Annotated in this window: 53 protein-coding genes and 7 pseudogenes; 27 read left to right on the top strand and 33 right to left on the bottom strand. The window is 70.2% G+C overall.

What is annotated here, in order from left to right; translation table 11 throughout:
• Window positions 1-279 precede the first annotated feature (279 nt).
• Window positions 280-585: a hypothetical protein gene (locus tag ABT294_RS50940; protein ID WP_502912209.1), complete on the bottom strand. Its 306-nt coding sequence runs from the start codon at window positions 583-585 to the stop codon at window positions 280-282.
• Between the two features lie 119 nt (window positions 586-704).
• The gene (locus tag ABT294_RS41790) at window positions 705-1,586 is read right to left on the bottom strand and encodes a CPBP family intramembrane glutamic endopeptidase (RefSeq protein WP_350812009.1); all 882 of its coding nucleotides are present in this window, start codon (window positions 1,584-1,586) and stop codon (window positions 705-707) included.
• Window positions 1,587-1,631: 45 nt separating this feature from the next.
• On the opposite strand from ABT294_RS41790, the gene ABT294_RS41785 reads away from it, so the two are divergent.
• Window positions 1,632-2,255 (top strand): TetR/AcrR family transcriptional regulator, encoded by a 624-nt coding sequence (locus tag ABT294_RS41785; RefSeq protein ID WP_350812008.1) that lies wholly within the window; start codon window positions 1,632-1,634, stop codon window positions 2,253-2,255.
• A 303-nt stretch (window positions 2,256-2,558) separates the two neighbouring features.
• Here the strand turns inward: ABT294_RS41785 and ABT294_RS41780 are convergent, their stop codons facing one another.
• The 5 genes from ABT294_RS41780 to ABT294_RS41760 form a co-directional block, all read right to left on the bottom strand.
• Complete coding sequence (locus ABT294_RS41780) at window positions 2,559-3,641, bottom strand: S8 family serine peptidase (protein ID WP_350812007.1); 1,083 nt, start codon at window positions 3,639-3,641, stop codon at window positions 2,559-2,561.
• Between the two features lie 36 nt (window positions 3,642-3,677).
• Window positions 3,678-3,875 (bottom strand): hypothetical protein, encoded by a 198-nt coding sequence (locus tag ABT294_RS41775; RefSeq protein ID WP_350812006.1) that lies wholly within the window; start codon window positions 3,873-3,875, stop codon window positions 3,678-3,680.
• A gap of 29 nt (window positions 3,876-3,904) precedes the next feature.
• Complete coding sequence (locus ABT294_RS41770) at window positions 3,905-5,998, bottom strand: PatA/PatG family cyanobactin maturation protease (protein WP_350812005.1); 2,094 nt, start codon at window positions 5,996-5,998, stop codon at window positions 3,905-3,907.
• A gap of 11 nt (window positions 5,999-6,009) precedes the next feature.
• Window positions 6,010-6,153, bottom strand: coding sequence for a hypothetical protein (locus ABT294_RS41765; protein ID WP_350812004.1), 144 nt, complete (start codon window positions 6,151-6,153; stop codon window positions 6,010-6,012).
• A 95-nt stretch (window positions 6,154-6,248) separates the two neighbouring features.
• Entirely contained in the window at window positions 6,249-6,440 is a 192-nt protein-coding gene (locus ABT294_RS41760; RefSeq protein ID WP_350812003.1) for a hypothetical protein, read from the bottom strand.
• Window positions 6,441-6,510: 70 nt separating this feature from the next.
• Here ABT294_RS41760 and ABT294_RS41755 point away from each other — a divergent pair.
• Window positions 6,511-7,422, top strand: a pseudogene (locus tag ABT294_RS41755) (tyrosine-type recombinase/integrase); the annotation flags it as partial.
• A 198-nt stretch (window positions 7,423-7,620) separates the two neighbouring features.
• Here the strand turns inward: ABT294_RS41755 and ABT294_RS41750 are convergent.
• Window positions 7,621-7,752: pseudogene (locus ABT294_RS41750) on the bottom strand (SNF2 helicase-associated domain-containing protein); the annotation flags it as partial.
• 26 nt (window positions 7,753-7,778) lie between these two features.
• On the opposite strand from ABT294_RS41750, the gene ABT294_RS41745 reads away from it, so the two are divergent.
• Together ABT294_RS41745 and ABT294_RS41740 are read left to right on the top strand one after the other, a co-directional pair.
• The gene (locus ABT294_RS41745; protein ID WP_350812002.1) at window positions 7,779-8,666 is read left to right on the top strand and encodes a hypothetical protein; all 888 of its coding nucleotides are present in this window, start codon (window positions 7,779-7,781) and stop codon (window positions 8,664-8,666) included.
• Window positions 8,667-8,834: 168 nt separating this feature from the next.
• A pseudogene (locus ABT294_RS41740) lies at window positions 8,835-9,126 on the top strand (hypothetical protein); the annotation flags it as partial.
• Window positions 9,127-9,195: 69 nt separating this feature from the next.
• Here the strand turns inward: ABT294_RS41740 and ABT294_RS41735 are convergent.
• Window positions 9,196-9,807, bottom strand: coding sequence for a TetR/AcrR family transcriptional regulator (locus tag ABT294_RS41735; protein WP_350812001.1), 612 nt, complete (start codon window positions 9,805-9,807; stop codon window positions 9,196-9,198).
• 96 nt (window positions 9,808-9,903) lie between these two features.
• Here ABT294_RS41735 and ABT294_RS41730 point away from each other — a divergent pair, with 96 nt between their 5' ends.
• Together ABT294_RS41730 and lexA are read left to right on the top strand one after the other, a co-directional pair.
• Window positions 9,904-11,406 (top strand): carboxylesterase/lipase family protein, encoded by a 1,503-nt coding sequence (locus ABT294_RS41730; protein ID WP_350812000.1) that lies wholly within the window; start codon window positions 9,904-9,906, stop codon window positions 11,404-11,406.
• 408 nt (window positions 11,407-11,814) lie between these two features.
• Window positions 11,815-12,474: a transcriptional repressor LexA gene (gene lexA, locus ABT294_RS41725; RefSeq protein ID WP_350811999.1), complete on the top strand. Its 660-nt coding sequence runs from the start codon at window positions 11,815-11,817 to the stop codon at window positions 12,472-12,474.
• On the opposite strand, the gene ABT294_RS41720 is transcribed toward lexA, so the two are convergent.
• Together ABT294_RS41720 and ABT294_RS50935 are read right to left on the bottom strand one after the other, a co-directional pair.
• The gene (locus ABT294_RS41720; protein WP_502912208.1) at window positions 12,454-13,017 is read right to left on the bottom strand and encodes an NrtR DNA-binding winged helix domain-containing protein; all 564 of its coding nucleotides are present in this window, start codon (window positions 13,015-13,017) and stop codon (window positions 12,454-12,456) included. The two genes, lexA and ABT294_RS41720, sit on opposite strands and share 21 nt — an antisense overlap.
• Window positions 13,018-13,094: 77 nt before the next feature.
• Window positions 13,095-13,178: pseudogene (locus ABT294_RS50935) on the bottom strand (NUDIX hydrolase); the annotation flags it as partial.
• A 6-nt stretch (window positions 13,179-13,184) separates the two neighbouring features.
• On the opposite strand from ABT294_RS50935, the pseudogene ABT294_RS50930 reads away from it, so the two are divergent.
• A pseudogene (locus tag ABT294_RS50930) lies at window positions 13,185-13,588 on the top strand (transposase family protein); the annotation flags it as partial.
• Window positions 13,589-14,184: 596 nt separating this feature from the next.
• Here ABT294_RS50930 and ABT294_RS41715 read toward each other — a convergent pair.
• A complete protein-coding gene (locus ABT294_RS41715; RefSeq protein WP_350811997.1) occupies window positions 14,185-14,655 on the bottom strand; it encodes a MarR family winged helix-turn-helix transcriptional regulator in 471 nt (156 codons plus the stop codon).
• A gap of 109 nt (window positions 14,656-14,764) precedes the next feature.
• Here ABT294_RS41715 and ABT294_RS41710 point away from each other — a divergent pair, with 109 nt between their 5' ends.
• The 5 genes from ABT294_RS41710 to ABT294_RS41690 all read left to right on the top strand — a co-directional run bounded on the left by ABT294_RS41710 (window position 14,765) and on the right by ABT294_RS41690 (window position 18,012).
• Window positions 14,765-15,334, top strand: coding sequence for a YceI family protein (locus tag ABT294_RS41710; RefSeq protein ID WP_350811996.1), 570 nt, complete (start codon window positions 14,765-14,767; stop codon window positions 15,332-15,334).
• A 40-nt stretch (window positions 15,335-15,374) separates the two neighbouring features.
• On the top strand, window positions 15,375-16,142 hold the full coding sequence (locus tag ABT294_RS41705) for a pirin family protein (RefSeq protein ID WP_350811995.1): 768 nt from the start codon (window positions 15,375-15,377) through the stop codon (window positions 16,140-16,142).
• A gap of 143 nt (window positions 16,143-16,285) precedes the next feature.
• Window positions 16,286-16,432 carry a VOC family protein gene (locus ABT294_RS41700; RefSeq protein WP_350811994.1) on the top strand — a complete coding sequence of 49 codons (147 nt, stop codon included), beginning with the start codon at window positions 16,286-16,288 and terminating at the stop codon, window positions 16,430-16,432.
• 585 nt (window positions 16,433-17,017) lie between these two features.
• The gene (locus ABT294_RS41695; RefSeq protein ID WP_350811993.1) at window positions 17,018-17,317 is read left to right on the top strand and encodes a GNAT family N-acetyltransferase; all 300 of its coding nucleotides are present in this window, start codon (window positions 17,018-17,020) and stop codon (window positions 17,315-17,317) included.
• Window positions 17,251-18,012, top strand: coding sequence for a cupin domain-containing protein (locus ABT294_RS41690; RefSeq protein WP_350811992.1), 762 nt, complete (start codon window positions 17,251-17,253; stop codon window positions 18,010-18,012). Before ABT294_RS41695 ends, ABT294_RS41690 begins: the two co-directional genes overlap by 67 nt.
• Here the strand turns inward: ABT294_RS41690 and ABT294_RS41685 are convergent.
• Window positions 17,902-18,747: a helix-turn-helix domain-containing protein gene (locus ABT294_RS41685; RefSeq protein WP_350811991.1), complete on the bottom strand. Its 846-nt coding sequence runs from the start codon at window positions 18,745-18,747 to the stop codon at window positions 17,902-17,904. The two genes, ABT294_RS41690 and ABT294_RS41685, sit on opposite strands and share 111 nt — an antisense overlap.
• A gap of 174 nt (window positions 18,748-18,921) precedes the next feature.
• On the opposite strand from ABT294_RS41685, the gene ABT294_RS41680 reads away from it, so the two are divergent.
• Entirely contained in the window at window positions 18,922-20,121 is a 1,200-nt protein-coding gene (locus ABT294_RS41680) for a Gfo/Idh/MocA family protein (protein WP_350811990.1), read from the top strand.
• Between the two features lie 613 nt (window positions 20,122-20,734).
• On the opposite strand, the gene ABT294_RS41675 is transcribed toward ABT294_RS41680, so the two are convergent.
• Entirely contained in the window at window positions 20,735-20,959 is a 225-nt protein-coding gene (locus tag ABT294_RS41675) for a hypothetical protein (protein ID WP_350811989.1), read from the bottom strand.
• A gap of 193 nt (window positions 20,960-21,152) precedes the next feature.
• Window positions 21,153-22,445, bottom strand: coding sequence for a cytochrome P450 (locus tag ABT294_RS41670; protein ID WP_350811988.1), 1,293 nt, complete (start codon window positions 22,443-22,445; stop codon window positions 21,153-21,155).
• A gap of 660 nt (window positions 22,446-23,105) precedes the next feature.
• On the opposite strand from ABT294_RS41670, the gene ABT294_RS41665 reads away from it, so the two are divergent.
• Complete coding sequence (locus ABT294_RS41665; RefSeq protein WP_350811987.1) at window positions 23,106-23,435, top strand: hypothetical protein; 330 nt, start codon at window positions 23,106-23,108, stop codon at window positions 23,433-23,435.
• Between the two features lie 162 nt (window positions 23,436-23,597).
• Window positions 23,598-24,794, top strand: coding sequence for an aminoglycoside phosphotransferase family protein (locus ABT294_RS41660; protein ID WP_350811986.1), 1,197 nt, complete (start codon window positions 23,598-23,600; stop codon window positions 24,792-24,794).
• Here ABT294_RS41660 and ABT294_RS41655 read toward each other — a convergent pair.
• The gene (locus ABT294_RS41655; protein ID WP_350811985.1) at window positions 24,769-25,308 is read right to left on the bottom strand and encodes a hypothetical protein; all 540 of its coding nucleotides are present in this window, start codon (window positions 25,306-25,308) and stop codon (window positions 24,769-24,771) included. The genes ABT294_RS41660 and ABT294_RS41655 overlap by 26 nt on opposite strands.
• 346 nt (window positions 25,309-25,654) lie before the next feature.
• On the opposite strand from ABT294_RS41655, the gene ABT294_RS41650 reads away from it, so the two are divergent.
• Window positions 25,655-26,071 carry an NUDIX domain-containing protein gene (locus ABT294_RS41650; protein ID WP_350811984.1) on the top strand — a complete coding sequence of 139 codons (417 nt, stop codon included), beginning with the start codon at window positions 25,655-25,657 and terminating at the stop codon, window positions 26,069-26,071.
• A 73-nt stretch (window positions 26,072-26,144) separates the two neighbouring features.
• Here ABT294_RS41650 and ABT294_RS41645 read toward each other — a convergent pair whose 3' ends face one another.
• Window positions 26,145-26,507 (bottom strand): hypothetical protein, encoded by a 363-nt coding sequence (locus ABT294_RS41645; protein WP_350811983.1) that lies wholly within the window; start codon window positions 26,505-26,507, stop codon window positions 26,145-26,147.
• Between the two features lie 17 nt (window positions 26,508-26,524).
• On the bottom strand, window positions 26,525-26,734 hold the full coding sequence (locus ABT294_RS41640) for a hypothetical protein (protein WP_350811982.1): 210 nt from the start codon (window positions 26,732-26,734) through the stop codon (window positions 26,525-26,527).
• Window positions 26,735-26,928: 194 nt separating this feature from the next.
• Here ABT294_RS41640 and ABT294_RS41635 point away from each other — a divergent pair, with 194 nt between their 5' ends.
• Together ABT294_RS41635 and ABT294_RS41630 are read left to right on the top strand one after the other, a co-directional pair.
• Entirely contained in the window at window positions 26,929-27,189 is a 261-nt protein-coding gene (locus ABT294_RS41635; protein WP_350811981.1) for a hypothetical protein, read from the top strand.
• A 24-nt stretch (window positions 27,190-27,213) separates the two neighbouring features.
• Window positions 27,214-27,820: pseudogene (locus ABT294_RS41630) on the top strand (ISKra4 family transposase); the annotation flags it as partial.
• A 55-nt stretch (window positions 27,821-27,875) separates the two neighbouring features.
• On the opposite strand, the gene ABT294_RS41625 reads toward ABT294_RS41630, so the two are convergent.
• From ABT294_RS41625 to ABT294_RS41610, 4 genes are all read right to left on the bottom strand, one after another.
• On the bottom strand, window positions 27,876-28,436 hold the full coding sequence (locus ABT294_RS41625; protein ID WP_350811980.1) for a hypothetical protein: 561 nt from the start codon (window positions 28,434-28,436) through the stop codon (window positions 27,876-27,878).
• Window positions 28,437-28,438: 2 nt separating this feature from the next.
• Window positions 28,439-30,238, bottom strand: coding sequence for a DEAD/DEAH box helicase (locus tag ABT294_RS41620; protein ID WP_350811979.1), 1,800 nt, complete (start codon window positions 30,236-30,238; stop codon window positions 28,439-28,441).
• Window positions 30,239-30,242: 4 nt separating this feature from the next.
• Window positions 30,243-31,874 (bottom strand): MFS transporter, encoded by a 1,632-nt coding sequence (locus ABT294_RS41615; RefSeq protein ID WP_350811978.1) that lies wholly within the window; start codon window positions 31,872-31,874, stop codon window positions 30,243-30,245.
• Between the two features lie 843 nt (window positions 31,875-32,717).
• Window positions 32,718-34,709 (bottom strand): DUF8189 domain-containing protein, encoded by a 1,992-nt coding sequence (locus ABT294_RS41610; RefSeq protein ID WP_350811977.1) that lies wholly within the window; start codon window positions 34,707-34,709, stop codon window positions 32,718-32,720.
• Window positions 34,710-35,199: 490 nt separating this feature from the next.
• Here ABT294_RS41610 and ABT294_RS41605 point away from each other — a divergent pair, with 490 nt between their 5' ends.
• Together ABT294_RS41605 and ABT294_RS41600 are read left to right on the top strand one after the other, a co-directional pair.
• A complete protein-coding gene (locus tag ABT294_RS41605) occupies window positions 35,200-35,499 on the top strand; it encodes a hypothetical protein (protein WP_350811976.1) in 300 nt (99 codons plus the stop codon).
• Window positions 35,499-36,602 carry a bifunctional WXG100 family type VII secretion target/C40 family peptidase gene (locus tag ABT294_RS41600; protein ID WP_350811975.1) on the top strand — a complete coding sequence of 368 codons (1,104 nt, stop codon included), beginning with the start codon at window positions 35,499-35,501 and terminating at the stop codon, window positions 36,600-36,602. Before ABT294_RS41605 ends, ABT294_RS41600 begins: the two co-directional genes overlap by 1 nt.
• 151 nt (window positions 36,603-36,753) lie before the next feature.
• On the opposite strand, the gene ABT294_RS41595 is transcribed toward ABT294_RS41600, so the two are convergent.
• Window positions 36,754-38,841, bottom strand: a complete 2,088-nt coding sequence (locus ABT294_RS41595) for an MMPL family transporter (RefSeq protein WP_350811974.1) — start codon at window positions 38,839-38,841, stop codon at window positions 36,754-36,756.
• A 129-nt stretch (window positions 38,842-38,970) separates the two neighbouring features.
• On the opposite strand from ABT294_RS41595, the gene ABT294_RS41590 reads away from it, so the two are divergent.
• Both ABT294_RS41590 and ABT294_RS41585 read left to right on the top strand, forming a co-directional pair.
• A complete protein-coding gene (locus ABT294_RS41590; protein ID WP_350811973.1) occupies window positions 38,971-40,092 on the top strand; it encodes a sensor histidine kinase in 1,122 nt (373 codons plus the stop codon).
• Entirely contained in the window at window positions 40,089-40,724 is a 636-nt protein-coding gene (locus tag ABT294_RS41585) for a response regulator (protein WP_350811972.1), read from the top strand. The genes ABT294_RS41590 and ABT294_RS41585 overlap by 4 nt, the downstream gene beginning before the upstream one ends.
• A 106-nt stretch (window positions 40,725-40,830) precedes the next feature.
• On the opposite strand, the gene ABT294_RS41580 is transcribed toward ABT294_RS41585, so the two are convergent.
• From ABT294_RS41580 to ABT294_RS41555, 6 genes and pseudogenes are all read right to left on the bottom strand, one after another.
• Window positions 40,831-41,118: a hypothetical protein gene (locus ABT294_RS41580; RefSeq protein WP_350811971.1), complete on the bottom strand. Its 288-nt coding sequence runs from the start codon at window positions 41,116-41,118 to the stop codon at window positions 40,831-40,833.
• Between the two features lie 77 nt (window positions 41,119-41,195).
• Window positions 41,196-42,218 (bottom strand): cytochrome d ubiquinol oxidase subunit II, encoded by a 1,023-nt coding sequence (locus ABT294_RS41575; RefSeq protein WP_350811970.1) that lies wholly within the window; start codon window positions 42,216-42,218, stop codon window positions 41,196-41,198.
• 1 nt (window position 42,219) lies between these two features.
• On the bottom strand, window positions 42,220-43,584 hold the full coding sequence (locus ABT294_RS41570) for a cytochrome ubiquinol oxidase subunit I (protein ID WP_350811969.1): 1,365 nt from the start codon (window positions 43,582-43,584) through the stop codon (window positions 42,220-42,222).
• 55 nt (window positions 43,585-43,639) lie between these two features.
• Window positions 43,640-44,026, bottom strand: a complete 387-nt coding sequence (locus ABT294_RS41565) for an ATP-binding protein (RefSeq protein WP_350811968.1) — start codon at window positions 44,024-44,026, stop codon at window positions 43,640-43,642.
• 165 nt (window positions 44,027-44,191) lie between these two features.
• Window positions 44,192-45,133 carry a fatty acid desaturase family protein gene (locus tag ABT294_RS41560; protein ID WP_502912211.1) on the bottom strand — a complete coding sequence of 314 codons (942 nt, stop codon included), beginning with the start codon at window positions 45,131-45,133 and terminating at the stop codon, window positions 44,192-44,194.
• Window positions 45,134-45,474: 341 nt separating this feature from the next.
• Window positions 45,475-46,667: pseudogene (locus ABT294_RS41555) on the bottom strand (RNA-guided endonuclease InsQ/TnpB family protein); the annotation flags it as partial.
• 119 nt (window positions 46,668-46,786) lie between these two features.
• Here ABT294_RS41555 and rpsR point away from each other — a divergent pair.
• Entirely contained in the window at window positions 46,787-47,011 is a 225-nt protein-coding gene (rpsR, locus tag ABT294_RS41550) for a 30S ribosomal protein S18 (RefSeq protein WP_350811965.1), read from the top strand.
• 69 nt (window positions 47,012-47,080) lie between these two features.
• Here rpsR and ABT294_RS41545 read toward each other — a convergent pair whose 3' ends face one another.
• Both ABT294_RS41545 and ABT294_RS41540 read right to left on the bottom strand, forming a co-directional pair.
• Window positions 47,081-48,175 (bottom strand): sialidase family protein, encoded by a 1,095-nt coding sequence (locus tag ABT294_RS41545; protein WP_350811964.1) that lies wholly within the window; start codon window positions 48,173-48,175, stop codon window positions 47,081-47,083.
• Window positions 48,176-48,281: 106 nt separating this feature from the next.
• Entirely contained in the window at window positions 48,282-49,958 is a 1,677-nt protein-coding gene (locus ABT294_RS41540) for an AbeC-like domain-containing protein (RefSeq protein ID WP_350811963.1), read from the bottom strand.
• Between the two features lie 147 nt (window positions 49,959-50,105).
• On the opposite strand from ABT294_RS41540, the gene ABT294_RS41535 reads away from it, so the two are divergent.
• Window positions 50,106-51,131: a hypothetical protein gene (locus ABT294_RS41535; RefSeq protein ID WP_350811962.1), complete on the top strand. Its 1,026-nt coding sequence runs from the start codon at window positions 50,106-50,108 to the stop codon at window positions 51,129-51,131.
• Window positions 51,132-51,140: 9 nt separating this feature from the next.
• Here the strand turns inward: ABT294_RS41535 and ABT294_RS41530 are convergent, their stop codons facing one another.
• Together ABT294_RS41530 and ABT294_RS41525 are read right to left on the bottom strand one after the other, a co-directional pair.
• Window positions 51,141-51,623 carry a metallophosphoesterase family protein gene (locus ABT294_RS41530; protein WP_350811961.1) on the bottom strand — a complete coding sequence of 161 codons (483 nt, stop codon included), beginning with the start codon at window positions 51,621-51,623 and terminating at the stop codon, window positions 51,141-51,143.
• Window positions 51,624-51,719: 96 nt separating this feature from the next.
• Complete coding sequence (locus ABT294_RS41525) at window positions 51,720-53,366, bottom strand: L-lactate permease (protein WP_350811959.1); 1,647 nt, start codon at window positions 53,364-53,366, stop codon at window positions 51,720-51,722.
• Window positions 53,367-53,456: 90 nt separating this feature from the next.
• On the opposite strand from ABT294_RS41525, the gene kduI reads away from it, so the two are divergent.
• Genes kduI through ABT294_RS41510 form a run of 3 tightly spaced genes read left to right on the top strand, consistent with a single transcriptional unit; the run spans window position 53,457 to window position 55,778 of the window.
• Entirely contained in the window at window positions 53,457-54,263 is an 807-nt protein-coding gene (gene kduI, locus ABT294_RS41520; RefSeq protein WP_350811958.1) for a 5-dehydro-4-deoxy-D-glucuronate isomerase, read from the top strand.
• A gap of 2 nt (window positions 54,264-54,265) precedes the next feature.
• Window positions 54,266-54,997 carry an SDR family oxidoreductase gene (locus tag ABT294_RS41515; protein ID WP_350812052.1) on the top strand — a complete coding sequence of 244 codons (732 nt, stop codon included), beginning with the start codon at window positions 54,266-54,268 and terminating at the stop codon, window positions 54,995-54,997.
• A 13-nt stretch (window positions 54,998-55,010) separates the two neighbouring features.
• Window positions 55,011-55,778 (top strand): IclR family transcriptional regulator, encoded by a 768-nt coding sequence (locus ABT294_RS41510; RefSeq protein ID WP_350811957.1) that lies wholly within the window; start codon window positions 55,011-55,013, stop codon window positions 55,776-55,778.
• Window positions 55,779-55,923 lie beyond the last annotated feature (145 nt).

Below are 55,923 nucleotides of genomic sequence, written 5' to 3'. Positions count from 1 at the left end.
CCTCCGGCGCCCGCGACACCGGCTTCCACGTCATCGTCCCCTGACCAAGGCCGTCCTTGAGGCGATCCGCCAGTTCGCCCTGGTGGTCCGCCGCCTGGGCGAAGATTCTTTCCGCGCTCGGGAACGGCGAGGAAACGGCTCGGCCGCGACGCCAGCGAGCTCGAGAAGGCCCAGCACTACCCCGACGCCGTCGAACAGACCCACCCGAGTACGCTGCCCCTGCACACAGTGCCAATTTCTAGGGCGGATAGTCCTTCTGCCTCAGCGCACAACGCCACGTCACTGCAGGTCAGGGGCGGGTTCGTTGGCTTCTGCTCCATTGCCACTGGGACCCCGCATGGCCGCCTCGCGGGCGTTGGCGCGGCTGCACAAGCAGCAGGTCCGGTTCGCCGCCGACCGCGCCGAGGCCATCGCCGAGCTCTGCGACGGCGCCGAGGCGACCATCGCCGCTGTCCGGAACCTGGCCACCGGCTCCGCGCTGGACGAGCCCTCCGCGCGGTTTCCGCGCCCCTGGATCGTCACCACCTGGGTGCCAGGCGAGCCCGCCGACCGCGCCCCCGTCACGCGCGCGGCGGAGGCGGCCATCGCCCTGGCCGCCTTCCTGATGGCACTTCATCAACCCGCCCCCGATGAGGCGCCCGCCAGCGGCTTTGGCCGCGGAAGTGGGAAGACGCCGACCCGTCGACGAGCTCGAGCGGCAGGCGCTACAGCATGCCCAGCAGAATTGGGGCGGCGTTCATGGCAGCGTGGACAACAAGGATGGGCCACATCAGTCGGTATCGGCTCCACAGATAGCCGAGGAATAACCCCTGCACTCCTTGATTGACGAAGACCGAAGCGAGGTCTGCGGGTAGGTGCCCCGTGCCCTGGATGCCGACATGCCAAGCCGCCCAGAGCAGGGAAGCCAGCACGATGGCGGGCCAGCGGCCGAGGATGTGCTCCCATCGGGTCTGAAGCCAACGCCGATAGAAAACCTCCTCGAGCAGGCTGTTGACGACGAACACGACGGCGAACGTGACCAGCAACGTAACGGGATCGACAGTCGCCGCATAGTTGCTGGGCGGCACGGCCAGCGGGCCTGTGTAGGTGAGGGTGAGCCAGGCAACCACTGGCACTATGGGACCGTAATGACGCCAGGCCGCAGGATCTTCATGGATGTGGCCTTGACGTGTGAAATTGCGCCGTGACAGCCAGAACAGCAGTGCGGGGACGGCGAGCAGGAAGCTGAGTTTCAGCAGCGTGTGGATCGGTTCACCGCCACCGGACAGCCAAAGCGTCACAGCGAAGAGCACGGCTGATGCCAATAGGACGATGGCCTGGAGATGAAGCCCGCGGCCTGTCGGCACACCGACGACGGGGGTCGTCTTGGGCTGCAGCAGCCGGATGAGCACCAGCCCGGCCAGGGCGGGGATCCAGCGGTGCCACATAGGCACGGTGCCGGTGTGATCAGCCGAATATCGGATGCCAGTGTCGCCGTTCAGCGCCAGCCATAGAGCCGACCCGGCGATCAAGGCCAAGCCGGTGACCAGAATGCCCAGCTCCAGAGGCGGGTGATGCAGGAATCGTCGCGACATCTTATTTCGCACGCTTGTACTTTATAGGAAACCGTACGCATGTGCTGTAATAGGAGCATGCCCAAGATCGTGGACCACGGGCGGCGACGCGAGGAACTTGTTCGCACCGTTTGGGAGATCATCAGTCGGGACGGCATCGAAGGAGCCACGGTCCGCAAGGTCGCCGAGGCAGCAGGCGTCTCGGTCGGCGGACTGCGACACTACTTCGACAATCAGGCCGGTCTGCTCAGCTTCGCAGCGCAGGCCGTCGCCAGAAGTGTCGCCAAGCGCATCAGCGACCACCTCCTCGATCCGGACCTGCAGGGCATGCAGCGCGCCCAGCTCATCCTTGAAGAGCTTCTTCCGCTCGACGACAACCGCCGCGTCGAGGTGGACGTGTGGCTGGCATGCCTGGTGCGCTCGCACGTGGATGATTCTCTGGCGGAGCTGCGCCATGCGGCCTGGCCTGGGGAACGCCACATCTGCCGGCTGGCGGTCGCCTCCTGCCACGGCCTTCCGCTCCCCGATCGCCTGGAGCAGGAGTTCACCGAGGCCCGTCTGGAAGGTCAGGCCATGCGACTCCACGTGTTCATCGACGGCCTCACGCTCCAGACCGCGACCTACCCACACAACTTCACACCCCAAGCTGTGCGCCAGATCGTCCACGAAGAACTGCGCTACCTCATCGAGGCCACCCACTAGGGGGGTGTTCACGAATGCGTGTGGCCTGCGGTTGAGACAGGGGCTGAAAGATCGCACCGTGGCGTGGCAGCTCGACGCCGAGTACGACGGTTAGGTGGCGATTGCCAATGCGTGAGCCGCCGCAGCAAGAGGCCGCAGGGCAGACCGAGGTCCTCAGCTCATTACGGGGCGGCGTCCGGTACAGGCGTGCTGCCGGCTGGGCCGCCTCGTGTGTGAGCGCGCCCCGTCCAGAACACGGCCCCGCACCACTCGGGGGTCGAAGTGCAGCGGAACGAAAACGTACGTTAAGCCCATTCCCGCAGGTCAACCACTACCCGCAACGGTGGGAGGCTGCGTCGGCTGGGGTTGCGGCGCGGGCAGGGGCAGGCCGGGGAACAGGAGGGTGGTGGCGGCGGGCAGGTCGAGGTAGCCGTTCAGGCAGCGCACTGGCTCGCCGTGGGCTTGCTCTGGGGTGCACGGTCGGGCGGTGGTCAGCAGTGCGTCGCGTACCGCGAGCGGGTCTGGGGCGTGGCCGAGGTGGCGTTGCATGCTGATCAGCAGCGCGGCGGTGCCGGTGACCAGGGCGACGGACACGCAGGTGCCCTTTTGGGCTTTGATGCCACCACTGGGTACGGCGCCGAGGACGGCCTCGCCGAGGGCGGTGATGCCGTGCCCGTGGTAGGCGGGGCCGAGGTTGCTGAACAAGAACATGGCGCCGTCGGCGCGGTGCGCGCCGACCGCGAGTACGCCGGGCAGGATCGCGGGGGCGATGCTGTTGCGGCCGTAGTCGTTGCCGGCCGGGGCACAGATCAGCACGCCTGCCTCGATCGCTTGGGCGATGGCGCGCTTCAGCATTGGGTCGGCATCGTGCGAGGCGGTGTGGTGGGCCGGGGTGTACTGGATGATGTGGGCGCCGGCCTGCAGGAGCTCTTCGATGGCGCGGGCGGCCGAGTGCGGGTCGTGGCTGACGTGCTCGTCGGCGGGGAGGCCGAGGGCGATGAGGCGGCAGCCGGGCGCGAGGCCGGGCAGGACGGTGCCGGGCCGGCCGGCCAGTACGCTGGCGGTGAAGGTGCCGTGCTCGATCAGCTTGTTGCCGGCTGGGGTGGGCGGTAGCCACCATGGCTCGCGCGCCTCCAGGTTGGCGCCGGTCAGGCAGGGGTGGGAGGTGTCGGGCGGGCCGTCGACGACACCGATGACGACGTCCGCATCGCCGAGCGTGTGTTGCCACAGGGCGGGGATGCCGGGCACCGCCTGGGCGGGGTAGCGGGCCGCAGGTGTCGCGGCCGGGGGCGTCGGGGCGGGGGATGTCGGGGCCGGGTTGGGGGCGGCCGCCCGATCCCCCTGCTGCTGGGCGGTGTCGTCCGGCGGTGACAGCAGTGACAGCGGTGGCGGGGTGGTGTGGGGCATCGGGCGGGTGCTCCAGGTAAGCGGGGGTGTGCCGGGCTAGAGGGCGGACAGCTTGGCCTGTTCATAGCTGGGCAGGCAGTAGGCGGCGGGGTCGCCTGTGTTGGCGCCGTACAGCAGCCAGACATGCACCCGTTGCAGGTGGGCGGGGGTGCGCGGGTGCAGGGCGATGGTGGTGTAGGGGTCGATCGCCAGCTCGCGGCGCACCGGCGGCGACTGGGGCGGCAGCAGGGACATGACCGCACTCTCCTTCCGGGCGGGGCGGGTCAGGCTTCGGGCCAGGAGCGGACCGGGCCGAGGGTGACCGGCAGCACGTCCTTGACGTCGATGGTGAAGCGGTAGACGCGCTTGGCCCGGCGGCTGTTGTCGGGGTCGAAGAAGCGCAGCTTGACGTCCCAGCAGTCGCTGTCCGGGCGGCCGTAGGGGCTCTTCTCGGTGTCGATGTTCTGCAGGGCCATGCCCTTGCCGAGGGCCTCGGCCAGCGTCTGGCGGACCTGGACGGCGTTGGTGGCGGCGAAGTTCAGCGCCCGGTCACGGCTGGTGGCGCCGAAGTTGCGCAGATCGTAGTAGATGCGCTGGAGGAAGTCGGCGACGGCGTCGGCGAGACGATCGTCATCGGGCCCGCCGTGCCCGGCCCCTTGGTTGTGCTCGGGCACGTTGCACTCGTGCACGACGGCGTGCGCCAGGCTGGCCACCGACCAGCCGTACAGGCCGCGGGTGAGGTCGATCTCGATCACCGGCACGTGCTGGCCGTTGAACAACCGCACGGTACGGCCCGGCAGCGTGCCCGGCACCGAGATGCGATCCACGAACTCGGCGTCGTCCTCGGCCCGCTGCTGGCGCTCCAGGAACTCGACCAGCCGCTCGTAGACGCCGGGCCCGTACCCGCCGACCGGCTCGATGGCGTAGATCGGGGTCAGGTCCAGGTTCAGCGTCCAGATCAGCGGCGTGGCCTCCGACGGGTTGCCGCGCAGGTAGTCCACCATCTGGCGCGGGTCATAGGGGTTGGCCGGCACGCTCACGCCGTCCACCTCCACGGCGGGCATGAGCTGTTTGAAGGTGTCGCGGCGGGCCTCGGTGCCGAAGTCGTAGCCGAGTGTGCCGAGTGCGTACACCAGCCGCCGCGCCGCCGGCGCGCCCGGGGCTTCGGCCGAGGCCCGCACTCCGCCGCGCTCGCCGCCCCTGGCCTGGGAGGGAGTTGGGGCGGTCATGGCCGTGCTGATGGCCGTGCTGATGGCCGCGCTGGCCGTCACGCCCGCATCCGGCATCGGGGTGGGGTCGGTGGCGCAGCCGCATCCGCCCGGCTCGGGCCCGGCGCAGGAGGCCATGACAACGGCTTGCGCGGCTGCCTCAATGTCGCCCACGGGGTCGGCAGATGGGGCAGACGCAGTAGCAGAGGAAGAGGTGGTGGTCACAACATTCACCGCTTTCGTGATATTGAGGGTTCCGTTCAGATACCGCGCGCAGGCCTCGTCCGGGTCATTCGGCAGGTCGCACGCATCGGCGGTGGCCAGCAGCAGCTCCGCGACAGCCAGCGGGTCGGGTTTGCGGCCCTGCCGCAGCTGCAGGCTGAGCAGCAGGGCCGCCACCCCGGCCACGATGGGAGCGGCCAGGCTGGTGCCGCTCATCCGCCCGGTCCCGCCGCCCGGGACCGCCACCAGTACGTCGTCGCCGGGGGCCAGCAGACCCTGGCGACGGCTACCCGGCCCGTAATTGCTCATCTCCAGCGGTCGCCCGGCCGCATCGCACGCGCCGACGGCCAGCACGCCGTCCAGCGCGGCGGGCACGTGGTCGCACAGGCAGCCGTCGTTGCCGGCGGCGGCCACGATCAGCACGTTCTGCTCGCGGCAGCGGCGTACCGCTCGGGCTAGGGCGTCCTCGGCCTCGCCGGGGTCGGCCAGCTGGCCGCCGCTGACGTTGATCACGTGAGCGCCTTCATCGACGGCCAGCTCGATCGCACGGGCCAGATCCAGCTGGGCGGTGCGCCGCCCCTCGGCGAACACCGGCACGCTGACCGCCCGGCAGCCCGGCGCCACCCCGGGGACGGGGCCCTCGTGGCGGCCGAACAGCACGCTGGCCACCGCGGTGCCGTGCGCCGCCGCCTGGCCCGCCGCTTGACCGCCGGGCCACAGGTCACGGATCTGGGTCAGCCTCGCTGTGGCGAAGGCCGGGTGATCCTGCTCGACCAGGCCGTCCACCACGGCCACCGTCACCCGCTCGTCCCCGGTGGTCCGCTGCCACAACCGCGTCAGTCCCGCGATCGCCGCCACTTCGCCCATCCCGCATCCGCTCCCGTACTCCCGGCGTACCTGTCGTGGGAGGGTGAGCGTCGGCGCGCCGACCGGTGCGCCGACGCTCACCGCCTCATCGGCTACTCGTCGCCCTCATCAGCGAAGGCCACGCCGTTCCACGCGCCCGTGAAGGACGGGGTAGCGCCGGCGGCGTCACTGGCCGGAGCTCCAGTGATGGTGCGCTCGACCGGGGCGGCCAGTCGCGGCATGAACGTCTGTGACATGGTGGGATGTCCTTTCCTGCTAGTGGCAGTGGAATGGGTGTGCTGTGCGGGGGAAGGCGCGGGCCATACCGGCGCCCACCCCGTCTCGTGGTCGGTTACTCGTCGCCCTCGTCGGCGAAGGGGACTCCGGCTCCCGGGTAATAGATGGACTGGTCGAGGCCGGCGGTCTGCGTCGCGGCGGCTCCGGTGACGGTGCGCTCGACCGGGGCGGTCAGGCGTGGCATGAACGTCTGCGACATGGTGATATTTCCTTTCTGCTGGTGGATCTTCTGCTCGATCCACACCACCAATGCATACTGAAAGTAGTCAGGCAATAACTATCTGTGATGTAGCGTAAGAGTGAGGCCACGCTGGCCTATGACAGGGAATTGGCATTACCTGTCGCACATGCGCACCTCGTCCCGGCGAGGCCCAGCTCAGCACCTGCCAGACGCGAGCCGACTCGGTAGCGTTATCTGTCACATCGATCCCGGGAGGGAGGCCCCCGTGCCCGTCGTCGCGTTCCCCAGCTCGCCCGCCGCCCCTGACGGCCCGGCCCCGGGCCTAAGCGTCGAGGCCGCCGTCGACCGCTTCCTGGGCTCCCTGCAGACCACGACCACCCGCCACAGCTACGCCAAGACCCTCACTCGCCTGGCCACCCTCGCCGGGCACCGGCCCGCCGCCGACCTGTCCCCTGAGGACTACGCCGCGGTCATGGACCGGTGGTCGAGCGCGGCGGCGGCCACCTGGAACCGGCACCTGTCGGCCCTGGTCTCCTTCACCACCTGGGCCCAGCGCCAGGACCTGCTGGCCACCAACCCCGCACGCCGGCTGGAGCGCCGCACGCCCACACGCCGCGGCGACCGCGCCATCCCCGCCGCCCGCCTGGAGACGCTGTTCACCGACACCACCCACGCCCTGCGCGAACGCGTGCTCTGGCGGCTGCTGTACGAAACCGCGGCCCGCGCCGAAGAGATCTTGTCCCTCAATGTCGAAGACCTCGATCTGGAGTTCCGCCGAGCCCGCGTCGTCTCCAAGGGGGGCGCCATCGAATATGTACACTGGGCCACCGGCACCGCACGGCTACTGCCCCGCCTGCTGGCCGGCCGCACCACCGGACCGCTCTTCCTGGCCGACCGGCGCGCCCCCACCTCCGGACCCCGCGCACCCGCGGCCGCCGACGCCTGCCCGACCACCGGCCGGGGCCGGCTGTCCTACCCGCGCGCGGAATACCTGTTCAAGACCGCCTCGGCCCAGCTCGACCCGCACGGCCAGGGGTGGACGCTGCACCAGCTCCGCCACCTTCAGCGTGGAGGGTGTGGGGATGGGCTGGTGGGAGCCGACGCGCAGGAATTCCACCAGGTCGGCCAGCGCGTCGGTCGGCTCGCAGGCCACCAGGTCGCCGTCGACGGTGAGGCTGCCGGCCAAGGCTGCGGTCAGCGCCTCGGCCGCGGGGAGCGTGCCAAGGTCGCGGTTCGCTGCGCGGCGGGCGGTTTGCGCGGTGACCAGCAGCCAGCGGCCTCGCAGGTGGACAAGGGCGCGACCGGCGGTGGCGAGGGCGTCCATCTCGGCATCCGTCAGGCCGTCACCGTCGACGGTCAGCTGCCAGCGGAAGTCCAGGACGTTGTCCAGACCGAAGGCGGCCGGTGCCGCTGAGGCTGCTGTCCGGGGTGCCGGCCCGGCTGGACGGTGACGGCGTGCACCCCAGTGTGCAGACCTGGCGGGCCGTCATCCGCCTGGGCCTTGAGGCCATCGCCGACGAGCGCGTGTACCCGGGCACCGACTCCACGGGCCGCGACGCCTGGCACCTGGGGCCCCTCACCTCAGGGCAGCAGGCCACCGCTGCCGATCTCGCCGAGGCAATGCCCCCGTACGCGCACTGCGTCCCTGCCGCCCGCAACCCGTACCGCCTGTGGGCGCCGCGCATCGTGGTGCGTCGCGTCCTGGACGCTCTGGCCGACGCGGTCGCGCGTGGCTCGGGAACCGCGCCCGCGCTCGGCTCAGCCTCCTACACAGCCCCTCTCGGCGCCCGCAGAGTCCGGACCTGGTGGCGTGGACGGACCAGATCAAACACGATCCTCGACCCCCGCCCGCCGCTCGGCCTGGTCGTGACGATCAAGCCGCCGCCCGCCAGCAGCCCCGACGACACCGAGCTGCTGTGGGCGGTGCTGCGGATCAGGACCGCCTCGCCCGGCGGCCAGGCCCGGCTCGTCGACGCCGCCGAGTACCTGCCCGAGCACGGCGCCGACCCGCGCCCGTTGGAGCAGATCCGCCGGTCTCTGCGCGCCGCCGCCCGCCTCTGGCCGCCGCTGCAGCGGCTCCTGGAGCAGGACCGCCCGGCCAGGTTCACTGTGCGCGCCGCCGAAGCCGCGCTGCTGCTCGGCGAGATGGGCCAGGACCTGGCCCGGTCCGGCATCGAGATCACCTGGCCCGAGCAGCGGGCCCGCGCCCTGGGCGTGCGCGCGCTGATCGGCACCCGCTCCACCCGCTCCACCCGCTCCACCCCCTGCGCCCGCGAGCCCGCCAACCGATAGCGATGTCAGTCTCCGAAGTCGCGTGCACGCGCGACCTGGGGAAAGACCTCGTGCGCAGGCGAGTACGGACATTTGCGCGGTCCGTAGTCAGTGCACGACCCGACGGCTTCGTCCGTACTCCTCTGCACGACGGTGAAGCTGGTCGACGATCTCGGGTTCCCAAAGTCCCGCCGGCTGCCGGAGCTGTCGCGACGGCAGGTCGGCAAGAAGCCGCTGCTGCCCAAGGAGATCGACGCCGCGCTGGTGACCGCGTCGTGGAAACGGGCGGTGTATGCCAACCCGGACCTGCCGCCGGGCGCGGTGGACCGGGACGCGTACGTCGTGTGCGTGCTGGAGCACCTGATGCGGGCCCTGGCGATCAGGGATGTGTTCGCCTCGCCGTCGCTGCGCTGGGCCGACCCGCGCCCGGCTGCTGGCCGGGGCGCAGTGGGAGGCGATCGCCGAGGACGTGCCGGCCTCTTCGGCAAGCCGCCCCCGGCGTCATCGCCGGCGATGGACCGTCGACCCTGTCCCCGCGCGCGGGCGCAGGTCACGCACTCCGATCGTTCCCGCTGAACAGCCTGTCCAGATGCAGATCGATCGCGGTGAGCGCGTCCTGGGGACTGATCACGTCCAGTTCGATCAGGGGGGTGAAGCCGGTGAGGGCGAGGAGCAGGTTGGTCTCGGTCGCCGGGTCGCGGTCAGAGTCGATGTGCCCGTCGGCGACCGCATGGCGGACCAACTGCTCGATGAGGGCCCGTCCTTGGGCGAGGCCGCGGCGGGCCTGCTCGTGGACGGCCTCGTCGTGCAGCGCCTCCAGGACGTAGGCGGCGCTCATCCGGCTGGTCGCGCGGGCGTCGGCATGCAGGGGGAGCATTTCCGCGAGCGTCAGTCGCAGCACGTCACGGGGGTGCGGACGGTCACCGAGCTTCTCGAGTCCCTGGTCGACGCGCAGCGAGGTCTGCTCGGACGCGAAGTCCATGGCGAAGGAGAGCATGGCGGCCCGGGAGGCGAAATAGTGCTGCAGCTGCCCGAGGGAGATGCCCGCCTCCTGCGCCACCACGCGCATCGTCAGATGCGCGACGCCGCGCTGCTCCACCACCCGCCACAGCGCGCGGGCGATCGCTTCGCGGCGTCCGCGGTGATCCACTTGTTTCGGCATCGCCGGCCTCTCCCTCGTACCCCGGAGCCTTTCCAATACAGTTGACATAATACAGTTGACCTATAAGCCAGAGGTCCACTCGAGGACGGAAGCGTCATGCCTGAACAACTGCCTGAACAGCCAAGCGTGCGGACCACAGAAGGTGTGGTGCAGGGGCGTCGGCGGCAGGGGCACGCGGTGTTCCGCGGCATCCCCTACGCCCAGCCCCCGGTGGGAGCGTTCCGCTTCGCCGCGCCTGCCCCGCCGCACCGCTGGGAGGGGACGAGGCAGGCGGCGGAGTTCGGCCCCGTGGTGCCGCTGTCCCTGCCGGTCGACGCGGGTCCGCCGCAGGGCACGGACTGGCTGACGCTCAACGTCGGCACTCCGGATCCGGGCGCGGCAGGACTGCCGGTGCTGGTGTGGATCCCCGTAGGCGGCTACATCTCGGCGGCGTCGAGCGACCCGATGTACGACCCGGGAGCGCTGGCCGAGGCGGGACTCGTCGTGGTAACCATCAACTGCCGCGTGGGCGCGGAGGGTTTCGCGTTCCTCGACGACGCGCCGCCCAACCGCGGATTCCTCGACCAGATCGCGGCGCTGGAGTGGGTGCAGCGGAACATCGCCGCCTTCGGAGGCGACCCCGACCAGGTCACCGTGGCCGGACAGTCTGCCGGGGCAGGGTCGGTCGCCGCCCTCCTTACGATGAAGTCGGCGCGCGGCCTGTTCCGGCGGGCCATCGCCCACTCGGTGCCGGGGCTGCACAGCACCCCCGCGCTGGCACGGCAGGTCACCGCCGCGCTCGCGGACCGGCTCGGCGCGGCGACCCCCACCGCTGCGGCCTTGCGCGACATCGACCCCTGGCACCTGGCCGCAGAGCTCACCTCCTTCAACGCCGGCCTCCATGCACACCGGGAGAGCTGGGGACGACTCACGGAGACCGGCACCGCCCTGTGCCCCGTCGTCGACGGCGAGGTCCTCCCCGAAACGCCCTGGCCCGCGCTGACCGGCGCGCGCGCGAGCGGGACCGAGCTGCTCGTCGGCCACACCCGGGACGAATTCCGGCTGTTCAGCGTCATGAGCGGACGGCAGGGCACCTTCACCGAGCAGGACGCCCGTGCAGCCCTGGAACTGCTCGCCCCGCCGAACGGCGCGGAGGCGTACCGTGCCGCGTTTCCGCAGGCCGGCCCGGAGGAGCTGGTGGAGACGGTGTACTCCGACGCCCTCTTCCGCATGCCGTCACAGAAGCTGGCCGAGGCGAACGCCGCAGCCGGCGGCACCTCGTACCTGTTCGAACTGCGCTGGACCGCCCCGGTCCTCGGCGGCGCCCTGGGCGCCTGCCACAGCCTCGACGTCCCCCTGGCGTTCGGCACGCTGGGCAGCCCCGTCGGCGCGCAGCTCATCGGCGACGAGCCCACCCCCGAGGCCGTCGCGCTCTCCCACGAACTCAAGAAGGCATGGATCCGCTTCGTCACCACCGGCGACGCGGGATGGGCCACCTACCGACCCGACCAGCAGCTCACCCGCGTCCTGGACGCCGACTCGGAGACTCTGCCCTACCCCGAACAGGCCTCCCGCCGGATCTGGGAAGGCCACTCCCCCGCCCCCTTCGATCTCTCGTAGTGCGGAGACGCTGCAGGTCGGCTCCGGAGTCCTAGCTCAGACACCAGCCGCAAGGTAACCGGCGGGTAGCTTTTTCGTCGTTGAATGGCCGCCCCAGCACGGTCACCCCGGGCAGCAGTACCCGATGCCGCCGCAGCCACCGACTGCTCGAACAACGCCACCGGGTGGCTTGTGTCCACCCGGCCACTTGATCCGGGATCGCCTGGCTGGCTGAGTCCATCTGCCCCTGTTCACGAGGGTGGACGCCGTCCGTCGGCCGCCGGGGAACACCGAACGTCACCGTAGGCCCCTGTGAAGCGGACAACTCGCGACAGTTGAAGAGGAGACCCCACCAGTACGGGACCCCGATGCGAATGGCTTGCCACACTGATGGGTTCGCGGCAGGTGCTGGCCTCTAGCATTGCGCACGTGACCACCTACGACGATCCTGACGCGTTCGAGTACCTGGACTTTTCGGCTCTGCCGCAGCGCCAGCAGCGGATCCTGGCCACGATCCGGGACTGGGTGGTCAAGTACGGGTATCCGCCGAGCACGCGCGAGATCGGCCACGCGGTCGGGCTGCGGTCGTCCTCGTCGGTGTCGAAGCACCTGAAGAGCTTGGAGGAGCAGGGGTTTCTCCGCCGGGGCACGACGATGACTCGGCCGATCGACGTGCGTCTGTTCCTGCGAGCTTCTCAGCCGGAACCGGCCGACGACGTGGTGACCGTGCCAATGGTCGGAGACATCGCCGCGGGTATTCCCATTCCGGCCGACGAGCACGTGGATGGCACGCTGATGCTGCCTCGTGACCTCACTGGGCGCGGCACCGTGTTCGGCCTTCGGGTGCGGGGCGACTCCATGATCGACGCCGCGATCTGCGACGGCGACATCGTCGTGGTACGGCAGCAGCCCGAGGCGCACTCGGGCCAGATCATCGCGGCAATGATCGATGGAGAGGCCACCGTCAAGGTGTATCGCCGACGCAACGGGCACGTCTTTCTCGAACCGCGCAACCCCGCCTACGACATCATCAACGGCGACAGCGCCGTAGTGCTGGGCATCGTGGTTTCAGTCCTTCGCAGCGTTTGAGCACCCTGAGGGAGAATCCGCAACGGATCTGCTACAGCTGCGATACTTCAAGCTGGACCGCAGAGGCGCAGTCGCCGCGGCGTGGCGGCACACGCAGGTGGCCGTCGGCCAGGGCCTCGAGGTCGGCGCGGGCATAGCGGCCGAAGCGTCCCGGGCGGATGCTGTGCCCGTCCATCTCCTCCAGGAAGGCGTGCTCGCCCCACCCCAGGTACGCCGCGGCCTCGGCGGCCCGAGCATGACAATGGAGGACGCTCGTTCATGCGTGCTCGCCACCTTGGGCCGCATGCTGGGCCGTCTGGCTGCCGGTAGCTGCGTGCTCGCGACTTTGCGGTAGAAGTTGCGGGGATCGAACTGAACTCCCCACACCGCCTCGTACACCTCCTGAAGTTCGGAGATTGTGAAGGTCTCGGCGCAGAACGCGGTCGCGAGCGCGGTGTGTTCCAGCTTGGCCCGGGCGCGTTCGACGCCGTCAGCGAGGATCCGCCCATGGTCGAACGCCAACTCCACGCCGGCGGAGGCATGCAGAGCCTCGTCCACCGGCATCCAGCGGGCACCTGCGACAACTTCCGGCGCGCCGCGGCTTCGACGGCCTCGTCGTGGTCGCGAAGGAACCCTCCAGGCAGGGCGAGCGTCCCCCGAAAGGGATCAGCGCGGCGTTCGGCGAGCAGGACGTGCAGACGGGCATCGCGTAAGGTCAAGATCACCAGGTCAAGGCCCGCTGGCTGCGCTATGTCCCCGAGCACCTGCCCGGCCCGTTCCCGTACCTGCCCGGCCAGTCCGGCTACAACAAGCGCCTCCCAAGGCCCTGCCGCTGCTCAAACGCGCGATCCGAGCGCTGGCCCGCGACACCGACCTGTGGACCGACCCGATATGGGTCGTCGACTCCACGCCCGTCGAGTGCGGCCGCTCACGCCCCACCACCCGCCGCTCCGAGCTGGCCGGCTACGGCTACTGCTGCTCCCAGTCACGCTGGTTCTGGGGCCTGCGCCCGCACCTGATCTGCACCCCCGCCGGCCTGCCCATCACTTGGGCCCTGGCCACCCCGAACATCGACGAACGCCAAGTCCTGAGGGCCATCTGCGACCACGACCCCGCCCTGCCGGCCGTGCGCCCGTAGCGCGCACGGCCGGACCCCTGGCTAGCGGACGGTGACGCGGTCAGGCGGCGCCGGCAGCAGGGCGATGTGCGGCGTCGATACCGGCGCGCGGCGGTGTCATGAGCGGGCCGCTCACCTGTGCGTCCGGCTCCGCTCAAGCGTTGGGGGCATGGTCGCTCGAGGAAGCCGCGTCTAGGAAAGCGAATCGCCGCCGTGGTGTGGCTTGTGGGCTCGGAGCTGGCTCGGACGCGGAATGTGGTTGTACAGGGTCCTGGGGCTGATGCCCACTCGTTGGGCGAGCCGGCAAGGACCACAACATCCCGCCCAAGGCCCAGCAGTGGATGGCCGAGCGCGCCGACGCCCGCACTGTCACCGTCGAGGACGCCTCACATGTGATCTCGGTCTCCGTGCCCGAGGCGGTCACCGACCTCATCCGCCGCGCGGCCCGCGACACCCGCTGAGGTACCGCGGACCACGACCAACGACAGCCCGCACCCGGTGACCGAAGGCGGGCAGTCGGCATAGGTCACGACATGCTCGGCGGTGACCGCGACACGCTCGAACTCCACCTCGGCGCCCGACGACGGGTGCACCGACGCGGGGATCTGCCGCGTTCATGGCGTCGCGTCCGGCTCCAGCTGGGTGAGCACCTTGTCGGTGATGGCGGCGAGGCTGTCGAGCTCCTCGTCGGAGAGCGAGTCGAAGACGAGTTTCCGCACGGTGCTCACGTGAGCTGGTGCCGCCTGCTCGATGGCCGCGCGCCCTGCCGGTGTCAGCACGATAAAGGCGCCGCGCCCGTCGTCGGGGCACTCCTCGCGCTCGACGAGTCCGCGGCGTGCCATGCGGGTGACATGGTGCGACAGCCTGCTGCGCTCCCAGTGCAGGGCGCGGGCGAGGTCGGAGACCCGCATCCGGCCATCGGCCGTGTCGGTGAGCTGGACCAGCACGTCGTAGTCCTGCAGAGACAGGCCGGCGTCCGCCTGCAGCTCACGGTGGAGGGCCGCCGGCAGCCGGGCGTTCAACGTCAGCCACCTGCGCCAGACGCGCTGCTGCTTGTCGGTCAACCACGGGCTCGCTGCGTCCATGGACGCAGCCTAGCCGGGAATAGTTGACACGTCACATAGGTTGGGACCGCATGTACGTGATGCGTCACCTAAATGGGGTGGCGCCGAGCTGACCACAAGGAGCAATGCCATGACCACCGTCGACGCCGTCCCCGCCACGCTGGCCGACCTGTCCGGCGTCTACGTCATCGACGCGGCGCACACCCGAATCGGGTTCGTCGCCCGGCACGCGATGGTGACCAAGGTCCGCGGCGCGTTCAACGAGTTCGAGGGCCGCTTCACCGCCGACGGCGCCGACCCGAGCAGGTCCAGCGCGAGCGTAACCATCCAGGCCGCCAGCATCGACACCCGCAACGAGCAGCGCGATGCGCACCTGCGCAGCAACGACTTCCTCGCGATGGACGAGCACCCGCAGATCACCTTCGTCACCACCGGCGTCCGCCAGACCGGCGAGACGAGCCTGGAGCTGACCGGTGACCTGACCATCAAGGGCGTGACCAACGCGATCACCATCCCGTTCGAGTTCGAGGGCGCCTCGACCGACCCGTTCGGCAACCTCCGGGCCGGCTTCGAGGGCTCGGCCACGATCAGCCGCAAGGACTACGGCATCACTTGGAACGCCGCGCTGGAGACCGGCGGCGTCCTGGTCAGCGACAAGATCGTCCTCGAGTTCGAGGTGTCGGCGATCAAGACCGCCTGAAAGCGCCCGGTTCACCACCCATTTCGAAAGGTCAGGCATCATGAGCGACATCGTTCTTCCGGCCGGCGTGGACCTTCGCCGCGCCGGGGAGCGCTTCACGAGCGACTTCGGCTGGCTAGACTCCAAGCACTCGTTCTCCTTCGGCAACCACTATGACCACCGCAACACTCACCACGGTCTGCTGCTGGTCAACAACGACGACATCGTCGACGCCGGCACCGGTTTCGACACCCACCCGCACCGGGACATGGAGATCGTCACCTGGGTGCTGGAGGGCTCGCTGGTCCACCAGGACTCCACCGGGCACAACGGCGTGATCTATCCCGGTCTGGCGCAGCGGATGAGCGCCGGCCGCGGCATCCTGCACTCGGAGAAGAACGACTCCTGGCGCCTTGGCGGGGAAGTTCACCGCGACCCGGTGCACTTCATCCAGATGTGGGTCGTACCGGATGAGAACAACATCACGCCGGGCTACGAGCAGCTGGAGATCGAGCACGAGTTGCTCTCCGGCGGCCTGGTCCCGGTCGCCTCGGGGATGAGCAAGCACGACGGCGAGGCGGCGATCCGCATCAGGAACAAGTATGCCGCCCTGTACGCCGCACGGCTCCAGCCCAGTCAGGCTGTCCAACTCCCCGAGGCCCCTTACCTGCACCTGTTCGTGGCGCGCGGCGCCGTCAGCCTGGAGGGGGCAGGGGAGCTGGCGACTGGCGACACAGTCCGGTTCACCGCCACCGGCGGCCAGCGGGTGATCGCCACGGAGCCGGCCGAGATCCTGGTGTGGGAGATGCACGCCACCATCGCGGCCTGACCCGGCACCCACACCGGCAGCTTCACCAAGAAGAACGATGTCCCGACATCCGACAAGACGCCGCCTGGGACCGAGCGGCCCTCGATGCCCAGCGCCAGCTCATCCGAGACCGGCATCTGCGGCCGGCCGAGCAGCGGGGAGCCTTGTCAGCGCGAGGCCTGCACCATACGGAGCTGATCAGCAGCGACGTGGAGCGGACCATCCGGTTCTACCAGGACGTGCTGGAGTTCCCGCCGACTGAAGCTGATCGCCGACCGCTCGGCGACATATACGGCACCAAGGTGCTGTGATGGGCGGCCCCGTCGGCTCTATCGACACCACACCCGCCCGCGGCCACTCCACCGCGCCCTGCGTGGAGGTCGGCCACAGCCGCGACGAACAAGTCGGGAGCATCCGGATCGGCCGCGCGCTGCCCCGCAAGGGCCGCTGCATGGTCGGCGCCTGGTGCTTCGCCGACCACATGGCCCCGCCGACGTCACCGAGAACAGCGGCTTGGGCATCGGTCCTCAGCGCCCAGGAATGAGCCGGGCTGACCCTCGCCGAGTCCATCACCCTGCCCGACGCCCGGACGCAGGACCTGGACTACGCCGAGGCACGCCGCCACCTGCTCCGGAGGAGGTCTCCGCGGCCAGCTGAATCGCCATCACGATGAATGCCTGCGCCGCCTACCTGAGCCGACGCCGCACCGCAGGCAGCTAGCGTCGGCTTGTCGCTGGACGATGTTGTGTGACGGGGTTGGCGCCGCGAGCGAGCGGCGCCGACCCGGTCCCAGACCGAACCATCGACCGAAGCTCCACCGAGAACTTTCCTCCGCCTCCGCCACGTATATCGTCAACCTACCTGTGCTTCCTCACTCGACCCTCGGAGACCGCCGCGTGATCACCGTGACCGACAATCACACCGCCAACCGATTCGAGGCCCACGACGGCGAAACGCTCGCGGGGTTCGCCGCCTACATTCGCACGGCGGAGCTTGTCGCCTTCGTCCACACCGAGGTCGATCCGGCCTATGAAGGACGCGGTGTGGGTTCCCTGCTGGCGCGCGAAGGCGTCGAATCCGCACGGGCGGAGGGCTTGCGGGTGCTCGCGGTCTGTCCCTTCATCGCGGGGTGGCTGACCCGGCACCCCGAGTACGCGCACCTGGAGTACCGGGCGGCCAGCAAGGTCACGGACTGAATCCCAGGCCATGCGAAGGGAACGACCCAAGGACCGTCCGGTCGAAGACACGTTCCCGCCGCTGGGTGCGAAGGCCTACCACGGTGCGCGGCTTCCGGCTGGACGTCTTCGACACCGGCACCGGCCCCTGGCGCTCCGTGCACGAGCGCACCGTCACCGCGAAGGCCACCCGGTTCGCCGGGCCGCTGCACCCGGTCGCCGACGAGGGCTTCTTCCAGCTCAGCCTGGCCGGCGCGGCCACACCGGCCGGACCCCCATGGGGAGCTGTACGTGCACGAGTCCCTGATCACCTGGGACGGCTGGAGCCTGTCGGCGGCGGCTGGGAAGGCGAGCCCGGCACGCTCCATCTGGGCCCCTACCCCTACGACGATATCTGCGTCATGATCTGCGGTCGCGTCGCCCTCACCGGCAACGGGGGCGGCCGCCGCGAATTCACCGGCGGAGATGTCTTCTTCATCCCCCGCGGCTTCGGCGGCGCGTGGGAAACCCTCGAACCCTCCAGCACATTCTTGTTCGACACCCACGGCAGCAAGGGCAGATCACGTGCTGGAGGAGCGTGGGGCGGCGGCGGCTTTCCGGTTGGTTCAGGAGGGCTCTGGCGTACGGTGGCGGCCGACTCCCTGGCACTCGCGTCGGAACTTCGCCGGGGGTGTGCCACAGAGAGAGGTGAACACGCTGTAGAACCGGCTGACTGAACCGAAGCCGACGGCGGACGCGATGTCAGTGATCGGCCGATCGGTGGTGATCAGCAATCGGCGGGCCTCCGCAAGGCGGTGCTTGGTGAGGTAGTCACCCATGGTTGTGCGGACCACCTTGCGGAACTGGGTCATCGCGTAGTTGGGGTGCAGGTGTGCGGCACCAGCGATGTCGGCGCTCGTCAATGGCTCGCGGAAGTGTTCGGCGATGTGCCGCACCATGGCGATGACGTGCTGTAGCGCCAGTTCACCTCCGGTGTACTGGCGCACTGGTTCGCCCGGGCTCGTCAGAGCGAATCGGCGGACCCTGGCTTCGATCTCGAGCAGTGCGATCCGGTGGCGTTCGCGGTGGTCGGTGGCGAGGTCGGCGGCCCACTGGGCGAAGCTCGCGGGATCGGTGGGCAAGGCGGCCGACGGCGCTGAGACCAGGGGCGTACCCGACAGAAGGCGCCTGACGAGCGTGTCGGGCAGTCCCCAGCCCAGGAAGGTCGTGAACGGCAGATGCAGCCAGTGGACGGACGTCGCCGAGTTCGCCACCAATTGGTGCGGTACGGCGGCCCAGAACACTGCCACGCTTCCGGGGCCGATCTCGACGGACGTGCCACCAAACAGGTAGAGCATCGTGCCGCCCTCGGTCACCAGATTGATCTCCAGGTCGTCGTGCTGATGCGCGGCGCCCATCACCACAGGTCGGCCTGCCCAGCCGGTGAGGCTCGGCGGTTCAAGGCCGGACATGAGAATCCAAGAAGTTCTCACTCTCATAGATGAAGCGTTCGTGGATTGTAAGTCCCTACGATCGTGGCATTCCACGCGGGCCGCCCGAGGCCGGTGCTGGCACCTCACCGACGGCGGGCCTGCGGAGCAGGAAAAACATGACCATTCCTCTGACGGCATGACAAGGAACCCCTCATGACCTTCTCATTGGGTATCGTCGGCGCCGGGCAATTCGCCGGGCAATTCGCCAAGCTGTGGCGGCTCCACCCGGGCGTCGGCGGCATCTGGGCCACCGACCTGATCGCTGACCGGGCCGCCCGGCTGGTCGCTGACTACGACCTTGCCGGCACCGTGCCGTCCTTCGAGGCCCTGCTCAACTCTGACGTCGACGCGGTCGCCATCTTCACCCAGCGCTGGACCCACGGGCCGCTGGCCGTCCAGGCGCTGCGGGCCGGTAAGCACGTGTATTCGGCAGTGCCCATGGCGGTGACCGAGGAGGAGATCGCAGCCATCATCACGGCCGTCCAAGAGACTGGGCTGATCTACATGATGGGGGAGACCAGCCAGTACAACCCGGCCACCGTGTACGCCCGCAATCAGATCGCTGCCGGCAGCTTCGGACGGCTGTTCTACGCAGAAGGCGACTACGTGCACGACATGGACCTCGGCTTCTACGACGCCTACCGGTACAGCGGCGGCGACAACTGGAAGGCGACCGCTAGCTACCCGCCACTGCTCTACCCCACCCATGCGATCGGCGGTGTACTCGGCGCCTGGCAGACGCACGCCGTCAGCGTGTCGGCAATCGGGGTCGTCGACGATCGCGGAGACGATGTGTTCGACAAGTCGGTCAGCCAGTTCGGCAACGATTTCTCCAACGCCACCGCGCTGTTCGAGGTCGAGGGCGGAGGATGTTTCCGGACAAACGAGTTCCGGCGAGTCGGCTACCCCTCGCACATCCGCGAATCGCGGTTCCGGTTCTTCGGGACGGAGGGGAGTCTGGAGCAGCTGGCCACAGTGAGCCTGTGGCAGGACAAGAGCGGCGTCACCGACATCACCGACTACCTGCAGCCCAAGCCCACCCTGCCGCCTGACGACCCCTCGCTCCAGCACGTTGCCGCCGCCCTTAGAGACGCCTTCACCTCGGGTTCAGCGCCGGTGCACGACCGCTCCCGGCTGCCCGAAGAGTTCGCCCACGTCTCCAACGGCCACGAGGGCAGTCACCACTTCCTGGCCGACGACTTCGTGCGGGCGGTCGCCACCGGCTCGCTGCCCCCGGTCAACGCCTGGGTCGCCGCACGCTACACCTTGCCCGGCATCGTCGCGCACCAATCCGCCCTCAAGGGCGGCGAGCGGCTGGCGATACCGGACCTCGGAGACGCCCCCCGGGCGTGAAAGACGGAGGGCAAGGTGCCCCCTCACGGCGAGCCCTGAGGTAGGCACGTCGGGGGATGGCCACGCCGTACCCGGGCTCGGAGAGATGGATCCAGCGGTGGTTGCAGATCTCGAACCTGGCCACGCGTGCGCACCTACCAGGTGCAGGCGGTGCTGAAGACGTGGGCGACGACGCGGTAGTGGTGGCGTGAGGACCTGCCCCACGACGCGCCGTTGGACATCTGGCACTACCGGCTGCAGGCTTGCTCAGGACACGGCTCGGGTGTGCTGATGTTGTCGCTGGACGTGGCCCGACGGCGATGGTCGTTGGAACGATTCGCGGAGGGCTAAGGATGCAGAAGCGGCCCTCTGACACAGGTGACAGGAGCAGTGCGATGACGTAGTGATGGCGGCCTCGCAAGCCCCGCCCACTCCCCCGCCCGATCGCAGCCGCCTCGACTGCAGTAGCTGCGGGCCTACCTATGACCTGCGACGGGTGAGCAGCCAGGCGGTCACCTCGTGCCAGCGCGGCGCTCGCGCCTCAGCTCACCGGCGGTTGCGGCCGAGCTGCCAGGAGTCGGTCGAGCTTGGCGTCGACCTGACCGAAGCGCGCTTCGATCAGCTCCTTCAGCCGCTACTCAAGCTGGTCCAGATGTTCCTTGGTAGCCAGTGACGCGTTGCCCGCCATGATTTCCCCGAAGACGGGCTCGGTGTAGTCGAGGATTTCCTGGCGGAGCGTGTGCGGAAGCTGGTCCACCGCCGCCTTGATGTCCCCCGCATCGGCACCGAGCGTGAAGGCGGCCGCTTCGAGCCGTTGGACGCGATCGGCAAGGTGCGCACGGTGCTGGGGAGCGGTCATGTGGACCAGCTTACTAGGCCGACTTCCCCTGCCCTCGGATCTTTGGGGTCTGCGCCTACGACACCGAGGGCAACCTCAGGCTGATCCGCGACGATGAACGTGACATCGTGCCGCCTGTCGTCCGGGGAACTGCTGCACGCCGTCGACGTCGTACGTCGCCCTCGTGAGCGCGGTGTTGGTCATGATGCCTCTCTCACCGTGCGCGGCGCAGCCCTCGCAGGAAGTTCCACAGCGGGGACCTGGACGGCTTCGCGGTGGGTTCGTCCGCCTGGGACGTCTGCTCGGCGGGCGCCTCGTGGGCGCCGGAACCGCTCCGGGGCCCCGGCTCCCTGGTCAGCTCGTACTGGATGGGCAGCGACCGCAGCGCCCGCATGAACGGGGAAGGACGCCAGGGCAGCTGGTCGGCCGGGAGCGCCAGTTTCACCTTGGAGAAGCGCGTGAAGAGCCGCTGCACGGCGATGATGGCGATCCGGGTCGCCAGCACCTGGCCGAGGCAGCTGTGCGGCCCGGCCCCCCAGGCCAGGTGGGCGCGGGTGCTGCGGATGGCGTGCCAGTCGATGGCCCCGGCGAAGCGCGGGTCGCGGTGGGCCGCGCCAACGGAGAGCATCACGGGATCGCCGGCGGCAATGGTGTAGTTGCCCAGCTTGACGTCTGTCAGCGCGTAGCGGAAGGTCAGGTTGGCCATCGGCGGGTTGAGCAGGGCGACCTTGTTCACTGTCTCGTCGATGGCCCCCACCGACAGGCTCTCCCGTATGTCCGGGTTGGAGATGACCTCGACGACCACGTTGCAGACGAGACTGGCGGTGAAGTCGAGCAGGCCTGGCAGCATGAGGAGCTCGCGGGCCAGCACGTCCAGGGTGATGTCCGGCTTGGCGCTGATCATGTATGACGGCAGGTCGTCGCCAGGGGACTCCCGTTTGGCCGCACCCAGCTCGGTCATGGCGGCGTACAAACGCTGGAAGGCCCCGGCGGCGTCGGGGCCGGCGTCGGATATCCGCCAAATGTCCATCACGACGTCCTCGCCGCGCGCGGCGGAGAAGCCGAGCATACGGTTGGCGACCATCAGGGGGAGCGGTCGCGCGTACTGCGCCGCCAGGTCCGCCCAGCCCGCGGCGCTGCCCTCAGACAGCACGTCGATGAGGTCGTCGGCGTAGCGCACGGTGGCCTGCTCCAGCTGTTGCGCCTGGGCGTGGCCGTGGTCCTGGAAGGGGGTGAGGGCGCTGGTCCAGGCGGCGCGGAGCTGGTGCAGCTCGGTGCCTTCCTGGAACGTGGAGCTGTTGATCTGGAAGGCGGGGAGCAGGGGCCAGTCGGCCGGTATCCGGCCTTCCGCGTTCGCCTTCCACTTGTCCGGGCGCTTGCTCCACACGCCCCCGCTGTTCTGCAGGACGCGGAGCACTTCCTCGTAGCCCGTGACGAACCAGACGGGCACCCCGAGCAGATCGACCGGCGCGACGGGGCCGTAGGTCTTGCGCAGTCTTTCGTGCACGAGCGCGGGATCCGCGTCATAGTCCCTGGTCAGCAGTGGCTCGGCGGGAACGGGAGCCGCGGGGGGCTGCTGAGGCCATGGGCCTTGGGTCACGGAATGAACCGCCTTTCTGATCGCCACTCGGCTCGTCACGCCGGGTCATGGATCATGAACCGACTGACGCGCTCTGGGAGCTTACGGCGGTTTCGCTGAAGACGTGTGCATTCCGGTTGATCTGTCCCGCATCGAGGCGCTCGGCCTGATCCGCGCTCCCGTGAGAAGACGTGCGGCCGGAACCCCTTCCTCCCCGGCGGCATGGCCCGTGTGCGGCGGTTCAGGTTCTGAAAGAGCCGTCGTCGAAGTACGGCAGGAGGCCAGGCGTGGTGCATGGTCAGAGCGCCGGGGTCCAGGAGCCAGAACGAGTACGCCTCCGCGTACAGTTCCGAGCCGGAGCGGTCGCCCGACAGCCAGTGGGTCGCTGAGTAGGTCGTCAGGTTGTAGCCGATGCCGTGTTGGTTCGCGTACCTGACGAAGGACTGCTCGCGGACGTCCGGGATCGGCCTTGGCCGCACGAAAGCCCGAGGTTAGCGATCGCTTGCATCCCAGGTGAGAGCCAGTGCACGAGTATTGGCACGACACAGGGTTTCGCGGTGCGCGTCGAAGATCGCGCCAGACACGGCGGTGGCCGACTGGCAGGTCTTCGTTGACCTCGTCCGGTCCAAGGGCTGGTGGTTCGCGTACTCGGAGGACGGCCGGCCAGTGCGGGACCGGGTGGAGGACGTGCTGGCCCGGCGGGGTGAGATGTCGGTGCTGCTGCGGATCCGGCCGATCCCCGAGGTGCTGGTCAACGTGCACTTCTTCACCGACGCGGAGATCGAGGTCGATTTCGAGCCGCTGGAACTGCAGGGCCAGGAGCGGCTCGACGTGGTGTGCGCGTTCCTGCGGGCCGTCGGCCGGTGCTGGGCAAGCCGATGGTCCTCACCCCGGAGGGCAGCGCCGAGCATCCGTTGATCGGCTATGACCTCGCCACCGATCGCGTCGTAGCGTGGTCCACGGCTTGACTGATGGTCAGATTCGGTGTTCTTTGTGGCGTCGTGACGGCTTCGGCGGTGGCATACTCCCGGAGGAAGATCATTTGCTGAACCGGCTGCCGCTTCTCGAAGGAGATCGACCGTGACGACATCCCTCCGTACGAGTAACCCGAGACTTGAGATAGTCAAAGGGATCGCCCGCGTAGGCAGTCACGTCGTCCGGGAGGGACTCAGCCGGCGCGAGTCGGCCGACATTCCCGTGTCGGGCAAGGAGGTCACCCGCGAGTGGCTGACCGCCGTGATCTGCGCCGGGATTCCGGGGGCGGCCGTCGAGTCGTTCACGACCAGGAACGTGAGCAGCGGCACGTCCTCCCGCTGGAGGATCACGATCGACTACAACGACACCGGCCGCCGGGCGGGTCTTCCCTCTGTCCTGTTCGCCAAGTCGACGGCGGGGTTCAAGCAGCGCCTCGTCCTGAGCCTGGCCAGCGTCCTCGAGGGCGAGCCGAACTTCTACCGCCATCTCCGGCCCGACCTCGGCATCGAGGCGGCGCGCGGTTACCACGGGGCAGTCGATCTTCAGTCGGGCCGCTCGATCTCGCTGATGGAAGACATCGTGGCCACCAAGGGTGCGACCTTCTGCTCGCCCCAGACGCCGATCTCGCGGGAGCAGATCGAGGATCTCCTCGCCAACATGGCGGCCTGGCACGGACACTACTGGAACGCCCGCGGGCTGGCCGGACACGTCTGGCTGAAGCTGCCCAGCTCGCACTTCGGCAACCTCGACAGGCTGATCGGCATGGAGAAGCGGGCCAAGGTCGGAGCCCGGCGGGCCAGGTCGGTGCTGCCGGAGGCGATCGTGTCCCAGCAGGACACGCTCTACCGGGCGCTCGAACGATCACTCGACGTGGCCAGCCAGGGCCCCCTGACTCTGCTCCACGGAGACTCCCACATCGGCAACACGTACATGACCGCGGACGGCCGCATGGGGTTCACGGACTGGCAGGTCGTCATGCGCGGCACCTGGGCCTACGACTTCAGCTACACCGTCGCGTCCGGGCTCACGGTGGAGAACCGCCGCGCATGGGAACGTGACCTGCTGGCCTTCTACCTGGACCGGCTCGCCGCGGCCGGAGGCGAGGCGCCGGCGCCGGATGACGCCTGGCTCGCCTATCGCCAGCAGGCGTTCTACCCTTACTTCGTCTGGCTGACGACCATCGGGCACAGCGTCATCCAGCCGAAGTACCAGCCCGACGAGATCAGCCTCGGCATCATCGAGCGGACGGCGAACGCCGTACTGGACCTGGACTCGCTCAGCGCCGTGAACGCCCGAGGATAGGCCGGCGGGCGCCGACCTTCCCGGGCGATCCGCCGATCTTCCCGGGCGAGACGCCGGCCTTCCCGGCAAGCGCGGCCGCGACCTGCCCGAACCGCGCGCCCGGCCGGGCCGCCGCAGCGAGCAGGCCAGGCCGCAGGCCCAGCGGATCCGACAATGGCCGGCGCTGCGAGGACAACGCGTCCAGCGTGGCCGTCACGTGCGCTTTCCACTCGGCTATCACCGCAAACCGCCAGCCACACGCCATCGCGACCTCGGCCGCCGCGGCGAACGATTCCAGATCCGGCTCGCCGATCAACCGAGCGGGCCGCACATCAATCAGCCAAGTCCCCGACCTGGTCACAGCCAGGAAATCGGGGGTGTGCTCCCGATCTCCGGCGGCGGTGCCGAACCGCAACCGCAACGGCTGCGAGACGACATCGACCAGATCGCCTGCGAAGTCCAGGACCAGCAGCAGCCTGGCCTCCTCCAGACTCTCGAACCCATGATGACGACCTGTACTGACCATGAACTGCAACCCTGGACGGTGCCGCTGATCCCGCCGCCAGGAGAACCAGCGAATCGGGCCGCCCCCGACCACCGGCCACCGCAGCAGCTCTCGGACCGAACGCGAGACCAAATCGCGGCCTGTCCCAGGTCACCGACCACCGGTCGGTCCACCCCTCGCCCAGGTCCAGGTCAGACATGCCCGCCTCCACCCCGACCGGGGCCGGCAGGCCGTCCCACACTGCCGAGTGCGACCACAGCGGACCGATCGTTATCTAGGGTTGTCGGACCCTTCCAGCAGGTCAGAGGATGATGATCTCTTCTTTCACGTAGGGCAAGTTGACCGAACTCAGATCCGCATGGGTCAGAATGTGCCGATGACGATCTCCGCTGACGACTCCGGTCCGGTCCGGATTGTGACGGCCGTTCTTCGCGACGGCGATCGGGTGTTGTTGTGTCATCGAAGCGCCGGACGCCGTTGGTATCCCGACGTGTGGGACCTGCCGGGCGGTCATGTTGAGGAGGGGGAGGATCCGAAAGAGAGCCTTGTCCGCGAGCTTCGGGAGGAGTTGGGAATCACGGCATCGGAGCCGTCCAGCCCGCCGATGCATGAGATCCGGACCGCGACGTTCGACATGCAGATCTGGTTGATCGACAGGTGGACCGGAACACCCGTCAACGCCGCGCCGGACGAGCACGACGCTGTGGCGTGGTTCGAGACGTCCGACCTTGACAGCCTGCGTCTCGCCCACGAGTCGTATCTCTCGATGCTCACCGCCGTGCTCGTCACGTGACGTCGCTCCGGAAGCCAGGAGTGCGCGCTCATCGGCAGATCCGGACACCACCTTCGCGGGTCGTCTTTCCTGGTCAGCCCGCAGTTTCAGTGAGACGCGCTTCCAGGGCGGCGATCATCTGAGCCAGCAGGCCGGTGTTCTCCTGCTTGACCACCTGAGGGCCGACCTTGTCGATGCCGGAGACCTTGGTGATGCACTCGTCGACGGCCGTGGCCATCGTGCGCCGGGCGGGGTTTTGCGATGGTAGGAACTTCTCCAGGCGATCGCTCCGGTTGGCTGCGACCACGCGGGCGACCTTGACGGCCCGCCGCAGGCGGGCGCCGTCCTTGATGCCGACGCCGGCGGCGATGTCGGCGTAGCTGACCTCGCGGCCGTGGTTGCTGCGCAGCCAGATCATGACCTCGGCGACGTCGGTTTCGGCGCGGGTCCAGCCCATCGCGTCACGGCGTCGGCTCACAGGAATTTGCCGTTCTCATCCATGAAAGCCACGAGCGCGGCGTCGTCCAGAGCAGCGCCGGTGGCCATGTCGCGGACGGCGGCGATCGCCGCCTCGGCGCCGTCGCAGAGCTCGGCGATGGCCTCGGCCCGATCGGCAGTGAAGGCGATCTGCTGCTTGGCCAGCAGCGCCAGCGCCCGCGAGGCCGCCATCCGGATCTCGGCCATGGCGTTGAAGACGTCTATGGACGCATCGGCCTGGGTGCCCTCGGTGGCGGCGCGGGCCTGGGCGGCCAGCTCCTGCCGCTCGACACGAGCGGCTTCAGCTTCGTCGTATTCGCGTTGCCGGTGCCGGGCGACCTCGGCGGCCTTGGCGCGGTCGTCCGCGTCGGCAGCGGCCTGGCGGGCGTCGAACTCAAGTCATGACCGCCCACGGGCTGAGGCTGGTCGATTGGGAGTCGCTGGCTCTCGCGCCGCCAGAACGGGACTACGCCGACCTGCTCGCTGTGGCAGACGGCCTCTTGCTCCCCGACCCCGCGATGGTTGAGCTGTTCGCGCTGGACTGGCGGCTTTCCGAGATCGCCGAGTACGCGCGCTGGTTCGCCGCTCCGCACACCGGTACCGACGACGACCACACCGCTCTGGAAGGGTTGTACGAGGAATTGGCAGGTGGCGCGGAATAAGCCAGGGCGTGGGCGAGGCTGACCGCCGGGACGCTGCTGGTGCTGACCGCCGACGCCAAGGCATCGTGATGAGACCCGAAGCGCTGCGGCCCGCGACCGCCAAAGCCGCCGCGGCCCGGGCGGGCCGGTTCCGCACCCGGCTCGCCTCGGGCGAGAAGAACGGACGCAAACGCATGGCGGCTCTCGCCTGTGTCTACGACACCGAGCCCGCCCCGCGCCGACCGCACGACATCATCGCCCCGCCCCGGCGGCAGCCGCAGCGCCGACCGCACACCCAGGCCTGGGCCTCGGGCCACGGGCCACGGGCCACGGGCCACGGGCCACGGGGAAATGGTTGACCGGCTCGGTCGCCGAGGGCGCCCAGCATGTCATCGCCGCGGCGTTCGATCAGGCCGAAGCCCGCGATCCCGGACACCGAAGAACCTGGGTGGTACTGGTCGACGGCGCCCGCCACCAGCTCGACCTGATCCAAGCCGAAGCCGCCCGCCGGAGTATCGCCATCAACATCGTCGTGGACCTCGTCCATGTCCTTGAGTATGTGTGGGGAGCTGCGTGGTGCCTGCACCGCAAAGACGACCCCGCCGCCGAGTCCTGGGTCGCCGTCCATGCCCTGGCCCTCCTTGGCGGACAGGTCACCCGCACCATCACCACGATCACCAGCCAAGCCGCCGACCTGACCGGCCGGGTCACTCGGCCACCGTGAAGTAGGCGGCCGGATCAAGGGAGTTGAGCGCGATCCAGCGCTGCGCCGTCGCTTCGGCGGGCGCCTGGCCGCCGCCCGCCGAAGTGCGGAAGAAACCCTGCACGTCGAGAGCGATGCGGGGATCGTCGTCGATGCGCCGCGCCATGTCGTAGTAGACGGCCAGCTCATGGACGCACCGCGGGGTGGCGGCCGGGCAGGAGCAGTCGACGCTTTCGAGGACCGGCGCGGGCGGATGGCCCGCGTCGGCGATCGCGCGGTACAGATCGTCAGTGAGCAGGGGCTGGATGCCGCTCAGCTGACGGGAGATCTCGGCCGTCGCCCCCGCGGACATCGGCGCGACCTCGATCGTGACCACCGTGGTGCTGCGACCTCGGTGCACGGCGGCGCGCGCGGTCCGGCCGTCGAACGTGATCTGCACCTTCCCGTCGCGCGCCATGCGCCGCGCGCTCGGCAGCTGGGGATCGGGACGGGTCTGGCGCAACGACTCGGCGAACCGGACCCAGTCCTTGCCCCACTTCGTGTAACCGTAGTCGTGGTCGGCCATGGTCAGTTGACTCGCTTCCGGCGCAGGACCTCGATGAGACGGTCGTCGTCCAGGCGTGTCAGCTCGGCGACGCTGGACATGTCGGCGATGTCCGACAGCGCGGACTTGCGGCTGTGCATGGCCGCGATGTGCTCCTCGACGGTGGTCCCGGTGGTCAGGGTGGTGACGGTGACCGTGCGGGTCTGGCCGATCCGGTGGACCCGGTCGGACGCCTGAGCCTCCACGGCCGGGTTCCACCACCGGTCGAAATGGATGACGTCGGCCGCGCGCGTGAGCGTGAGCCCGGTGCCCCCGGCCTTCAGGCTGAGGACGAGCACCTTCGGACCGTCGTCGGACTGGAACCGGCGGACGATGTCGGCCCGTTGCTCCTGGTTCAGGCCGACGTGGAAGAACGGCGTACTCACCCCGAACTGTTCGGCGAAATGCCGGACCAGCAGCTCACCGGTCTGCCGGTACTGGGTGAAGACGAGAGTCGGAGAGTCGTTCTCCAGGTTGTTGGCCACGATGTCGGTGCACAGGTCGAGCTTTCCCGACCTGCCCGACAGCTCACCGAGGTCGTCCGTGATCAGGCCCGGATGGTTGCAGACCTGCTTGAGCGAGGTCAGGACCGCGAGCACCTTGGTCTGCCGCTGGGCGCCACTGCCGAAGCCGTCGTCGATGACCTGCTCCAGCAGCCGGTCGTACAGCCTCTCCTGCTCCTCGGTGAGGTCGCAGATGAGATCGGCATGGATCTTGGGCGGGAGCGACCCCGCGACCTGGGACTTCTTCCGCATCAGCACGACCGGCTCGATGGCCCCGCGCAGCCGGGCGGAAGCGGCCGGGGAGCCGTCCGCGACCGGCCGCACGAAACGACGGCGGAACTGCGTCCGGTTCCCGAACAGGTGCGGTGCGACCAGATTGAGCAGGGCCCACAGCTCGTCGAGGTGATTCTCGACGGGCGTCCCGGTCAGGGCGATCCGCGCGTCGGCCGCGATGGTGCGCGCGGCCTTCGACACCTGCGTTCGGGGGTTCTTCAGGACCTGCGCCTCGTCGAAGACCGCGGTGCTCCACTGGATCCCCGCCAGGGCCGGGCTATGCGTGCGCAGCGTGGGGTAGCCGGTGAGCACCACCGTGCCGCTGTCCACCGCGGGCAGCGGCCCGCCGCGCCAGATCGTGGTGCGCAGGTCGGGTGCGAACCGCGCGATCTCGTGCGCCCAGTTCCCCACCAACGACGTGGGACAGACCACCAGTTGCGGCCCCTTCTCGGCGCGTCCGGCGACACAGCCGATGGTCTGCAGGGTCTTGCCGAGTCCCATCTCGTCGGCCAGCACCGCGCCGCCGTGCGTCTCGATGGTCTCGCGCAGCCAGCTCACCCCGCGTACCTGATACGGGCGCAGCTTGGCGGTGAGCGCCGCGCGCATCTCGGCCCCCACCGAGGTGGTGCGGCGGAAGACGCCGCTCGCGTGTTCCGCCGTCGTGACGGCGACACCCGTGGCGTCGGGGACCGCGTGCGCGGCCATCGGCAGAGCCGACTCGCCGCCCGCGATCCACGACCGCCAGACGTCCACCGACCGGCCGGGCGAGTCGAGGGGCACGGTCACGAGCCGGTCCGGCTCGATCAGCACGCAGTCGACGTCGGACACCTTGAGCCTGCCGAGGTCCGGCGTCGGCACGACCAGGGGGACGGTCTCGACGTCACCGACCGCCGGGGCCGCCCCCACGGCGCCGTCGGCCCAGGTCCACAGGGCGAACATGTGCCGGTCGGGCAGGTACGTGGCCTGACTGTCCGACCGCGCCTCGGGGAGTTTCTGCCTGGTTCCCATGGCGTCAGCGGGTGCCCACGTCGTCGCCCTCGCGGGCGGTCAGGTCCTCGGCCCCAGCCCGGGGGGCCGTCTCGTCCGCGGTCGGGCCGCCGTCCCGCGCGCGCTCCGGCGCGCCCCCGGCAGCCGCGGGCTTGCGGACCGCGCGCAGGGCGAGCAGCAGCACGGCCGCGCCGAAGAGCGCGATGAACATGATCCAGACCGCGCCGACATGCATGGCGTGGACGAACGCGTCGTCGGCGGCGTGCCCGAGCGCGGGCAGGTGGGACGTGGTGGCGACGTGCCGCGCCTGTTCGGCGGAGACCCGCGCCTGCTCCCGTACCGGTCCGGGGACACCGTCCAGCGACGGCTCGATCGCGCGTCGGTACCCGATCGACATGATCGTGCCGCCGACGGCGATACCGATCACACTGCCGGTCTGGCGCACGGTGTTGGTGACGGCCGACCCGGCACCGGCCCGCTCCAGCGGCAGCGTGCTGATCAGCGCCGCGGTCACCGGGCCGAGCACCATGCCGATGGACAGGCCCTGGACCAGCAGCACGACCTCGATCCGGACAAGGGGCGTGCCCAGTCCGAAGAGCCCGTACGCGCCCATGGTCAGCGCCGCGACGATCAGCGCCGGCACGGCGACGAGCCGCAGCGACCAGCGGCGCACCAGGCGGGCGCCGACGGGAGCGCCGAAGATCGCGCCGAGCGCGGTCGGGAGGCCGGCCAGGCCCGCCTCGATCGGCGAGTAGCCGCGCGCGCCCTGCAGGTAGAACGCGTTGTAGAAGGTGACCGCGGAGATGGCGAACAGGAGCAGGCCGAGCGCCACGTTGCCGCCGCCGAACGCGCGCTGGGCGAGCAGCCGGGGATCAAAGCTCGGCATCTTGCTGCGCAGTTCGACGCGGACGAACACGGCCAGCAGGATCAGTCCGACGACGATCGGCGCCCAGACGTCCGTACGGCCCCAGGCCGCCACCTGACCCGCGCGGATCAGTCCGTAGGCGAGCGCCGCGAGACCGGTGACGGACAGCAGCATCCCGGCCGGGTCCAGCGGTCGCACGACGGGGCTGCGGAAGTTCGGGACCAGCAGGGCGATGCCGATCAGCGCGAGGACCACGACCGGGACATTGACCAAGAAGACCGAGCCCCACCAGAAGTGGTCGAGCAGCACACCGGCGAGCACCGGGCCCACGGCCATGCCGACACCGGCGGAGGTCGAGGAGATGGCGATCGCGGTCGACCGCGCCGGGCCGGTGAACGTCCACATGAGGATGGCCAGGTTGGCCGGCATGATCAGCGCGCTGCCGACGCCCATCGCCGCCCGCGCGGCGATGAGCTGCCCCGCGTCACCCGCGTACGCCGCCCACACCGAGGACGCGGCGAAGACCACCAGGCCCGTCGCTAGCACGACCCGGTGGCCGAAGCGGTCGCCCAGCGCACCCGCGGTGAACATCAAGGTGGCGAAGGCCAGCGTGTACGAGCCGGTGGCCCACTGCAGCTCGGCCGGGCTGGCGTTCAGCCCACGGACCGGGTCCGCGAGGGTCTCCAGGGTGGTACTCAGGACGGTGTTGTCCAGCCAGATCAGCAGTGAACACACCATGAGAACGGCGAGAATCAACTGCTGCCTGGACTTCGGCAACGTGGATGTAGGCATGAATACCTTCGGATGCGGTCTGGAAAAGCTGACGAGCGGACCGTAGGCGACCATCGGGCGTGTGTCAATTCTCAGGCGGCCGGTAACGGTCGGCGATTTTCCGGCGCCCCCGAGGGCATACCGCCAAGTGTTCTGTCAATTCTTGAAGATGTGAGCGGGCCGGCGGTTCAGTGCGCTCCCGTGGGCATGCCGCCAAGCGCTCTGTCAATTTCTGATCCCGTTGTTTGACTTCGCGTGAATTCCGTGCCCCATCCCGTGTTCTGCCTCTGCTCCGCGCCCTGTCCCACCCCCTGCCCGGCGTCGTGCGCCGCACCGGGAGCAGGAAGGGGTGGGCGCCACGCCGGCGCGGCCGCTCCCGGGCCCGTCCTGGGGTCGCCGGGAGCGGCAGAGTACCCAGACGGCCACCCCGTGCGGGCGGTCCTTTCGGCCTGCCGGTTCAGCAGGCCGAAAGTTCTTCCCCGCGTATTTTTGAATGGGCGGAGAATTCACCCGGGCCGGCGGAACGGAAGTCACCGGGATATGCATGGAGAGGCAGGGGATGCCCCTACAGGGCCAATGGTGGAGCGAGAGCGACAGTTACGTCTCGGACATTCTCTCGGTGTGCTCATTGGATTCGGACCGAGCGGTTCTTCACTGGCGCGGTCAGGTTATCTCAGGTGCCGAACCGAACTGAACAGCAACCCGAGCGCGGCACCTTTCGCGATCTCAGCAACCGCCTTCGGGACCACCGGTCAGAACATCAATTGGTGGGCGCGAATAGAAGAACCGCCAGAGCAAGCCTGATCCGGGCCACGCGCCTCTCCTCTCCCTACGAGCGAGTTACACCCGACGGCCATTGCGGTGTTACATCAAGTAGCCGCAGGGGATGTCAGAGGCGGTTTCCGCCACCCCTGCCCAGTCGGTCCACGTGTTGCCGCTGGTCTGCCGCCTGGAGAAGACGTGCGTCCCCTCCGGGGAGATCGCGAACGCCTGCAGGTTGCCGCCCGCCGTACTGCCGAGCGCGGGAACGCACCCGGCCGGGCCGCCGAACTGCTCCCACGGAAGCCACGCCCCGCTCGGCGCCGCCTGCTTGCGCAGGTAGACGCCGGCGTGTCCAGGACCGAGTGCGAACACGTGCAAGCGGCCGTCCACGCCAGCGGCGACGGAGGGGCTGCTGCCCGCTGCGTCGCCGAACTGTTCCCAGGCGCTCCACCCGCCGTTGGGCGCCAGCTGCCAGCGGTGGTAGATGCCGGCGCCGCCGGGCGCGGTGACGAACACCTCCAGCCGCCCGTCGGCATTCCTGCCGACCGTCGGAGCGCCGCCCGCCGGGCCGCCGAACGCGGGCTCCCAGTCGCTCCACGCCCCGTTCGGCGTGAGCTGCCAGCGGTGGGCGATGCTGTCGCCGCCCGGGGCGAGCGCGAAGATCTCCAGGCGGCCGTCGGCGTCCTGGCCGACGGCGGGCACAGCGCCGGTGGGGCCGCCGAACTGGCCGTTCCAGTCGCTCCACGCACCGTTCGGCGCCACTTGGAAGCGGTGCGCAAGGGTGGCGCCGTCGGGCCCGACCGCGAACACCTCCAGGCGGCCGTCCGCGCTGCGGCCCACGGCAGGCGCGCCGGCGGCCGGCCCGCCGAACGACTCCCAGCCGCTCCACGCGCCGTTGGGCGCCAGCTGGTATCTGTGCCACATGGATCCGCCGTCGGGTGCGACGGCGAAGACCTCCAGGCGGCCGTCGGCGTTCTGGCCCACGGTCGGCACGCCGCGCAGCGCGTCACCGAACCGGTCCCACGCGGTCCAGCTGTCGGGGCCGGTCTGCCTGCGGTGGTAGAGGCCGGTCCGGTCGTTCGACACCACCCACATCTCGAGCAGTCCGGCCGCGTTGCGGGCGATGGCCGGGTTGGCGGCGGGGGTGCGCAGGTAGTCGCCCGGACGCCAGTTGAGGGGCGCGATCGACAGCCCGTTGTGCCACCAGCCGCTCTGGGTCACCCACCAGCCCGTGGCGTCGTCCTGCACGACCTCGGTCGCGTGCGCGTTGATGCGGCCCGCGAAGTCCTCGATCCGGAAGTTCAGCGGGTCGCGGCTGCGGAAGACGTCGGTGCCGTTGTAGCCGGCCCGTGGGCCGATGAACAGGTACCACCAGTCGCCTCGCCTGATCACCTGGGGCGACTCCGTGGCGACGTAGTTGTCGTCGTTCCAGTCGGCGAAGGCCACTCCCGGCGGGTCACTCCAGTTGACCAGGTTGGCGCTGGTCCGGTAGGCGACGATGGGCCGTCCGCTCTCGAGCTTGTTCGAGGTGGCCGTGTAGTAGATGACCCAGTGGTCGTTCACCCACGCGACGAAGGGATCACGGGCGCTGTCCCCGTCACGGAACACCGGGCCGGACACCAGTTTCGTCCAGTGCCACAGGTCGGTCGATGTCGCCACGCTGATGACCGTCTTCGTGTGGTCGGTGCCGCCACCCGAGTAGAACATGTAGTACGTGCCGGCTCCATTCGGCTCGATGACGTGCGGAGCCCACATGTGCGTCTCCTCGGCGTAGCCGGGTCCGCCGGTGTACAGGACCGGTGCCTGCTGGTCCCACTGGCCGGTCAGCGTCTTCGAGGTGGCGTGCGCGATCTGGTCCTCGTCCTCCCAGACGGGCAGCCGGCCTGGCGGAGCCTCCGGACCGGTGATCCCGAACATGTGCCAGGTCCCGTCGTGACCCTGGATGATCGAATGATCGTTGATGTAGGTCCTGTGGGATGCGTCCCAGTCACGCGGGGTGTAGATCTTGCGGAACTCGCCGTTGGACACGTTCTGCCGCCCGTCCGGCGCCGCCGCTCGGGCGGCCTGGACGGGGGCGACGACTGCCGTCGTCACGAGTAGGAGTGCGGCCAGGGATCGGGCTAAGCCCATGGAACCTCCAGCACCTCGAATGGCCTCGTCGAGCGGGAAATCGATTACCCGCCATCACAGTAAGTCGGCGGTTATATCCCGTCAACGAAACTGGGAAATCGATTACTCGTCGCGATCCGGCCCGCGCCCCTCGGCTCAGTCGCGCCTTCCGCCGAGCACCTGGACCGACCAGGCGGGCACCGAGCGGTGCAAAGCACCCTCACCGCCAGGGATGAGGCACCGAGCACGCCGGCGAAGGACGTCCGCAGCCGGCGCTCGGTCTCGCTGCCCCTCCACTTCGCGGATCTTGTCGAATTCCCTGCTGCGGTCGTTCGCCGGTTTTATTTCTGACGCCCGCCTCGGCCTCAGCGGTTCCGGATACGAGAGCGCTGCTTCGAGTAAAGTGACGGACGCATAGAATGATCACATCCGTTATGGATGTGGTCAGTACGGGCCGATCCGGTGGGCGGTGTTGATGGCGGGTCTCGATCTCCAGTTCCAGGCACTCGGCGACGGTCAGACGATCGCGCGCGAGCTGTCCAAGGACTACTACGAGGCCGCGGGCGGCTATCCGGCCGCGGCAGCCGACTCCCTGATGTTCGGCAAGCTCGACAGTGCGTCCGCGCTGGCCACCCTGCTCGACCGGGTCGAGGACATCACGAACGACGACCTCGAGTACGCCCACCGCCGACTCGCCGGCGTCAAGGCGGGCCTTGAGGAGGTAGAGATCAACGTCCGCAAGGCGAACAAGGCCAGTGAAGTAGGGGCGGCCTGATGGGCGCGACCGAGACCGTGGACGGGCTGCCCGGCGGCGGCGACCGGCTGGCCGGCATCCTGCAGAAGGTCAGCGGTAGCCCCAGCAGCATCCGCGACCTCGCCAAGCGCTGGCGCGGCACCGCCGGCACGGTCAACACCGGCACCGGCCGGCTCGACACCGCGGTCAAGAACATCAACACCGGCTGGGAGGGCGCCTCCGCCGACGAGTTCACGAAGTACATGCGCGCCTACCACGTCGCCGGCGAGGCCCTCCACGACGTCCTCACCGGCTGCGCGGGCACCCTCGACTCCGTCGCGGAGGCGATGGAGACGGCCCACTCCAAGGTCAACGGGGTCTGCGAGGGCGTGCTGGAGCGGGTCCGCTCGTTCCGGAAGGCGAACCCCGACGTGTCCACGGAGGACTTCGACAAGGCGATCGCGCCGGTGGTCGGCAAGGCCGTCGAGGACGCCGAGACCCACCTCGCGACCGTGAACAAGCTCGTCGGCGAAGCCGAAACCGCGATCAGGAAGAAGATCACGGCGAAGCACGTGACGTTCAAGGGCATCAAGCAGGCGAGCGACGACGCGTTCGGCACGACCCGCTGGCAGCCGACCCCCGTCCCCGAGTGGGCGACCACCACACTGGCGAGCGCCAACGGCGGCGGCTCCGGTGCGTCCCCCGCGTCCTACTCGAGTTCCTCCGGCGGGTCCGGTGCCGCCACGGCCCTCTCGGGTGGTGCCGCGACGCCCGTGCCGTTCGTGACGGGCAACGGCACCGGGGCCGACATCGTCGCCGCCGCCCGGCAGCACCTCGGCAAGCCGTATATCTGGGGCTCCAACGGGCCGTCGTCCTTCGACTGCAGCGGCCTCGTGTACTACGCGATGAACCAAGCCGGTATCAAGATCGGTGACGCCACCGCCGCGGTGTACCAGGCCAGCGGCAAGGCCGTCACGGGCCAGCCGCAGGTCGGCGACCTCGTCTTCTTCGGCCAGCCCGCCCACCATGTGGGCATCTACGTCGGCGACGGCAAGATGATCCACGCGCCGCGCCCCCGCGACGTGGTCAAGGAGTCCACGGTCGCGAGCAACGGGGGCCCCGTCACGTACCGCCGCTTCACCTGACCGGCCCTACCCCGCCGACGGGGTAGGGCCCGGCCATACCAGCTCATCCCCCAGCGACGCCAGGCAGGACGGAACCGCCGGAAGCGTACGGGACAGGTGCGAGCGGGCAGGCCGCGTGGGCCGGTCAGCGTGGGCCGGCCGCGTGGGGCGGTCAGCGGGTCGGCATGGTGCGGTGGTCGGGGTTCGGGAGGGGCGGGGGCTGGTGGCGGGCGTGCCAGCGGGCCAACGGCGCCGGAGCCCACCAGGCCCAGCGGCCCAGCAGGGCCATGGTCGCCGGCAGCAGCAGGGCCCGCACCACGGTGGCGTCCACGACGACGGCGATCGTCAGGCCGACGCCGATCATCAGCATCAGCGTGACCTGCGCCGTGAGGAACCCGGCGACCACCACGGCCATCAGCAGCGCCGCGCTGGTGATGATCCGCCCGGTGTGCTGGACTCCGGCCGCCACCGACTCCACCGGGTCGCCCGTGCGCTGCCACTCCTCGCGGATCCTGGCCAGCAGGAACACCTCGTAGTCCATGGCCAGCCCGAGCGCCAGGCCGACGACGAGCACCGGGAAGTTGATGTCGACCGCGCCCACGGGCACGAAGCCGAGCACGCCGGAGAGCCAGCCGTCCTGGAAGACGAGCTTGATCGCGCCGAACGCGGCGGTGAGCGACAGCAGGTTCAGCAGGACGGCCTTGACCGGCAGCACGACGGAGCCGAACGCCAGGAAGAGCACCACGAACGAGACCACCACCGCGGCCAGCCCCATCAGCGGAATCCTGGACAGGACCATGTCCACGATGTCCACCCGGGAGGCGGCCATCCCGGCGAAGCGCGCTCCGGTGCCGCGCAGCTCCTCGACCATCTGGCGGGCCTGCGGCGACACCGGGTCGGGCGCGTAGGTGACGTGGATCCGGGACAGGCCCTGGGAGGAGCCGGTCACCTCGGCCGTCCGCACGCCGTCGACCGTCCGGAACCTGGCGAGGTAGGGGGCGGGGTCGCCGGTGACCACGCCGGTCAGGGCGCGCGACGGGTCGCCGTCGAAGCGCCCGGCGAGCTGCTCGGTGACGTGCCTGGCCTGCGCGTCGGCGGGCAGCACCCAGTCGCCGGGACGCGCCCAGTTCACGCCGAGGAACGGAGCGCCGAGGGCGAGCAGCACGGCCACGATCCCGACGGTGCTGAGCACCGGCCGCCGCATCACCGCGTGCGCCACCTCGTACCAGCGCCGTCCGACCGGACGGGAGCGGCCGACCAGGCGCGTGCCGAGCATCCGCAGCAGCGCGGGCAGCAGCGTCAGCGACACGACGACCGCCACGACCACGGTGGCCACGCCGCCCCACGCCATCGACACCAGGAACCGCGAGGGGAAGACGAGCAGGCAGGCGAACGACGCGGCCACGGTCAGCCCGGAGAAGGCGACGGTGCGTCCGGCCGTCGCCGTGGTCCGCCAGACGGCCTCGTCGACCGGCCGTCCGGCGGCCAGCTCCTCCCTGAACCTGGTGACCATGAGCAGCGCGTAGTCGATGGCGAGCCCGAGCCCGAGAATCGACACCACGTTCACCGCGTACGTCGACATCTCCGCGAACGAGGAGACGACGCGCAGCACCACGAGCGCGCCGGGGATCACCACCAGCCCGACGCCCAGCGGCACCAGCCCGGCCACCACGCCCCTGAAGATGAACAGCAGCAGGATCAGCACCAGCGGCAGCGACAGCGCCTCGGCCCTGATCAGGTCCGACACGGCCAGCTCGTTGACCTGCTTGGTCATCGAGGTCGTGCCGCCCATCGTCACCTTCAGCCCGGGCGCCCGGAACCTGTCCTCGATCGCGCGGAGCTGGGCGACCCGTTCCTGGTCGACAGAGGAACGAAGCTGGACCACCACGTACGTGGCCTTCCGGTCCTTCGCCACGAAACTCTCGTCCCGGTTGGTCCAGTACGACTCCATGCGCTGGTAGGACGAGGCGGGCACGGTGGCGAGGGCCTGCCGTACCCGGCCGGAGAAGGCGGGGTCGTCGACGGTGAGGCTGTCGCTCTCGTACAGCACCACCACGTCGTCCGAGTAGCGGCCGAGCGGGCCGTCGAGCAGGCGCTCCACCCGCACCGACTCCATGTCCGGGCTCTCGAACCCGGACCCGCCGATCACGTTGCCGAAGACACCGGTGCCCCAGAGCCCGCCCAGCGCCGTGAACAGGAGGGTCGCCATCAGGACGAGATGCCGTCGCCGAGCGGCGAAGCGGCCAAGAGATGCGAACATGCCCGCCACGATCGCGACCCGAGCGGGTCCGCGCCTCGGGCATCGGGCCAGGTTGGGCGGCCACTTGGAGGGGGCCGCCTCCGCCACCTGGGGGAGGCCGGGGGCCGGTCCGCTGCGTACGATGCCTCCGTGCGATGGATCGAACGCGTCGTGCCGCGCACCCTCGTGCTGCTCGGCTGTGTGACCGGCTACCTGCTGTTCCTGAGCCCCGGGGCGGGCGTGCGCGACTGGGCGCTGGTGCTCGCCGCGCTGGCGCTCAGCATGCTCGGGCGGTGGTCGCCGCTGGGCGCGGTGCTGGTCCAGTCGGTGCTGCTCGGCCTCACCGACCTGCTCGGGTTCGGGGTCGTGGTCCCGATGAAGGTGCTGGCGTGCGTGCTGCTGTTCGAGCTGGCGGTGCGGCGGCCGTCCAGGGAGGTCGCGGCAGGGGCCGCCGTGCTCGGGGTGGTGGTCTGCGTCAACCTGCTCGACGAGCTGCCGCAGGAGTTGCCGTCCGCGCTGTTCAGGATCGCGGTGGTGATCGGCGCGCCGCTGCTGCTCGGCGGGTACGTCCGGCTGGCCAGGGAGAGCGAGCGGGAGCGGGCGGAGGCGAGGGTGCGCGAGGCGCGCGTCGCCGAGCGCACCGCGATCGCCCGCGAGCTGCACGACCTGGTCGCCCACCATGTGTCGTCCATGGTGCTGCGCGTCGGCGTGGCCAGGCATGTGCGGTCGGCGCCCGCCGGGCCGCCCGGGAACGTGCCTGACGACCTGCTCGACGACCTGCACGCGACGGGCACCGCCGCGCTCGCCGACCTGCGCAGCCTGGTCGAGGTGCTGCGCGACCCCGGCTACGGCGCGTCCCAGGCGAGCGGGCAGGCCGGTCAGGTGTCGGTGGTGGATCCGCGCGGGCTGCCCGCCGCCCTCGAGTCGGTCGTGGAGCAGGGCCGCAGGAACGGCCTGGACGTCCGTCCGGACGTGGATCCCGCGGTGGCCGGGCTGGACGCGGCGCGCGGCTTCGCCCTGCTGAGGCTCGCCCAGGAGGGGCTGGCGAACGCGGCCAAGCACGCGGGCCCGGCCGCGACGGTCTGGCTGGACATCACGCTGGCCGACGACGGCACGGTCCGGCTGGACATCACCGACGACGGCGCCGACTCCCCGGCCAAGCCCGGCGGGCACGGCCTGGTCGGCATGCGCGAGCGGGTCACGCTGCTGGGCGGACGGTTCGACGCGGGCCCGGGCCGGCACGGGTGGCGGGTGTCGGCGGTGCTGCCATGATCAGGGTGCTCGTGGTCGACGACCAGCTGCTCGTCCGGCGCGGCCTGTGCATGCTCTGCGAGCCCGAGCCCGACCTGGAGGTGGTGGGCGAGGCGTCGGGCGGCGAGGAAGCGGTGCGGCTGGCCGACCAGCTGGTGCCGGACGTGATCCTGATGGACCTGCGCATGCCGGGCGTCGACGGCATCACCGCCACCCGCCGGATCGTCGCCGCCCGTCCCGGCGCCCGGGTGCTGGCCGTCACCACGTTCGACGACGACGACCACCTCTATCCGGCGCTGGAGGCGGGCGTGAGCGGCTTCGTCACCAAGGACACGCCTCCGGCCGCGCTGCTCGACGCCGTCCGCAAGGCCGCCGACGGTGACCGCGCCTTCAGCCAGTCGACGCTCAGCCGGCTGGTGGATCAGGCGTCCACCGGCCGCCGCCCCGCGCTGTCCCCGCTCCCGTCCTCGCTGACGGCCAGGGAACGGGAGGTGCTGGACCTGGTGGCGCAGGGGCTGTCGAACCGGCAGATCGCGGAACGGCTGAACGTGGGCGTCAGCACGATCAAGACCCACGTGGCGAGCGTGATGACCAAGACGGGCTGCCAGAACCGCATCGGCCTCGCCGTCCTGGCCGACCGGGCCCGCCGCTGACAGCGCGAGCCGGCCACGTCGGGCGAACATGTCACCGCGGGCGGGCGGGCCGGGTCATGGTCGCGCGCCCGCCCCTGCGGTCAGGAGCGGGCGCGGATGAGCGTGCTCACACCCCGGCGGGCTCGCGGCCGCGCTCCGCCATCCGTTCCTTGACGCGGCGCTGCTCCGGGTGCTCCATGTCGAAAATCTCCTCCATGCGCAGCGCGCAGCCGAGGGCGAAGCAGGTCGGGGCCCACTGGCCGATGAAGATGCCCCAGTGGTCGGCGCGGCCCACACCGCCCCTCCCCATCGTGGTGGAGAGCGTCCAGGAGGCCACCGCGACGCCGATGGACGCGAATCCGGCGGTGTACAGGTGGCTGGACTTCACGCCCATGTCGCGCAGCTTGTCGATCATATTTCCCCCTTGCGGTCATTGCGCGTGTACCCGGTGAGATGACCGGAAATCGGGTCCAACACGATGTTTGCCGCGCCTTAGCCGTCCCCATGGAGAGGCTGCTCGGGTGGACGGTGGCCGCGCTGGAACGTGGCGTACAGCCACCACAGGGACGGCACCAGGAGCAGCGCGCCGACGGCGAGCGTGCCGAGGCTGGCGGCCAGGACGGAGTCCGTCGCGGCCGCGTCCCGCAGCGTGACCCCGGGCAGCAGAGTGGGGTACTGGCCGACGCCCCAGCCCCACAGCAGCCCGGCGACGGCGAGCGCCGCGCTGAGCCGGACCGCGAGATAGGCGCGGAACCAGAGCAGCACCAGCGAGGCGAGCCCGGCCACGATCGACAGCACCAGGAACGGCAGCGCGCGGCCGGAGGTCAGCTCGGCGAACAGGGCCGGCGCGTCGGCGTGCAGGACCAGCAGGCCCGCGGCCGAGAGGAGGCCGACGACGACGCCGGCGGCGAGGGCGCGGCCCCTGAACGCCTCGGCGAGGACCCGCTCTGCCGAGCGCTCGGCGTCGCGGGTGAGGTAGACGGCGGCGAGGTAGGCGGCGGTGCCGACGGCCAGCAGCCCCGCGACCACGGACGTGGGGTTCAGCCAGCTGGTGACGAGGTCGCCCCTGGCGATGCCGGGCGGCACCCGCCGGGAGGCGATGGCCCCGGCAGCCGTGCCCAGGAAGAACGGCGTGACGACGGAGGAGAACGCGAACGTCGCGCCGAACAGACGGCGCTGCCACAGCTCGGTGGACGCCTTGCGGAAGGCGAAGGCGGAGCCGCGGGCGATGATGCCGAGCGCGGCCAGCGTCAGCGGGATGTAGAGGGTGGAGGCGACCGCCGCGAACACCGGCGGGATGCCCGTCCACATCAGCACGATGACGAAGATCAGCCAGACGTGGTTGGCCTCCCAGACCGGCCCGATGGAGTGCTCGATGAGCTCGCGCTGCCGGCCGCCCTTGACGGCGCCGCCGGCGAGCAGGTCCCACACGCCGCCGCCGAAGTCCGCGCCGCCGAACAGCACGTACGCGGTCAGGCCGATCCACAGGGCCGCGAGCATGATCTCCGCCAGCATGTCAGATGACCTTGTAGCCGCTGACGTCGCGCTCCTGCGGCGCGAGCGGGACGGGCACGGCGCGGGCCAGGCGGCGCAGCACGTACACGGTGGCGACGGTCAGCGCCACGTAGACGACGCTCACCAGCACGAACCCGTACACCAGCCCGGGCGCCGGGTTGACCGCGTCGGAGGTGCGCAGCACGCCGTAGACGGTCCACGGCTGGCGGCCGACCTCGGTGACCGTCCACCCGGCCTCCAGGGCGAGCACGGCCGCCACGCCCGACACGGCGGTGGCGCGCAGGAACCACGGCGAGCGGGGCAGGTCCCGCCGCCGTTTCCACCCGACGGCCAGCCACGCGCCCAGCGCCACCAGCGCGAACCCGACGCCGACCATGATCTGGAACGCCCAGTGGATCACGTTCACCGGCGGCCGGTCCGCTGGGGGCGTCTGGTTGAGGCCGGTGATCTCGGCGTTCGGGTTCCAGTGCGCCAGCAGGGACAGCCCGTAGGGGATCTCCAGCGCGTACCGCATCTCGCCGTCGACGGCGACGCCGCCCACACTCAGCGGGACGCCGCGCGCGGTCCTGAACACGCCCTCCATGGCGGCGAGCTTGACCGGCTGGTTCTGGGCGACGAAGTGCGCCGACCAGTCGCCGACGACGACCTGGACGGGGGCGACGATCGCGGCGACGGTGAACGGCAGCAGCAGGCCGAGCCGGTGGTAGCGGTCGCCGGGCCTGCGTAGCAGGGCGACGGCGTGCACGCCGGCCATGCCGAACCCGGCGACCATGAACGCGGCCAGGATCATGTGGACGGTCTGCGTCGGGGTGGCGGGGTTGAACATCGCGGCCCACGGGTTCACGGCCACGATCCGGCCGTTGACCTCGTCGAATCCGGTGGGCTGCTGCATCCAGGCGTTGGCGGTGACGACGAAGAACGCGCTGGCCACCCCGGCGATCATGATCGGGACGCCGGACAGCAGGTGCGGCACCGGCCGCAGCCGGTCCCAGGCGTACAGGTAGATGCCCAGGAAGATGGCCTCGATGAAGAACGCGATGCCCTCCATCGAGAAGGGCAGCCCGATGACCTGGCCGTACACGCCCATCAGCCCCGGCCACAGCAGGCCCATCTCGAACGACAGGATCGTCCCCGAGACCGCGCCGACCGCGAACAGCACCCCCATCGCCCTGGCCCAGCGGCGGGCCAGCAGCTGGTAGCGGACGTCGCCGGTGCGGTGGCCGCGCCATTCGGCGATCAGCGTGATGGCGGGCATGCCCACGCCGAAGCAGGCGATGACGATGTGCCAGCCCAGCGAGAGCGCCATCTGCATCCGCGCGGCGGCCAGATCGGCGCCGGTCACCTCGGCCAGCAGGTACGTGGTCATCGGCGCCTCCCCCAGGTTCCGGTGTCTCCTCCTCCCTTCCCCTGGGGCGCCTTCGCTACAACCGCATCCGCAGCCGGACCCGTGACCTGCCGCTTTCCTGGCTGACCGTGAACTCGTCGCACAGCAGGCCCATCAGCCACAGGCCGAAGCCGCGGTTCGCCCCCTCGGGCGGGCGCTGCGTACGGGCGCGGTCACTGGTGAGCAGCCCGGCCGAGTCGACGACGTCGACGGTGAGGAACACGTCGTCGTCCCAGATGGAGACGGTGCCCTTGCCGCCGCCGTGTTCGAGGACGTTGATCGCGGCCTCGTTGACCCCGATGACGAGGTCGTCGAGCCGCACTCCCTTGATGCCCGCCTCGGCCCCGCAGCGCTGGACCCAGTCGCGCAGGCCGGAGAGGTCTGTGGTGATCGGCCGGTGCCCGCTATGGTCGCCGCCGCACATTTCCCGGTTTACCCCTGTCACAATCCCGCCGCGCGAGAAGCTTCACCGTTGTCGGCGCTCGCTTGGTGCGTATGGGCCTCTAGGGTACGCCGACTCGCGGCGGCCGTAAGCCGTCGAGGGCGTCGGCTCGGCGTTCGGCCGTCCCGCCCGGTCATGTCCGGCCCGTCAGTTCTGGCGCAGCGGCGCTCCGGCGGCGTGCAGGTGGCGCAGCGCCTGCCCCCACGACTCCAGCAGCCCGGACTCGGCGTAGTCCACGCCCAGCGCCTGGCAGTACTCGCGGACGATCGGCTGCGCCCTGCGCAGATTGCAGGACGGCATGCTGGGGAACAGGTGGTGCTCGATCTGGTAGTTGAGGCCGCCCAGAACGGTGTTCACCACCCGTCCACCCCGGACGTTGCGGGAGGTCAGAACCTGGCGGCGGAGGAAGTCCAGCTCGTCCTCGGCGGTCAGCATCGGCATGCCCTTGTGGTTGGGGGCGAACGTGCAGCCGAGGTAGACGCCGAAGCACGCCTGGTGGACGAGGAGGAACAGCACCGCCCTGCCGGGAGGCAGCACCGCGAAGATCGCGCCGAAGTAGGCCGCGAAGTGCGCGAGCAGCAGCAGCGCCTCGGTGCCGCGGTTCTTCAGCGTGCGGCGGCGCATCGCCCTGAGGCTGGACACGTGCAGGTTCCAGCCCTCCAGCGTGAGCAGGGGGAAGAACAGGAACGCCTGCCAGCGGCCGACGAACCGGGGCATCCCCCGGCTGGCCTCGGCCTGCTTGGCCGACCAGATCAGCACGTCCGGCGCGACGTCCGGGTCGTGGTCCTCGTGGTTGGGGTTGGCGTGGTGCCGGGTGTGCTTGTCCTGCCACCAGCCGTAGCTGAGGCCGACGGCCAGGTTGCCCACGAACAGCCCGGCGATCCGGCTGGCCCGCCGGGTGCGGAACACCTGGCCGTGCGCCAGATCGTGGGCGAGCAGCGTGACCTGGGCGAACGCCACGGCGAGCAGGGCCGCCACGAGGAACTGCCACCCGGAGTCGCCGATGAGCGCGAACGCCGCCCAGCTGCCGGCGAACAGGCCCGCCACGAGGCTGATCCGGGCCGCGTAGTACCAGGGCCGCCGATCCAGCAGGCGCTCCTGCGCGATGCGGCGCGACAGGTGGGCGAAGTCGCTGCCCCGCTGGGCTCGGGTGATGGACGCGGTTGCCAAGAGGCCCTCCGATGCTCGGGTCTGATCAGTGACCAGCATCCCGAGCGCGCCACTGCGCCGGACCCCCGCTGCCACCCGTCTTCACGGTAGTGCCCGCCCTACCTCGCCCGCCGCGGGCCGTCAGCAGCGCCGGGGCGGCGCAATCGCCTGCCGAGCGCCGCTGACCTGGCACGATGGAGAGACGGACGTTCTGCGACAGGCCGACGAGAAGGAGAGTTCCGCTTGACCTCCTCCCCCTCGTGAACGAGGGGGATTCTCACGGTCGCCCGTGAGGTTTCCTGCTTCACAGCCGATTGCCCGCCGAGGAGGTGGTCTCCTGTTGAGGTCTTACATCAGCTCCACAGGCGTTTCACCTCTCCGCCAGCCCGGCGGCGAGGATGTTCCTGGCGGCGTTGACGTCCCTGTCATGGGAGACGCCGCAGGCGCACTCCCACGTCCGGACGTCCAACGGCATCTTCTCCCGCAGCGTGCCACAGGCCGAGCACAGCTTGGAGGAAGGCAACCAGTGGTCCACAACCACGAGTTCGCGCCCGTACCAGGCTGCCTTGTACTCCAGCATCGAGCGCAGTTCGCGCCAGGACGCGTCGCAGATGGCTCGGGCCAGGCGGTGGTTCTTGACCAGGTTGCGGACGGTCAGGTCTTCCACAGCGATCACTTGATTCTCGCGAACAAGCCGTGTGCTGACCTTGTGCAGATGATCCCGCCTGCGGTCGGAGATCCGGGCGTACACCTTGGTGAGGCGGAGTCTGGCCTTGGTCCGGTTCGCCGAGCCTTTCTCCTTGCGGGCCAAAGCTCGCTGGGCTTTGGCCAGTTTGCGCCGGTCGGCCCGCTCGTGCTGGGGGTTGGCGATCTTCTCGCCGGTGGAGAGTGTCGCCAGGGCCGTGATGCCCGCGTCCACGCCCACCGTGCTATCGGTCGGATCGAGCGGGCGGATACCGTCCTCGCACAGCAGGGACACGAACCAGCTGCCGGCCGGGTTCCTGGACACCGTCACCGTGGACGGCCGCGCACCCTCGGGAAGAGGACGCGACCACACGACGGCCAGCGGCTCATCCATCTTCGCCAAGGTGAGCCGCCCATCCCGGTACGTGAACGCCGACCGGGTGTACTCGGCCGACATGCGCGACTTCTTACGGGACTTGAACGTCGGATACCTGGCCCGTCCGGCGAAGAAGTTGCCGAAGGCCGCCTGCAGGTCGCGCAGCGTCTGCTGCAGCGGCACCGACGACACCTCGCGCAGGAAACCCAGCTCTTCGGTGCGCTTCCATGCCGTGAGTGCCGCCGAAGACTCCGCGTAGGAGACCTTCCGGCCCTCCGCGTAGGCGCGGGTGCGCTCTTCCAGCGCCCTGTTGTAGACCAAGCGGACGCAACCGAACGTCCGGGCAAGCTCCTCAGCCTGCTCAGAGGTCGGATAGAAGCGGTACTTGAACGCCCGCTTGACCAACTGCGCCACGCACACAAGCTACTACGCTCAGTAAAGCTTCGTGCGCAAGTTCGATCCAAACCCCGCGGCACCGTGCCGCGTTACCTCCCCTTCCTGAAGGCGGAGGTCTCCACGCTAAAGGAGTTTCGATGAAAGCCCGCCGCCCCATCCGCAAGAAGTCCAACCCGCTGCTGGGAGTGACCTCCATCGACTACAAGGACACGGACCTGCTGCGCCGCTTCATCTCCGACCGTGGCAAGATCCGCAGCCGCCGCGTCACGGGCGTGACCGTGCAGCAGCAGCGGCTGCTCGCCAGGGCCATCAAGAACGCTCGCGAGATGGCCCTGCTGCCGTACACGTCCCGTCCGCGCTGAGTGAGCGCCCTGCGGCGGCGCGGCGTTCAGCCGGCGCCCCTGGACGGCCACGGGACGGCCACGGGACGGCTAGGTGAGGGCGGCGACGGGGATGCGGCGGAAGGCGATGGCCGCGTACGCGGAGAAGTCACCGGTCTCGAAGAGGAGGCCGACCGTGTCCGCGTTCACCCTGGTCAGGTCCGAGTAGCCCGCGGGCAGGCCCGACACCGTGTGGACCGGCCGCCAGGTGACGCCGCCGTCGTGGCTGGCGCGCACCGTCATCACCGCCCGCGCGTCCGGGATGCCGGGGCCGGACAGGAGCAGCACGTCAGGGTCGTCCGGGGACAGGACGCTGCACTCCACCACGGGGCAGGCCAGCCCGGCCTGCGGGCGGAACGGGAGCTCCAGCGTCTGCCCGCCGTCGGAGGAGTAGGCGTCCGCCCGGTTGCCGGGCGCGGTGGAGTCCGTGCGGCAGTTGAGGTAGAGGCGGCCGTCGGGCAGCTCGGTGGCCGTGGTCTCGTTGACGTTGACGTACCCGTCGGGGTTGTCGTCCACGTACCCGAGGCGCCAGGTCTGGCCGCCGTCGTCGCTCAGCAGGGCGTGGCCGCCGTTGTACTTGCCCTCAGTGCCGTTATCAGGACCGGCTGGGGGGAGGGAATGGTTGGCGGGCACGACGATCCGCCCGGCGTGCGGGCCGCGCCTCAGCTCGGTCGCGTGGCCGGGCGTGGTCGCGTACCAGCGCCACTCCGGCCGTTTCACGGCCTGGGTGATCTCGCGCGGCGCCGTCCAGGTGCGCCCGTCGTCCTCGCTGGTCTGGACGAACACCCGCCGCCCGTCGGCGGCGGATACCTGGCCGCGCCTGATCCGCTCCTCGGTGGCGTCGCGCCCGTTCCGCACCGACACCAGTACGATCTTCCCGTCGCGGGTCACGACCGGGGCGGGGTTGCCGACCGTCCCGCCGTGCGGCTCCTGGGCCACCACCTGCAGGGCACTCCACGTCTCGCCACCGTCGGTCGACCGTTTCAGCACCAGGTCGATGCGCCCCGTGTCGCCGGCCGAGTCGCGCCGCCCCTCCGCGAAGGCCAGGACGGTCCCGGCCGTGGTCACCACGGCGGCGGGGATGCGGAAGGTGTGATAGCCCTCCGTGCCCGCCCGGTACGGCACCGACGTCGGGTAGCTCGTCATGGGGTCCCCTCTCCGCCTCGGCTGCGCCTAGCATGATCGTCCACTGCCGCGGACCGCGGGTGCACGCCGGGGAAAGGCGGGGTGAACGGCGTGGGGAGGGCCGCCGTCACGAGCGGCCGACGCGGCCGACAGCGGGTGTTCCAAGGGTGAGCGGGCCGGTGATCAGCCCTCCCGGGCCGGACGTCATGGTGTTCATGACCACCCCGGCCGCCTGGATGCGGTAGGCGCGGGTCTCGATGCCGCGCTCTTCCAGGAAGTCCAGGACCGCCTCGGTGAGGCGTTGCTCGATGAGCTTGACGTACTTCCTGGCGTCGAGCGCTTGCACGCAGGTCTGCAGGTCGCGGCTCGCGCCGAGCTCCCGCACGCTGAAGCCGGCCCCGTACGGGTAGACGAGGTGGCGCGAGGGGGCGGAGGTCAGGTTGGCCTGCCGGACGGCCTGCACCACCACGCGGACGAGCCGCGCCGGCCCTGCCAGGACGTCGCGCAGCAGGCGCAGCTTGAGCCTGCTGACCGCCTCCCACGCGATCGCGCCGGTCGTCATCGTCGGCAGGCGGTCGACCAGGTGGTAGCGCTCCCGGACGGGCGGCAGCACGGTGACCACGAACTGCGTGGTCAGCATCCGCCCCTCGACCGCGAGGTGGATGAAGGCGGACGTGAGCGCCTCCTGGTCCTCGGCGGGAGCGATCAGGCCGCCGTCGCGGTCGCGGATCTCCTGACCGGCGTTGGTGAGGGTGACGCGCTGGTAGTAGCGGATGCCGCCCTGCGGGTGGCGGGCGATGGCGGCGATCTCCTCGGCGGTGGCCTTGGGCCGGGGCAGCCCGGACGCGTCGACCATCGGGTGGGCTCCAGCGTCGTCCCTCCAGCTGGTCGGCGTGTAGCGGCCGCGGGTGACCACGTGATCGCCGATGTCGAGCCGCTGGAGGCTCTCGTTCGGCCGCAGCACGTTGTCGCGCATCTCGACCAGCCGGGCGCGGACGTGGGCGTGCAGCTCCACCGGGTCGAGGTCGACGGGCTCGGCCTGCCGCCTGGGCGCCCGCTGGCTCCGTACCCGGTCCAGCTCGACGGCGATGGACCAGCTCCGCTCCACCTGGCCCGCGCCCATGAACGCGTCCTCGCCCGCGTACACGGTCACGTTGCCCCACTGCGCCCTGCGCAGGTAGTCGAGGCGGCGCGCCAGCTTCGGCTGGGCGCTCACGACCGCCGGCTCCGGCGCGCCAGGCCCGAGCGTCCCGCTCAGCGTCATGTAGGTGGCGATGCGGTAGGCGAGGACGGTGACGAGCATGGCGAGGGGGACGAACAACGCGCCCAGCCCCGAGGCGGGCCAGCTCGTCACCAAGGTGGGGAAGGCCAGCAGGGCGAGCGGCCAGGCGACCGCCGGCCCGGCCCAGATCCAGATCAGGACGCGCACGTACAGCGGCCCCCGCCGGACCGGCTCCGTCGTGAGCAGGACGAAGGGCACCATGGCGGCCAGCCAGCCGATCGTGGCCAGGGGCTGCAGGACGAGCCCGGTGACGACGATCAGCGTGATCAGCGCGTCGCGGACCACGAGCACCGCCCTGGACCGGCGGCAATGATGGATCACGGGAATAAGGTCGAATCCTCCGTGGGAGGGCGCTACCGCGCGAAATTCGTCCAATAAAAGTTCTGACAGGACCTTGTCACGGAAGCCGCTGTCGAGGTATGCGGCGGCGCAGAGATAGCGGGTCACGTTGCTCATCCGCGCCCTGCCGAGCTGCGGTGAAGCCGCCCGCAGGCGGCCGGCGTCGGAGCTTTCGAGAACCATGGGCCCTCCCATCGCAGACGCGATGAGTTTACGAACCCCTCCAAGGCTTCACCATAGGGTCGTTATCAAATAGCCTCATGAATTGTCCGGACAGAGATAAGCACACCCCTTTTCGCCTGTTTTTTGAGGCCTTTTCGGGAGAGCGACTTGGTGAACAACCGTGTGTGCGGGCGGTGCGGGGCCGACGTGGGCACCCTCCGGCAGTGTCCCCGCTGCGCGGCGCCCCTCGCCCCCGTCCAGGAATCCGGCCCGTTCGCGGCGCCCCATGTGGTGCCGCCCAGCGCGGCAGCGCGCGAGAACCCGCCCCGCGACCGGCGACCGCGCGCGACGCCCCCTGACGGGCCGCCCCAGCTGCGTGAGATCCCCCGGTACGTGCCCGCGCCGAAGATCTCGTTCTTCGTGGCGGCTCACGAGAACCCGCCCCACGCGTCGGCCTCCGAGAGCTCTCCCTTCGGGGCCGCTCGCGAGGGAACGTTCCCGGCCAGCGGGGAGGACCACCTGCCGGGCTCGCGCCTCGACCGGCTGCGCGCGCAGCGGGGCAGGTTCTGGCGCAGGTGGCCGGTGCTCGCCGCCCTGGCGCTGTCCGTGCTCGCGATCGGCCTGGCGGGGTGGCAGGTCTCCGGGCGGTCGCCGCAGGTCGTCCCGGCGGGGGGCCCGGTGGGGGGCACGGTGGGGGGCACTGCTGGGACGGCCTCGGCCCCTCCCGCGCCCTCCTCCCAGCAGGGTGACGCGGCGCCGGCCCAGGCCGCCGCCGTGGACCACCTGCTGTCCGGCGGCGGCGACGCCCGGTCCGGGCTGAAGGAGGCCATCGCGGGCGTCAGCGCCTGCCGGGCGGGCCGTGCCGACACCCTGCAGAAGATCACCGGAGCCCGCCGGGACCAGCTCACCGCGGCCCGCCTGCTCGAGGTCGGTGACGTCCCCGGCGGCGCGGAGGTCAGGCGGACGCTCGTGCGGGCGCTGGACCTGTCCTACCAGGCCGACGAGGCGTTCCTGACCTGGGCGCGACGCTACCTGAAGGCCGGTTGCAAGGGCCCGATCGCCAAGGACCGCGACTACAGCCGCGGCGTGGCCCGCTCGAAGGAGGCCGAGGAGGCGAAGACCCTCTTCGTCGCCTTCTGGCGCCCGGTGGCCGAGGCCTTCGGCCTCACGCCCCGCGACGTCGGCGACGTCTGACCGTCCGCGTCAGCTGACCGGGATGATCCGCACCTCTCTGAGGACGCCGTGCTCGATGGTCAGCACGCCGACGGTGCCGTGCGGCTGGCGGCGGCTGTCGGTCGGTGAGCCGGGGTTGAAGATCCGCAGCCCGTCGCCCGACTCGTCGAGCGGGATGTGCGAGTGTCCGAAGACCACCAGGTCGGCCTCGGGGAAGCGGCGCCGCATCCGTTCCAGCCGGCCACGCGCGGGCCCGCTGTCGTGGATCATGGCCACGCACAGCCCGTCGAGGATCAACTCGAGGGTCTCGGGCGCGTTCACGTCCGGGCCGTCGTTGTTGCCCTTGACCACGTGCACCGGCGCGTACGCGGCCAGCTCGCGCAGCACGGACGGGACGCACACGTCGCCGGCGTGCAGGATCAGGTCGGCGTCGGCGAGCTGCTCGGCCACCCGGAGCGGCATCGAGCGCCAGCTGCGGGGCGCGTGCGTGTCGGCCAGTGCCACTACTCTCACACGCTCCCCCTACCCGCGGGAGGCCGATCAGTGCGCGCATGCCGCACGGGCCCCTGACCTGCGGAGAGGGTGGCAGGTCAGGGGGCCCGCGGGCCGTCAGGGGACGAGCCAGCCGAGCACCGGCGTCGACTGCAGGAAGACCAGGACGCAGAGGATGAGCAGCAGCACCGCGCTCCAGCCGATGACCCGGCGGAACAGGTTGCCCTCCTCCCCCACCAGGCCGACGGCGGCCGTGCCGATGGCCAGGTTCTGGGGGGAGATCATCTTGCCCATGACGCCACCGGCGCTGTTGGCCGCGCCGAAGAGTTCCGGCGGGACGCCGAGCTGCCCGGCGGCCGTGGTCTGCAGCTTGGCGAACAGGGCGTTGGCACCCGCGTCGGTGCCGGTGATCGCCACCCCGAACCAGCCGACCACCGGCGACAGGAACGCGAAGAACGCGCCGGCGCCCGCCAGGAAGAGCCCGAGCGTCTGGATCTGCCCGGAGAACTGCATGACGAAGGCGAGCGCGAAGACCGCGAGGATGGTCACGATGGCCCAGCCGAACTGGCGGATCGTGGCGCCGTAGGTCGCCAGCGCCGAGGCCGGGCTGATCCGCAGCACGAGCAGCGTGAGCAGGCCGGAGACGAACAGCAGCGTCCCCGGGTGCGAGGCCCACGGGAGCTCGTAGACCACGGGGACGGCCTTGCCCGCCGGGCTGACCAGGTGGAAGCCCGGCCAGGCGGGCTTGACGGTGAAGCCGCCGAGGAACGTCTTGATCGCGGGGATCTGCGCGATGGAGAAGAGCGCGATGATGATGGCGTACGGGGCGAAGGCGGCGATCTTGTCGGCGGTGCTGTCGCCGCCGGGACGCCCGTGGGTGCGGACGAACGCCGGGTCGTCCACCGAGCCGCCGACCATCGGCGTGGGGGGCGGCGTGAGGCCGACCGTCTCGGCGGGCTTCCAGATCTTGCCGAAGCCGACCAGGACGACGGCCGAGACCAGCGCCGCGGCGATGTCGGTGAGCAGGTAGTCGACCTGCGACATGAGGATCTGCGTCGCGCCGAAGCTGAGCCCCGCGACAAGCGCCGCCGGCCACGCCTGGCGCAGTCCGCGCCGCCCGTCGGCGACGAAGACCAGGATGAACGGGACGAGCAGCGCGATGAAGGCGGTCTGGCGTCCCGCCATGGCGCCGAACGGCTCGGGCGGCAGCTCGGTGACGCTGCCGAGGATCGTGATGGGGTTGCCCATGCCGCCGAACGCGACGGGCGCGGTGTTGGCGATGAGCGCGATGACGGCGGCGCGCATCGGCTCGAAGCCGAGGGCGATGAGCATGACCGCGCAGATGGCGATCGGCGAGCCGCCTCCGGCCAGGGCCTCGATCAGCGCGCCGAAGGAGAACGCGATGACGATGGCGGTGATCCGCTTGTCGTCGCTGACGCCCTGGAAGGCCCGGCGGAGCACCGCGAAGTGGCCGCTCTTCTCGGTCATCTTGTAGATCCAGATGGCGTTGAACGTGATCCACAGGATCAGCAGCACCGCCCGGGCCGCGCCGTAGCCGGCGGAGTCGAGCGCCTGGCCGAGCGGCATGCCGTAGGCGAACGGCAGCAGCGCGATCAGGAGGCCGACGACCAGGCCGGAGATGCCCGCCCAGTGTGCCTTCCACTTGAAGACGCCCAGCAGCACCAGCACTGCCAGCAGCGGCAGCGCGGCCAGGAGGGCCGACAGCCATAGGGAGCCGGTGGGATTGAAGTTCTGCTGATACAACGCGCGCCTCCGGGGGGATAAGGCGTTCCATTGGATAGAACAGCGTTCCGTGCTTAGGATCGTAGGACGCGGAACTACCGGAGGGAAGAGATGGAAACACGGCATGCCACGGCGCCCGACCAGATCCGCCACTTCGACACCACGCAGCTCCGGAGCCGCTACCTCGTCGAGGATCTGTTCGGACCCGAGGTGGACGGGGTCTACACCCATCAGGACCGGCTGGTCGTCGCCGGGGTGAGACCCCAGCACAGGGCCTCGCTGCCGGCGTTCGACCAGCTGCGCGCCGGGCACTTCCTGGAGCGGCGCGAGCTGGGCGTGATCAACATCGGGGAGCCGGGCACCGTCGAGGTCGACGGCGTGCCGTACCAGCTGGACAACAAGGACTGCCTGTACGTCGGCAGGGGCGCGCGTGACGTCACCTTCGAAGGCGGGACGTTCTACCTGGTCAGCGCCCCCGCCCAGGAGAGCCTGCCCACCACGCACGCGCGCCTGAAGGACGTCGAGCCGCTCCGCCTGGGCAGCGCCGACGGCTCCAACGACCGGACCATCCACAAGTACATCCACGCCGACGGCGTCCGCAGCTGCCAGCTCGTCATGGGCGTCACCGTCCTGGAGCCGGGCAGCATGTGGAACACCATGCCGTGTCACACCCACGACCGCCGCACCGAGGTCTACCTCTACTTCGACCTGCCGGAGGACCAGCGGATCATTCACCTGATGGGCCGCCCGGACGAGACCCGCAACCTGGTCGTCGCCAACGAGCAGGCGGTCATCTCGCCGAGCTGGTCGGTGCACTGCGGGTTCGGCACCCGCAGCTACGCCTTCGTCTGGGCCATGGCGGGCGAGAACCAGGCGTTCGACGACATGGACCACGTCGCCATCACCGAGATGCGGTGACGATGGAGCTCTTCTCGCTCACCGGCCGCACCGCTCTCGTCACGGGGGCGCGCGCGGGGATCGGCAGGGAGATCGCGGTCGGCCTCGCGAGGGCCGGGGCCGACCTGATCCTGCACGGGCACCGCGACGACCTCGACGAGACCGAGCGCCAGGTCAAGCCGCTCGGCCGAGACGTGGACAAGCTGGTGCTCGACCTGTCGGACCCGGCCGCGATCCGGCCCGCACTGGAGCCGCTGCTGGCCCGGCGGCGCGTGGACATCCTGGTCAACAACGCGGGCACGATCAGGCGCGGCTCGTCCCGGCTGGACGACTGGCGGCAGGTGATGGCCGTCAACCTCGACGCGGTCTACGTGCTCAGCCAGACCCTCCTGGAGCACGGCGCGACGAAGGTCATCTCGATCGCGTCGCTGCTGTCGTTCCAGGGCGGCATCAACGTGGCGTCGTACGCGGCGGCCAAGCACGCCGTGGCCGGCCTGACCAAGGCGCTGTCGAACGAGTGGGCGCCCAGAGGAGTCCAGGTCAACGCGATCGCCCCCGGCTACATCGCCACGGACGTGACCCGCGCCCTGCGGGAGGACGAGGCGCGCGAGGCCCAGATCCGGGAGCGGATCCCCGCCGGACGCTGGGGCCGCCCGCAGGACCTGCAGGGCGCGGCGGTGTTCCTCGCCTCCGCCGCCTCCGACTACGTCACCGGGCACGTGCTGGTCGTCGACGGTGGCTGGCTGGCCCGCTGAGTATGCTTGATCGGTGGAGCAACGGCCGAGCACCGCTATCGACAAGGCGCTCTGGGTACTGGAGGCGCTGGCCGAGCACGAGAGCGTAACCAAGATCGCCACGGCGACCGGGCTGCCCAAGTCGACCACGCACCGCATCCTGCAGTCGCTGGGCGAGCACGGCTTCGCCCGTCCCGACGGCACCGGGGGCTACCTGCCCGGGCCCAAGATCCTCACGCTGGCGGGCCGGATGCTCGCCCGCTTCGACCCGGTACGGCAGGCGTCGCCGGTGCTGCAACGCCTGCACGACCAGACCGGCTACACCGTGCACCTGGCGGTGCTGAACGGCGACGAGGCCGTCTACGCGGCCAAGCTGGAGGGGCGCAAGCCGTACCAGATGCCGTCGCGGGTGGGCATGTCGCTGTGGCTGCACTCCAGCGCGATCGGGAAGGCGATGCTGGCGGCCATGTCCGAGGAGGAGGTGGCGGGCATCGCCTCGCGCACGGGGCTGACCAGGCGCACGCCCGGCACGATCACCACGCCGGCCGCGCTCCGCCGCCACCTTGCGGAGATCAGGGAGCACGGCTTCGCGATCGACGACGAGGAGAACGAGCAGGGCATCCGCTGCGTGGGCGCGGCCGTGTTCGACCACACCGGCCACGTGGTGGCCGGGGTGAGCATCTCGACGCTGACCCACGAGCTGTCGGTGGCCGACGCCCAGGAGCTGGGCCCGCTGGTGGCGGGCACGGCGCACGAGGTGTCGCGCACCCTCGGCGCACCCGTGGAGCTACTCGCCCGGTAGGCGTTCCTGGAACGGGCCGCCCGGCGGCGCTCGGCACGCCGCCCACTCGCTAGGCCCGCCCAACCACCGGCCGCCCGCTCACTAGGCCCGCCCAACCACCGGCCGCCCGCTCACTAGGCCCGCCCAACCACCGGCCGCCCGCTCT

The organism is Nonomuraea sp. NPDC000554 (assembly GCF_040300065.1).
GTDB lineage: Bacteria > Actinomycetota > Actinomycetes > Streptosporangiales > Streptosporangiaceae > Nonomuraea.
This window is presented reverse-complemented; position numbering and strand designations above follow the sequence as displayed.

Coding starts and splice junctions, on each gene's coding strand:
- ABT294_RS41620 (WP_350811979.1), bottom strand. CDS start 30,238: ATGGGAACCAGGCAGAAACTCCCCGAGGCGCGGTCGGACAGTCAGGCC.
- ABT294_RS41645 (WP_350811983.1), bottom strand. CDS start 26,507: ATGGGCTGGACCCGCGCCGAAACCGACGTCGCCGAGGTCATGATCTGG.
- ABT294_RS41650 (WP_350811984.1), top strand. CDS start 25,655: ATGACGATCTCCGCTGACGACTCCGGTCCGGTCCGGATTGTGACGGCC.
- ABT294_RS41575 (WP_350811970.1), bottom strand. CDS start 42,218: ATGCTGGCGGAGATCATGCTCGCGGCCCTGTGGATCGGCCTGACCGCG.
- ABT294_RS41540 (WP_350811963.1), bottom strand. CDS start 49,958: ATGGTTCTCGAAAGCTCCGACGCCGGCCGCCTGCGGGCGGCTTCACCG.
- ABT294_RS41595 (WP_350811974.1), bottom strand. CDS start 38,841: ATGTTCGCATCTCTTGGCCGCTTCGCCGCTCGGCGACGGCATCTCGTC.
- ABT294_RS41710 (WP_350811996.1), top strand. CDS start 14,765: ATGACCACCGTCGACGCCGTCCCCGCCACGCTGGCCGACCTGTCCGGC.
- ABT294_RS41615 (WP_350811978.1), bottom strand. CDS start 31,874: ATGCCTACATCCACGTTGCCGAAGTCCAGGCAGCAGTTGATTCTCGCC.
- ABT294_RS41680 (WP_350811990.1), top strand. CDS start 18,922: ATGACCTTCTCATTGGGTATCGTCGGCGCCGGGCAATTCGCCGGGCAA.
- ABT294_RS41640 (WP_350811982.1), bottom strand. CDS start 26,734: ATGGCCGAGATCCGGATGGCGGCCTCGCGGGCGCTGGCGCTGCTGGCC.
- ABT294_RS41685 (WP_350811991.1), bottom strand. CDS start 18,747: ATGTCCGGCCTTGAACCGCCGAGCCTCACCGGCTGGGCAGGCCGACCT.
- ABT294_RS41730 (WP_350812000.1), top strand. CDS start 9,904: ATGCCTGAACAACTGCCTGAACAGCCAAGCGTGCGGACCACAGAAGGT.
- ABT294_RS41545 (WP_350811964.1), bottom strand. CDS start 48,175: ATGACGAGCTACCCGACGTCGGTGCCGTACCGGGCGGGCACGGAGGGC.
- ABT294_RS41570 (WP_350811969.1), bottom strand. CDS start 43,584: ATGACCACGTACCTGCTGGCCGAGGTGACCGGCGCCGATCTGGCCGCC.
- ABT294_RS41765 (WP_350812004.1), bottom strand. CDS start 6,153: ATGTCACAGACGTTCATGCCGCGACTGGCCGCCCCGGTCGAGCGCACC.
- ABT294_RS41735 (WP_350812001.1), bottom strand. CDS start 9,807: ATGCCGAAACAAGTGGATCACCGCGGACGCCGCGAAGCGATCGCCCGC.
- ABT294_RS41675 (WP_350811989.1), bottom strand. CDS start 20,959: ATGACCGCTCCCCAGCACCGTGCGCACCTTGCCGATCGCGTCCAACGG.
- ABT294_RS41625 (WP_350811980.1), bottom strand. CDS start 28,436: ATGGCCGACCACGACTACGGTTACACGAAGTGGGGCAAGGACTGGGTC.
- ABT294_RS41585 (WP_350811972.1), top strand. CDS start 40,089: ATGATCAGGGTGCTCGTGGTCGACGACCAGCTGCTCGTCCGGCGCGGC.
- ABT294_RS41565 (WP_350811968.1), bottom strand. CDS start 44,026: ATGTGCGGCGGCGACCATAGCGGGCACCGGCCGATCACCACAGACCTC.
- ABT294_RS41515 (WP_350812052.1), top strand. CDS start 54,266: ATGGAGCTCTTCTCGCTCACCGGCCGCACCGCTCTCGTCACGGGGGCG.
- kduI (WP_350811958.1), top strand. CDS start 53,457: ATGGAAACACGGCATGCCACGGCGCCCGACCAGATCCGCCACTTCGAC.
- ABT294_RS41605 (WP_350811976.1), top strand. CDS start 35,200: ATGGCGGGTCTCGATCTCCAGTTCCAGGCACTCGGCGACGGTCAGACG.
- ABT294_RS50940 (WP_502912209.1), bottom strand. CDS start 585: ATGGCCGCCTCCGCCGCGCGCGTGACGGGGGCGCGGTCGGCGGGCTCG.
- ABT294_RS41720 (WP_502912208.1), bottom strand. CDS start 13,017: ATGCCGGTGGACGAGGCTCTGCATGCCTCCGCCGGCGTGGAGTTGGCG.
- ABT294_RS41635 (WP_350811981.1), top strand. CDS start 26,929: ATGACCGCCCACGGGCTGAGGCTGGTCGATTGGGAGTCGCTGGCTCTC.
- ABT294_RS41705 (WP_350811995.1), top strand. CDS start 15,375: ATGAGCGACATCGTTCTTCCGGCCGGCGTGGACCTTCGCCGCGCCGGG.
- ABT294_RS41600 (WP_350811975.1), top strand. CDS start 35,499: ATGGGCGCGACCGAGACCGTGGACGGGCTGCCCGGCGGCGGCGACCGG.
- ABT294_RS41715 (WP_350811997.1), bottom strand. CDS start 14,655: ATGGACGCAGCGAGCCCGTGGTTGACCGACAAGCAGCAGCGCGTCTGG.
- ABT294_RS41780 (WP_350812007.1), bottom strand. CDS start 3,641: ATGCCCCACACCACCCCGCCACCGCTGTCACTGCTGTCACCGCCGGAC.
- ABT294_RS41580 (WP_350811971.1), bottom strand. CDS start 41,118: ATGATCGACAAGCTGCGCGACATGGGCGTGAAGTCCAGCCACCTGTAC.
- rpsR (WP_350811965.1), top strand. CDS start 46,787: ATGAAAGCCCGCCGCCCCATCCGCAAGAAGTCCAACCCGCTGCTGGGA.
- ABT294_RS41775 (WP_350812006.1), bottom strand. CDS start 3,875: ATGTCCCTGCTGCCGCCCCAGTCGCCGCCGGTGCGCCGCGAGCTGGCG.
- ABT294_RS41785 (WP_350812008.1), top strand. CDS start 1,632: ATGCCCAAGATCGTGGACCACGGGCGGCGACGCGAGGAACTTGTTCGC.